46 protein-coding genes and 2 pseudogenes (2 of these 48 only partly in view) are annotated in these 57671 nt (G+C 43.7%); 9 read left to right on the top strand and 39 right to left on the bottom strand.

The window, feature by feature from the left end; all coding sequences use genetic code 11:
• Window positions 1-301, bottom strand: the 5' end (the start) of a protein-coding gene (locus AC4E8D_RS16430) for a fumarylacetoacetate hydrolase family protein (RefSeq protein WP_339303921.1). Its footprint begins 575 nt before the window's first position; only the first 301 of its 876 coding nucleotides appear in the window; its start codon is at window positions 299-301; its stop codon lies beyond the left edge, outside the window.
• Between the two features lie 217 nt (window positions 302-518).
• Between AC4E8D_RS16430 and AC4E8D_RS16425 the strand changes: the two genes are divergently transcribed.
• Window positions 519-1442, top strand: a complete 924-nt coding sequence (locus AC4E8D_RS16425) for an AraC family transcriptional regulator (RefSeq protein ID WP_339303919.1) — start codon at window positions 519-521, stop codon at window positions 1440-1442.
• A 195-nt stretch (window positions 1443-1637) separates the two neighbouring features.
• Here AC4E8D_RS16425 and AC4E8D_RS16420 read toward each other — a convergent pair whose 3' ends face one another.
• Window positions 1638-2093 carry a DinB family protein gene (locus AC4E8D_RS16420; RefSeq protein WP_221821294.1) on the bottom strand — a complete coding sequence of 152 codons (456 nt, stop codon included), beginning with the start codon at window positions 2091-2093 and terminating at the stop codon, window positions 1638-1640.
• Window positions 2094-2177: 84 nt separating this feature from the next.
• Window positions 2178-3272 carry a stalk domain-containing protein gene (locus AC4E8D_RS16415; protein ID WP_490204953.1) on the bottom strand — a complete coding sequence of 365 codons (1095 nt, stop codon included), beginning with the start codon at window positions 3270-3272 and terminating at the stop codon, window positions 2178-2180.
• 162 nt (window positions 3273-3434) lie between these two features.
• On the opposite strand from AC4E8D_RS16415, the gene AC4E8D_RS16410 reads away from it, so the two are divergent.
• Complete coding sequence (locus AC4E8D_RS16410; RefSeq protein WP_490204952.1) at window positions 3435-3911, top strand: hypothetical protein; 477 nt, start codon at window positions 3435-3437, stop codon at window positions 3909-3911.
• A 188-nt stretch (window positions 3912-4099) separates the two neighbouring features.
• Here the strand turns inward: AC4E8D_RS16410 and AC4E8D_RS16405 are convergent.
• The 9 genes and pseudogenes from AC4E8D_RS16405 to AC4E8D_RS16365 form a co-directional block, all read right to left on the bottom strand.
• Window positions 4100-4190 (bottom strand): annotated as a pseudogene (locus AC4E8D_RS16405) (ArsR family transcriptional regulator); the annotation flags it as partial.
• A gap of 323 nt (window positions 4191-4513) precedes the next feature.
• A complete protein-coding gene (locus AC4E8D_RS16400) occupies window positions 4514-5692 on the bottom strand; it encodes an MFS transporter (RefSeq protein WP_490204951.1) in 1179 nt (392 codons plus the stop codon).
• 24 nt (window positions 5693-5716) lie between these two features.
• A complete protein-coding gene (locus AC4E8D_RS16395; protein WP_339308705.1) occupies window positions 5717-6535 on the bottom strand; it encodes a MerR family transcriptional regulator in 819 nt (272 codons plus the stop codon).
• Between the two features lie 249 nt (window positions 6536-6784).
• Window positions 6785-7204, bottom strand: coding sequence for an arsenate reductase (thioredoxin) (arsC, locus tag AC4E8D_RS16390; RefSeq protein WP_339303907.1), 420 nt, complete (start codon window positions 7202-7204; stop codon window positions 6785-6787).
• A 51-nt stretch (window positions 7205-7255) separates the two neighbouring features.
• On the bottom strand, window positions 7256-8557 hold the full coding sequence (locus AC4E8D_RS16385) for an arsenic transporter (RefSeq protein ID WP_445252473.1): 1302 nt from the start codon (window positions 8555-8557) through the stop codon (window positions 7256-7258).
• A 67-nt stretch (window positions 8558-8624) separates the two neighbouring features.
• Window positions 8625-8951: an ArsR/SmtB family transcription factor gene (locus tag AC4E8D_RS16380; protein WP_221821278.1), complete on the bottom strand. Its 327-nt coding sequence runs from the start codon at window positions 8949-8951 to the stop codon at window positions 8625-8627.
• Between the two features lie 142 nt (window positions 8952-9093).
• A complete protein-coding gene (locus tag AC4E8D_RS16375) occupies window positions 9094-11562 on the bottom strand; it encodes an FAD-dependent oxidoreductase (RefSeq protein ID WP_339303903.1) in 2469 nt (822 codons plus the stop codon).
• Window positions 11559-11873: an ArsR/SmtB family transcription factor gene (locus tag AC4E8D_RS16370; protein ID WP_036615511.1), complete on the bottom strand. Its 315-nt coding sequence runs from the start codon at window positions 11871-11873 to the stop codon at window positions 11559-11561. The genes AC4E8D_RS16375 and AC4E8D_RS16370 overlap by 4 nt, the downstream gene beginning before the upstream one ends.
• A gap of 232 nt (window positions 11874-12105) precedes the next feature.
• Window positions 12106-13920 (bottom strand): glycoside hydrolase family 43 protein, encoded by a 1815-nt coding sequence (locus AC4E8D_RS16365; RefSeq protein WP_221821274.1) that lies wholly within the window; start codon window positions 13918-13920, stop codon window positions 12106-12108.
• A gap of 349 nt (window positions 13921-14269) precedes the next feature.
• On the opposite strand from AC4E8D_RS16365, the gene AC4E8D_RS16360 reads away from it, so the two are divergent.
• The 3 genes from AC4E8D_RS16360 (at window position 14270) to AC4E8D_RS16350 (ending at window position 17078) form a co-directional block, all read left to right on the top strand.
• Complete coding sequence (locus AC4E8D_RS16360) at window positions 14270-15631, top strand: alkaline phosphatase (RefSeq protein WP_221821748.1); 1362 nt, start codon at window positions 14270-14272, stop codon at window positions 15629-15631.
• A gap of 429 nt (window positions 15632-16060) precedes the next feature.
• Complete coding sequence (locus tag AC4E8D_RS16355) at window positions 16061-16501, top strand: hypothetical protein (protein WP_339176722.1); 441 nt, start codon at window positions 16061-16063, stop codon at window positions 16499-16501.
• Window positions 16502-16607: 106 nt separating this feature from the next.
• On the top strand, window positions 16608-17078 hold the full coding sequence (locus tag AC4E8D_RS16350) for a ferritin family protein (protein WP_221821271.1): 471 nt from the start codon (window positions 16608-16610) through the stop codon (window positions 17076-17078).
• 128 nt (window positions 17079-17206) lie between these two features.
• Here the strand turns inward: AC4E8D_RS16350 and AC4E8D_RS16345 are convergent, their stop codons facing one another.
• The 16 genes from AC4E8D_RS16345 to AC4E8D_RS16270 form a co-directional block, all read right to left on the bottom strand.
• On the bottom strand, window positions 17207-18094 hold the full coding sequence (locus AC4E8D_RS16345) for a cation diffusion facilitator family transporter (RefSeq protein ID WP_221821269.1): 888 nt from the start codon (window positions 18092-18094) through the stop codon (window positions 17207-17209).
• 338 nt (window positions 18095-18432) lie between these two features.
• On the bottom strand, window positions 18433-23496 hold the full coding sequence (locus AC4E8D_RS16340) for a golvesin C-terminal-like domain-containing protein (protein ID WP_490204950.1): 5064 nt from the start codon (window positions 23494-23496) through the stop codon (window positions 18433-18435).
• A 273-nt stretch (window positions 23497-23769) separates the two neighbouring features.
• Window positions 23770-24978 carry an SGNH/GDSL hydrolase family protein gene (locus AC4E8D_RS16335; RefSeq protein WP_490204949.1) on the bottom strand — a complete coding sequence of 403 codons (1209 nt, stop codon included), beginning with the start codon at window positions 24976-24978 and terminating at the stop codon, window positions 23770-23772.
• Between the two features lie 17 nt (window positions 24979-24995).
• Complete coding sequence (locus tag AC4E8D_RS16330; RefSeq protein WP_490204948.1) at window positions 24996-27227, bottom strand: FAD-dependent oxidoreductase; 2232 nt, start codon at window positions 27225-27227, stop codon at window positions 24996-24998.
• A 96-nt stretch (window positions 27228-27323) separates the two neighbouring features.
• The gene (locus AC4E8D_RS16325) at window positions 27324-28934 is read right to left on the bottom strand and encodes a response regulator (protein ID WP_490204947.1); all 1611 of its coding nucleotides are present in this window, start codon (window positions 28932-28934) and stop codon (window positions 27324-27326) included.
• On the bottom strand, window positions 28934-30673 hold the full coding sequence (locus AC4E8D_RS16320; RefSeq protein WP_490204946.1) for a sensor histidine kinase: 1740 nt from the start codon (window positions 30671-30673) through the stop codon (window positions 28934-28936). The genes AC4E8D_RS16325 and AC4E8D_RS16320 overlap by 1 nt, the downstream gene beginning before the upstream one ends.
• A 93-nt stretch (window positions 30674-30766) precedes the next feature.
• Window positions 30767-32353: an extracellular solute-binding protein gene (locus tag AC4E8D_RS16315; protein ID WP_221821257.1), complete on the bottom strand. Its 1587-nt coding sequence runs from the start codon at window positions 32351-32353 to the stop codon at window positions 30767-30769.
• Between the two features lie 65 nt (window positions 32354-32418).
• Window positions 32419-33288, bottom strand: coding sequence for a carbohydrate ABC transporter permease (locus tag AC4E8D_RS16310; protein ID WP_036615551.1), 870 nt, complete (start codon window positions 33286-33288; stop codon window positions 32419-32421).
• A 13-nt stretch (window positions 33289-33301) separates the two neighbouring features.
• Complete coding sequence (locus AC4E8D_RS16305; RefSeq protein WP_036671347.1) at window positions 33302-34249, bottom strand: ABC transporter permease; 948 nt, start codon at window positions 34247-34249, stop codon at window positions 33302-33304.
• A gap of 276 nt (window positions 34250-34525) precedes the next feature.
• A complete protein-coding gene (locus AC4E8D_RS16300; protein WP_339303891.1) occupies window positions 34526-36811 on the bottom strand; it encodes a preprotein translocase subunit SecA in 2286 nt (761 codons plus the stop codon).
• A gap of 116 nt (window positions 36812-36927) precedes the next feature.
• Window positions 36928-39225 (bottom strand): copper amine oxidase N-terminal domain-containing protein, encoded by a 2298-nt coding sequence (locus AC4E8D_RS16295; protein WP_221821251.1) that lies wholly within the window; start codon window positions 39223-39225, stop codon window positions 36928-36930.
• Window positions 39226-39484: 259 nt separating this feature from the next.
• Window positions 39485-39826 carry a YxeA family protein gene (locus tag AC4E8D_RS16290; RefSeq protein ID WP_339303888.1) on the bottom strand — a complete coding sequence of 114 codons (342 nt, stop codon included), beginning with the start codon at window positions 39824-39826 and terminating at the stop codon, window positions 39485-39487.
• 23 nt (window positions 39827-39849) lie between these two features.
• The gene (locus AC4E8D_RS16285) at window positions 39850-41796 is read right to left on the bottom strand and encodes an FtsX-like permease family protein (protein ID WP_339176712.1); all 1947 of its coding nucleotides are present in this window, start codon (window positions 41794-41796) and stop codon (window positions 39850-39852) included.
• A complete protein-coding gene (locus tag AC4E8D_RS16280; RefSeq protein WP_221821246.1) occupies window positions 41783-42568 on the bottom strand; it encodes an ABC transporter ATP-binding protein in 786 nt (261 codons plus the stop codon). The genes AC4E8D_RS16285 and AC4E8D_RS16280 overlap by 14 nt, the downstream gene beginning before the upstream one ends.
• 141 nt (window positions 42569-42709) lie before the next feature.
• Window positions 42710-43756: a sensor histidine kinase gene (locus AC4E8D_RS16275; protein WP_221821244.1), complete on the bottom strand. Its 1047-nt coding sequence runs from the start codon at window positions 43754-43756 to the stop codon at window positions 42710-42712.
• 13 nt (window positions 43757-43769) lie between these two features.
• Complete coding sequence (locus tag AC4E8D_RS16270) at window positions 43770-44453, bottom strand: response regulator transcription factor (protein ID WP_221821242.1); 684 nt, start codon at window positions 44451-44453, stop codon at window positions 43770-43772.
• A gap of 217 nt (window positions 44454-44670) precedes the next feature.
• On the opposite strand from AC4E8D_RS16270, the gene AC4E8D_RS16265 reads away from it, so the two are divergent.
• Window positions 44671-44850, top strand: a complete 180-nt coding sequence (locus AC4E8D_RS16265; protein ID WP_145325494.1) for an H-type small acid-soluble spore protein — start codon at window positions 44671-44673, stop codon at window positions 44848-44850.
• A gap of 87 nt (window positions 44851-44937) precedes the next feature.
• Here AC4E8D_RS16265 and AC4E8D_RS16260 read toward each other — a convergent pair whose 3' ends face one another.
• The 4 genes from AC4E8D_RS16260 to AC4E8D_RS16245 form a co-directional block, all read right to left on the bottom strand.
• Entirely contained in the window at window positions 44938-45564 is a 627-nt protein-coding gene (locus AC4E8D_RS16260) for a spore coat protein (protein WP_145325495.1), read from the bottom strand.
• Window positions 45565-46291: 727 nt separating this feature from the next.
• Window positions 46292-47506, bottom strand: coding sequence for a multidrug effflux MFS transporter (locus AC4E8D_RS16255; protein WP_221821240.1), 1215 nt, complete (start codon window positions 47504-47506; stop codon window positions 46292-46294).
• Between the two features lie 168 nt (window positions 47507-47674).
• Window positions 47675-48307: a nitroreductase family protein gene (locus AC4E8D_RS16250; RefSeq protein ID WP_449004805.1), complete on the bottom strand. Its 633-nt coding sequence runs from the start codon at window positions 48305-48307 to the stop codon at window positions 47675-47677.
• Window positions 48308-48347: 40 nt separating this feature from the next.
• Complete coding sequence (locus AC4E8D_RS16245; RefSeq protein WP_490204945.1) at window positions 48348-48941, bottom strand: TetR/AcrR family transcriptional regulator; 594 nt, start codon at window positions 48939-48941, stop codon at window positions 48348-48350.
• Window positions 48942-49068: 127 nt separating this feature from the next.
• Between AC4E8D_RS16245 and AC4E8D_RS16240 the strand changes: the two genes are divergently transcribed.
• A complete protein-coding gene (locus AC4E8D_RS16240; protein ID WP_339176706.1) occupies window positions 49069-50250 on the top strand; it encodes an MFS transporter in 1182 nt (393 codons plus the stop codon).
• A gap of 130 nt (window positions 50251-50380) precedes the next feature.
• Here the strand turns inward: AC4E8D_RS16240 and AC4E8D_RS16235 are convergent, their stop codons facing one another.
• The 5 genes and pseudogenes from AC4E8D_RS16235 to AC4E8D_RS16215 form a co-directional block, all read right to left on the bottom strand.
• Window positions 50381-51604 (bottom strand): macrolide family glycosyltransferase, encoded by a 1224-nt coding sequence (locus tag AC4E8D_RS16235; protein WP_490204944.1) that lies wholly within the window; start codon window positions 51602-51604, stop codon window positions 50381-50383.
• A 70-nt stretch (window positions 51605-51674) separates the two neighbouring features.
• Window positions 51675-53039: pseudogene (locus tag AC4E8D_RS16230) on the bottom strand (MFS transporter).
• Between the two features lie 196 nt (window positions 53040-53235).
• Window positions 53236-53523 carry a HesB/YadR/YfhF family protein gene (locus AC4E8D_RS16225; RefSeq protein WP_490204943.1) on the bottom strand — a complete coding sequence of 96 codons (288 nt, stop codon included), beginning with the start codon at window positions 53521-53523 and terminating at the stop codon, window positions 53236-53238.
• Window positions 53524-53544: 21 nt separating this feature from the next.
• Window positions 53545-53904 (bottom strand): HesB/IscA family protein, encoded by a 360-nt coding sequence (locus tag AC4E8D_RS16220; protein ID WP_017688344.1) that lies wholly within the window; start codon window positions 53902-53904, stop codon window positions 53545-53547.
• The gene (locus AC4E8D_RS16215; protein WP_354437414.1) at window positions 53894-54241 is read right to left on the bottom strand and encodes a winged helix-turn-helix transcriptional regulator; all 348 of its coding nucleotides are present in this window, start codon (window positions 54239-54241) and stop codon (window positions 53894-53896) included. The genes AC4E8D_RS16220 and AC4E8D_RS16215 overlap by 11 nt, the downstream gene beginning before the upstream one ends.
• Before the next feature lie 252 nt (window positions 54242-54493).
• On the opposite strand from AC4E8D_RS16215, the gene AC4E8D_RS16210 reads away from it, so the two are divergent.
• Complete coding sequence (locus tag AC4E8D_RS16210) at window positions 54494-55153, top strand: helix-turn-helix transcriptional regulator (protein WP_221821233.1); 660 nt, start codon at window positions 54494-54496, stop codon at window positions 55151-55153.
• Between the two features lie 167 nt (window positions 55154-55320).
• Window positions 55321-55722: a VOC family protein gene (locus AC4E8D_RS16205; RefSeq protein WP_221821230.1), complete on the top strand. Its 402-nt coding sequence runs from the start codon at window positions 55321-55323 to the stop codon at window positions 55720-55722.
• Between the two features lie 29 nt (window positions 55723-55751).
• Here AC4E8D_RS16205 and AC4E8D_RS16200 read toward each other — a convergent pair whose 3' ends face one another.
• Together AC4E8D_RS16200 and AC4E8D_RS16195 are read right to left on the bottom strand one after the other, a co-directional pair.
• Entirely contained in the window at window positions 55752-56930 is a 1179-nt protein-coding gene (locus tag AC4E8D_RS16200; RefSeq protein ID WP_490204942.1) for an MFS transporter, read from the bottom strand.
• Window positions 56920-57671 carry the 3' portion of an SDR family NAD(P)-dependent oxidoreductase gene (locus AC4E8D_RS16195; protein ID WP_490204941.1) on the bottom strand. The gene runs 88 nt beyond the window's last position, so 752 of the gene's 840 nt are visible here — the last part of the coding sequence; its start codon lies beyond the right edge, outside the window — the gene reads right to left on this strand; the stop codon is at window positions 56920-56922. The genes AC4E8D_RS16200 and AC4E8D_RS16195 overlap by 11 nt, the downstream gene beginning before the upstream one ends.

Below are 57671 nucleotides of genomic sequence, written 5' to 3'. Positions count from 1 at the left end.
CCAGCTTGCCTTCGGTTGCTTCATAATTTCGCGCTTCGCGGCTGCGTTGATAAGTTACACCCGCCGCCCATACTTCCGGAGCTTCCAATGGAGTGATTAGATGCAGGGAAGTCCAATCGTCAGTTAACTTGTTTGACGGTTTAAAAGCGCTTTCAACAAGTTGAACTGGAGAAATCCCCTGCTTTCTTGCTTGATGGATCAAAGTCATAAAATCTGCTTGTGGCAAACGATACGCTTGTTCATCATCCGTAACGGCTGCCAGCCACTTCTGTTGTCCGTCCAGAAATCGAATAATTCTCATTCAAGCTTGCCTCCATTTTTCCCCATCGGGTTGATAATACTACCATAGCACCGGCTATGGTTCATGACGATGTTCTAATCACTCCGACGATTTACCCTTTTCACGCATTTTTTTTCTGTTAAGATGAGGTTATATCCGTTGAACTGAAAATAATTTACGAGGACACTCCGATGACAGGATGTTGGAATATAGAATCGTACAAGGGGGTTGGTTTGCTGTGACCAAGCTTTCGGATGCTGTGTATTTAGGGCGTCTGCCCGATGTTCGCATGTCTTTTCAATTATTGGGGCTGCATGCAAGAAAAGTAGATTCCAGCTGGACTTATCCGTCCCATGAACATTCAATGTATGAAGTGCACTGGATGATGGACGGGCAGATGAACATGGTGGTCAACGGGCAGTCTTATCGTCAGTCGGTTGGCGACCTTCTGTTCATCCGGCCGGGTATGACTCACTCTTGCACCGGAGCCGGACCGGAGGGGTTTACTTATTTTTCCGTGCATTTCAGCATACACGATACATCCTTTTGCAGAGAACTTAACCGTTGCAAAGACATCTATTATCCGGCAAATTCGAATTTGGCTCTGGGGCTCTCCTCTTCCCTGTCTACCTTGTATGGTCTGGCTACAGAGCATCTGTCTAACTCGTTATCTTCCTCCAAACAAATGAAGGTACATGCCGCCGTGTTTGAACTGCTTGGTTCCCTGGTCGGCCAGTTATCTCAGCAAGCTTCCGTTACGTTGTCGAGAAAAGAAACCATTGCCCATCAGATTGCCGAGCACATTGAGGATTCGGTAAGATATATCCATCTTCACGGGGAAATTCAGGAGAGTGAGCGAACCTGGATTCAGGACATTGCCAAATCGCTGAGCATTAGCCCGTCACAGGTTAATCGTATTTTTCGGCAGGTATATGGCATCGCTCCACGCAAGTTTCTATCCGAAACCCTTCTGAACGAAGCGCAACGGCTTTTAAAACAAACCGACCTGAACATAGACCATATTGCGATGATGCTTGGGTATAAGACCAATGCGCATTTCAGCCGCCAGTTCAAGCGGTGGACAGGCATCGCGCCAAGTGAATTTCGCAGCCATTCCCAGCAGACTACGGCAGCCGATCGTCCTGATGGTTCATACCGCTGAGCTTTTCTTTCTATAAAAGGTAATAATGTTGGGCTGGTCCATGGCGTCTAGCATATTACCGTCAAGATTTACCGCGGCGACGTAGTTGTAAAAGATTTTTGAATTTCGAAACAAAATAGCCGCCAGGTTGGCGGCTATTTCTGCGACTATTTTGTTATTACTTGGCACAGCAATGTTGATGATTTTCCCCGCCCTTTAGAGTCGTGCGAAGGTGATGTAATCAACTTGGACAGGCTCCGCCGATTCGGTTCGAAGTGCCCGGTTAATCTGTCCCCGGTGATACTGCCCATGTAAGATGACTTGCGAGAGAATGTCCCGGATGGAAGTTCGGAACGGAACCCCGCTCTGGTTTGCATAGTCAATGATCTCATCCAATTTGAATTCCTCGAGCCCGTCCATATAGACGCGATATTGCTCGATGTTTTCTTCGAAGATCTCCCGGATCGCCGTCAAGTCTTCCGTTTCTTCCCACAATGAATATTGTGCGCTACCCTTGCCTTGCAATCGGGACAGCCATACGCGTTCCGCAACCGCAACATGTCGAACCAGCTTCAGAAGCTCCTTGTTCTCTGTCTTTGACTCCTCGAGCGCGTCTAAAATACGTTCGTCTGCCCAGTACAGATGGTCCATCATGCGCTTGATCGTATTCATTTCACTTTCCCCCTTATCGTCTCACTGTCACTACACGACTTATCATGCTCCGATAGACTTTAGAGTTTGAAGCCACAGTTTCCGTCATCTGAACTCGGAATAAGGAATAATAAACTCTGGCATTCCTTCAGCGTAGGAAGTATATTCATATTCTGTGAAATAGATAACGATACCATCATGGCTCAGGTAATAATCTCGATCAGCTTCGATCGTCTTAAATGGAGTGGACAACTCCAATCCGCGATGATTGATGTGATCTGTGATTTGGCTGTTAATGATAGAGACATAATCGGCGTTACCTGCTGCTTCCTTCAACGAAATCAGATCACCTGTTACGAGATCGAACGTGTAAGGAACCCTCGTCGTCATTCCGTGCGCTCCCCCCATATAAAGATCATAATCCACATATAGGCTCAATTTTCCATTCTCGTTATACATAACTGTAAATCTGCCATCGAGGCTCGGTTGCCGAATTTCAGCCTTTGGATTTTTGATTAGTAATTGATTATTCGCTTTTACGACTGTATCCATTTCCTTCGATCCCGCTGCAATGTGCTTGTCGGTCTCCTGCTTCAAAAAGGCGTTGATCTTATCCTGTACTTTCTCTCTTGCATAGCCCTTAATTACCGGATAGTAGACGAGCAATGATTTGCCATCTCCGTCGGCACCGATCTCTTCCGCTTGAACCTGCAAGTCGTTTTCCTTAATCGATTGAATATCGACCTGCTTTGTACTATTCTGATATGAAATTACATAGCCCATCCGCTCCAGTAGGAAGCGAAGTGGCAAATAAGTTGTATTGTTCTGGAGAATGACTTGAGGTCCAAAGACCGGTTGTCCGTTCAAATGAATAGTATTGTTAGAGAGATTAATTTGAAGCGATCGTCCATTTCCCGATACTTCAACAAGTTGATTAGTCTTATTGAAATTGGTGGTTAACCCCAGGGCTGTATTTAGGTTCCTAAGAGCAATATAGGTCGATCCGTTTTTATTAATCGTACCAATGTTTGATTTCTTTCCTTCAATGCTGAACGGTTGTGCGGTAACTTTATATTTGGAAACGGAAGCTGCAGCGGCTACCGGTTGGCCTTCGGCCATGAAGTATGCCAGGGGCGATGCCAGTAATGCTGTCATAATTGCACTTACAATTAACTTATTTCTCTTCTTGTTTCTATTCATTTTTTTCTTACATCCTTTCTGGATTCAAGTTCATTGCTTTCTAGCTTTTAAACGCAGCTTTTAACTAAAAGGTTTCAAATCAACATGGGACTTGATTGTCAGTACTGTGATATTCTTAATGTTACGAGGAAGAACAGTGAAACTGCAGGAGGTTAGACATCCATGAAATCCAAACGAGCAATAATCGATCGAAGAAACGCTGAGCGTCGGGTTCGCCGGGAACAGAAAATCAATCCACCCGGTCCTTTCTTCAAGCTGTTCGACTGGATGTGGAAGATTATATTTATCTTGTTCCTGTCATCTCTTTCTGTTGTTGCCTTCTGCCATTGGTTTTTGCGCACGGGTTCTGGTCCGGGAGGATCAAATCTCATCGCTTTCACTGCTGAACGAATGGCAACTTTAATGCTTTTTATAATGCTGGCTACTGCCTGCATAGTCGGTATACGAGCTATGATTAAGTCTAAAGATAACTCTGCCAGCAGAGCTTCCAAACATCCAAACGGAAAACGTTTGATCATAATGAAAATTATTGTTTTTCTGTTCTTTGTAATCGTTATGGTCATCTCAATGATTATCTGCTGGGCGCAGCTGAAAGCTTTATTGAAGATTGGAAAACTATTGTTATTGTCTTTAGGTTGATCATGTAGCCATTCGGGCTTATGGAATATCTCTTACCTGTGTCCAACCGCCGTATATAGTCCATGTCCTCCTCATTCAGTTCAAAGTCGAATATTTTGATATTCTCTTTAATCCGTTGAGGGTTCGTTGATTGGGAATGACCATAATTCCGCGTTGCAGATGCCAGCGCAAAATGACTTGCGCAATTTGCGATTCTTTTAATATTTTCAGATGATGGGATACGGTCGGTCGGGATAGATGTGTTTTCATCCTGATCTCGCCTACGCGCATGCCGGTTTTTTGCGGTGCTTCGCGGCTTTAATTGTTGTTTGCCCACGTGTTTAAGGTGCTTACATATGCTGTAGACCCCAGTCTTGTAATCTATATGGAGAACTTCTTGATTTCGGGTCTCATCCATAATGGGATGCTTTTCTACCCAGTGCCAGCGGATAAACCGATCCCATGGATCAGCTCCGAGGATGCAGCACAATATCATGTTTATGCGTTAAACCATCCTGATCTGGCAGGATTTTTCAAGGAATGTACGACTTGTACATTCCCTCTTTCTAATTAGGACTATAACGCCAGATAGATCTCCTGTGTAACTTAACCAGTCCACCTACCTATTCACCAGTAACCATAGAGTTTTCAGTCCTACTTCTCGTCCTTTTGAATAGAATTAGGACAAGAAATAAAGCTACGCTTACAGCTCCAAACCCCAACCAATTCAAATACATGACAGATGAACGACTGATCACAAACCCACCTAATCCAGATCCCAGTGCAAAACCAAATTGGATAAATGATGTATTTACGCTTAGGGCGATGTCAGGATTACGAGGTGCCAGTGTAACCAGATATAGTTGCTGGGCCGGAGATATGCTCCACGTTGCTAACATAAAAATCATTAAAACCAAGATTAACATGATAAGATTAACTCCAGCTAGAGCAAACAAAAGAAGAGTTACGCCTTGTAACAGAAGGCCTAGACAAATTGTAAACTTTGATCCCTTTGCATCTGCCAATTGTCCGCCCACTTTTGATCCGACAAAGCTGCAAATTCCCGCGAGAAACAGAACACCGCTTATCTCGGTCATGGTAAGAGTGGATGTAGCTTGCAAGAAAGGCGTAATATACGTGAACAGTGTCGAATAGCCTCCGATATACAATAATGTAATAAGCAAGGCAGTCAGAATGAGTGGATTTTTTAAAATGGAGACCTGCATACTGAGGGTGATCTTTTCTTCCTCTTTGATTGCCGGAACCTTTTTGTAGATAATAAGTAATGGAAGAACACTTAACAATCCAATGATTACAAATAGAACTCTCCATCCAAACATTTCACTAAAAAATGTGCCCAATGGGACACCGAGCACAAGCGAACTGCTGAGCCCCATCAAAATGATGCCGATGGCATTGCCCCTTTTTTCTTTTTCAACCAGTCGTGTCGATACGGCCATCGCTACTACGGTAGCCACTCCTCCGCTAGCCCCTTGAATAATTCGCACCCATAGTAAAGTTTCGTAAGAAAGGTCAACAAGCATAAGTCCGTTGCTGGCAATAAACACACTGAGGGCGGACAACAGTAACTTCTTGCGATCCATATTTATTGTAATTGCAATGAGAATCGGAGCGATAATGGCCGCTGCCAGAGCGAATACAGTCACCAGTAAACCCACTTCGGAAGTAGATACGCTCAAGTCTGAGGCGATCATTTCAATGACTCCTGTAATAATGTATTCAAGGGTTCCAATCAGAAAAACAGCCAATGCCAAGATATATATAATCCATTTATTTTTCACTTTAATCCACTCCGTCTTCTCTAGTTATCTATTTAGTATTGGAATTTGTATTTCTATAAACTGTACATCTTGTTCTTGAGATAAGGGTAAATATAATTCCCTACCAGCTCCGTTCTCCTTGATCTGATAGTTATTATTCTCAATCCATGTAGCTAGATGAACACAGGCTTTACAGGCAAAGGCGGCATTGGAACGATAAGCTATGGTGGCCATCATGGGCTCGGCAGGAAGAGTCCGCAGTTGAAATGGGGCGAGAGGTGATCGCAGATCACAGCTTAAGAAGTAACCTATTTCAAACTCGAATTCTTCCTCTTGTCCTGCGATTTCTTTCCACAAAACAACCTGAGGTCCGTCAATCAGTTGGCGCATTTCTTTTGTTAATGACTGATCAAACTGATGAAATAAACTCGAGATCTCCTCTTCCCTCCCGCACCCTGTCTGAAAAAGAAACTGCCGAGCACCTTCCTCTTTAATTCGAATTTCTTGCCCGGTTTCAATGTGCCCCTCTTCCTCTAGAAGCTGCATGCGTTCCTCAATTCGGACGAGTTTGGCTTGTTCCGTATCGATAATTTGCTGAATTTCGCTTCTTTTTAGCTTAAACATGCCTTGAATATTGTCCAATGTAATATGTTCCTGTAACAGCTGTGTGATTTGTGGCAATGTGAACCCCAATTCTTTATAAATGAAGATTCGGTTGAGCTCGAGGAGCTGATCTGCGGAATAGTAACGGTAACCCGTATCGTGATCTACCTTTCTCGGCTTAAGTATGCCAATCTGGTCATAATAACGCAGTGTTTTTAATGAGACCCTGCTTAGTCTGGAAAACGCACTGATTTTGAACAACATATCATCTCCAATCTATTAACATAATGCGAGTATATAGTTTCCCGTACAGGGGAAAGTCAAGGGTGTATATGCTTCTCATTTTTATATAAAATTAACCACCGTCCTTGTCATCACTCTATGTTGCTGTTATGGGCAAGTCAAAAACCGTTTCTGAATGAAACGTTCATTTTTTTTGAACAAAAAAATGCCACTGATTGTGGCATTCTCTCGGTACGCATTCAATTATCCTGCTCAGGCAGGTTTGTATTATTTTCCGGTTTCAGCAAATGTTTTAATACGCTCCCCGATCTGGTCACGAACCCTTTGGAATACGGCCCACTTCTCTTCATCAGACCCTTGCGCTTTGGCAGGATCATCAAATCCCCAGTGTTCCCGTTTCACATGTGGAGGCGTCATTGGACATTTATCTGCGGCATCCCCACACAACGTGACTACGAAATCAGCATTGTTCAACAACTCTGAATCAATGATATCGGAAGTTTGAGTAGCAATATCCAGATCAACTTCTTTCATGGCTTCCACTGCTTTTGGATTCAGACCGTGTGCCTCGATTCCTGCACTATAGATGTTCCAGTCCTCACTTAGATATTTCTTGGCCCAGCCTTCGGCCATTTGGCTCCGGCAAGAGTTGCCTGTGCACAGGAAGTACAGTGTTTTTTTACTCATGTCCATCGTCTCCTCGTTGTTTGAATTATAGATTGCTTTTATAGATTGCTTTTATAGAATGCTTAACCACAGATACAGACCCACTAGCGTAATAAGCAGAGTCGGAATGGTGATTAAGATACCTGTCTTGAAGTAAGTGCCCCATGAGATTTTGACACCTTTGGTGCTCAGCACATGAAGCCAAAGCAGGGTCGCAAGTGAACCAATCGGGGTAATCTTGGGACCCAGGTCTGATCCAATAATATTGGCGTAAATGAGTGCCTCCCGAACCGTTCCTGTAGCCGTTGTTGCATCAATGGCAAGCGCATCAATCAACACGGTAGGCATATTATTCATCAGGGATGAAATGATTGCCGCAATAAAGCCCATACCCATCGTTGCAGCAAACAATCCCTGATCCGCCACAACCTGAATGACCACGGCTAGAAGATCCGTTAAACCCACGTTACGTAGACCATAAACCACGACATACATGCCGATGGAGAAAAATACGATGGCCCACGGCGCTTCTTTGACAACCAATGTAGTTGGTACAGCTGAACTGCGGGAAGCCATGATCAGGAAGAATATCGCGACAATACCTGCCACAAAAGATACGGGAATGCCGATAAATTCACTGGTAAAGTATCCAATAACCAGAGCCCCTAACACCACCCACGACAACCGGAACATTTTCATATCCTTAATGGCAGATAACGGAGGCTTCAATTCACTGGCATCAAAACGTTTGGGAATACTCTTGCGGAAAAAGAGATACAGTACACCGATACTCGCCGCCAGCGAGAACAGATTTGGAACAATCATCCTTCCTGCGTACTCCATAAACGTAATACCAAAGAAATCGGCAGACACAATGTTGACCAGGTTACTTACAACCAGCGGCAAGGAAGTTGTATCCGCAATAAATCCGCTGGCGATAATAAATGGGAATACTTTTTTCTCATCGAAATTCAGTGCACGTACCATGGCTAGAACAATCGGTGTCAGAATCAGTGCGCCTCCATCGTTGGCAAAGAAAGCAGAAACCACCGCTCCCAGGATGGAGACGTAAACAAACATTCGTACACCATTGCCATGAGCGGCTTTGGCCATATGTAAGGCAGCCCATTCAAAAAAGCCAATACGATCCAGAATTAATGAGATCAGAATGATTGCGACAAAAGCAAGCGTGGCATTCCACACGATTTGTGTCACATCCCATACATCTTCCAAATTGACCACACCCACAAGTAAAGCAAGGATTGCTCCTCCGCAAGCAGACCAACCAATGGACAGGTTTTTAGGCTGCCAAATAACGAGTACAAGTGTAATCAAAAAGATGATGCAGGCTAACAGCGTAGAAAACAAAACCATACACCCCCTTTCAGTTCAGCTTTATTTATATTTGTATATAATGATATACTTATATAATGATCAAAAATTAATTACACTCTGAAGTAAAGTTTTCTTTATTTAACGATTTAAGAATAGTTGCTGTATCCGGCATCAAATCCAGGACAGATGTAATATATGGTGTATTCTCTACATTTAAAGAGTAGTATACCCACTGACCACGTTTATTTTCTTTAACCAAGCCTTGATCCTTCAGCTTGCGCAAATGTTGACTAATTCCAGGTTGTGACATGTCTAAAATCTCTACAAATTCACACACGCACCATTCACGTTCTTTGAGGAGTGTAAGGATCGTAAGGCGTGTTTTATCACCCAGCAATTTAAGCTTATCCGCTACCTCTTGCATAGAATCCATAGCACTTCCTCCTTCAACTACATATAAGTGTATGCTTATATTATAATATCAAAAAAATGAAGTCAATGTTTACTTGATGATTAACTCCAAAAGTCGTTGGTTCGAATTCGAATCAACGATTTTTGGAGTTTGTGAATATTTTTTAAATAAACAGATTATGATTGGCTTGTGATGCTTGTCCAAGATAGTAACCGACACCACCAATTTTAACTTGGTCTATTAATTCTTCACGCTGAATTCCCATTAAATCCATGGACATTTGGCAGGCAACGATCTCTACTCCTTGTGCAATTGCGCTCTCAATCAATTCTTCCAATGAAGGCACATGATGTTTTTTCATCAAACCACGGATCATCTTCGGGCCTGCTCCGAGCATATTCATTTTGGACATGCCAAGCTTCTGGCTCCCACGAGGTAACATCATATCAAACATACGGCCGATCATTGTTTTGGATAACTTCTGCGGCTGCTGCTTGCGAATAATGCTCAATCCCCAAAACGTGAAAAATAGGGTTACTTTCCGTCCACTGGCTGCGGCCCCATTTGCAATAATGAGTGAAGCGATCGCTTTATCCAGATCGCCACTGAACACAACCATCGTGCTGGCTGGATCACTGATGGGGGATTCGGATACGGGTTGTGCTGTATTTTTAGCAATGACAGACTCAATCGTACCGCCTTTCAGTCTTTCCAACTGCAAGATTGTGGAACCCGACATCGTGGCCCAGGCTTTGACATCTTCATAAAAGCCTGGATCGGAAGCTTTCACACGAAGGGTTTCTCCGTTTGAGAGTTGATCCATTTTCTGCTTAACCTGAATCAGGGGACCAGGACAACTTAATCCGCATACGTTCAACTCATGATCAATACGTTGCGGCTGTACTGAGTCAGTGGGAATAGACTCCTTTTCGTTCGCGTCTATCACAGGATCATGCTGCTCTTGTGTTGTAGCAGTAAATGGAGCAGGCTTAAATTGGGCTTGTCGGTATGTTTTATAACCACCACTCAGGTTTTTTACGCTAAAACCATGCTGATGCAAAATTTGCGAAGCTGTATAACCACGTAAGCCGACTTGACAGTATAGCCAGATTTCTTTGGAAGGGTCTAATTCATCTAAACGTTGACGAAGCTCATCAACTGGAATAGAGAGTGAATCTGGAATATGACCATTTTGATGCTCGATTTCACTGCGAACATCCAGAAGTATCGACTGCCCCGGCTGACGATCAGCCAGTTGATTATAGGTGAACGTCTGAACACGTCCGGTGATCATATTCTCTGCTGCATATCCAGCCATATTCACGGGATCTTTGGCAGAAGAATAAGGTGGCGCGTAACTCAGTTCAAGCTCTGTCAAATCCCGGACATGTCCTCCAAAATGAATGGCTACAGCAATGTCATCAATTCGTTTATCCACTCCATCATAACCGACTGCTTGTGCGCCTAAAATTTTGCCTTCCGGAGTAAACAGCAGTTTAAGAGTAATCGCACTTGAACCCGGATAATACGATGCATGAGAAGCAGGGTGTACGATAACGGTTTGATAGTCCACGCCGAGACGCTGTAGTGTTTTTTCATTACTGCCTGTCGTAGCTGCGGTCATTCCAAATACTTTGATAATGGACGTACCTTGTGTTCCTTTGTAGGTAGATTGAAGCCCTGCGATACGGTCGGCAACAATACGACCTTGTTTGTTGGCAGGTCCGGCAAGTGGTATCGTTGCCTTCGTACCATGAATGGTTTCCGTTACTTCGATCGCATCCCCAACAGCATAGATATGTGGCACACTACTTTCCAAGGCTTCATTTACGATAATATGTCCACGTGCACCCAGCGAAACGCCGCTATCTTTCAAAAAATAGGTGTCTGGTGTTACGCCTATCGCAAGAATAACCATGTCAGCAGTCAGCGTGTGACCATCCGCAAGTTCAACCCCTATGCCCTGCTCTAGGGAATGGAATCCCTGAACACGCTTGGAAAACAGCAGGTTTACACCATGATTCTCCATTTCCTGTGCCAATGCGGCTGCTAACTCGGGATCATATGGTGTGAGTACTTGTGCGTTCCCCTCAATAAGCGTTACATCCAGACCAGCTTCCTTTAAATTCTCAGCCATTTCTACGCCTATAAATCCACCACCTATGACGATCGAAGACTGGTTGTTAGAAGAACTTACCTGTTCTTTGATCCGATCAATATCAGGAATACTTCGTACGGTATAGATTAGTGGATTGTCCTTACCCGGCAGATCGGGAATCATCGGTTTTGCACCTGGTGACAATATCAACTCGTCATAGCTTTCTTCATATGCACCGCGCTCCTGGGATTGTATCTTAACCACTCGCTGCTGCGAATCAATAGCTACGACCTCACTTCTTGTACGCACATCGATACAAAAGCGATCTGCCATCCCTTTTGGCGTCTGCACCAGCAGACGCTCTCGATCATCGATTGTGCCACCTATATAATAAGGTAAGCCACAATTGGCAAATGAGATATAGGGTCCCTTCTCAAAGATAATAATCTCGGCATGTTCATCCAGACGGCGAAGACGTGCAGCTGCAGAAGCACCTCCAGCTACACCGCCAACAATAAGTACTTTTTTGCTCATGATTCACAATCATCCTTTTCAAATAAAGTTTTAATAATCTGTTCAACCCGTTGATCGGCAAGCACATAGTTCACTTCAAGTCCATTCCGCTCCGTAGCAACAATACCTGCACTACGAAGCTTCTGGAGGTGTTGTGAGACTGTTGATTGGGGAAGATCCAGACATTCCTGCATATAAGAAACATTACATTTTTTTTTCATCATCAGTCCCCGCACAATGCATAAACGAATGGGGTGAGATAAAGCTTTCAGCAGATTAGCAGGTTCATCGAACTGTTTAATGTTATTACTGTCAAAAGCGGGAGTGTTCAAAAGGTATTCCTCCTAAATCGTTATATCGTAATAATACGATTTATTGATTCTCATGTCAAATGTATTCTCGAGTGAATGCGTTCAATAAGTTCATACCCGCTCAACCCTACGGCTTTGATTTGATTCAGGTGGATGATAAAAATGCCTGCCAAAACCGCTAAAAGCGATACCTGACAGGCAATCATGTTGTATCAGATCTTCATAAAATAGTGATTTAACTGAACGTCTTATATTAGAGTATAACAGGCTGAATCAGTCCGTCCTTACCAAAAAGAAGCGGGTCCATACATATTTCGCGGTGATACCCCTTTCCAGAGGAGAATCTGGACAGTGGTGTTACAAAACGGTGATAGGCAATCTGGTATTGACCGGTTTCAGAATCATTAAATATACAGTGATGACCTGTGCCCAGCATGCCCTTCTCCACATTTTTGCTCAGGATTGGGTATCGATAGGTAATTGGACCATATAGCTGCTCTGCCGTACCGTAATTAACATGATAGTCTTCACTGCCTGTGTCATCACAGGACCACGTAAAGTGGTAAAGTCCACCCTGCTTCAACACGGCTACAGCCTCACGAAAATCATGCAAGCCCGCCAGATTGCTCATTGTGTCCTCTACGACACTTATCATGTCTTCACCAAGCTCCACAATGGCAGCATGTCCATTGCCAAATAGCAGATACGTTCTTCCATCCTCTTCGACATAGATGGAGGGATCAATGGCCTGACCCATGGTGATGCCCAGACGTTTCAACTGCTCCATTGTGATTAAAGGCTGTGACTCGGCCAGGAATGGACCAATCGGTGTATCTGCTACAGCAACGCCAATGGCACTCTCGCCGTTCAGCATTTTGCCACAGAAATAAAAATAGAACTTTCCGTTTCGGCTGGCAATTGCCGGTGCCCAGGCATTACCGGTTGCCCAAGCTACATCCTCTGTTCCCAGATCAAGGATAACACCTTCATCTTGCCAATGCTTCAGGTCTGAAGAAGAAAACACTTTGAACTTTGTCCCCGACCACCCCTCGAAGCCATCTGTTGTGGGATACATATAGTAACGATCCCCAAACTGTGCGATATCAGGATCGGCATATTGTCCGGGGAGCACTTGATGACCATCCCCGAAAGCCGCGAGAAGCCGGCTGCACTCCTCAGCTGTGATTGGCAGGACACTTCCATGCCGCTTTTGAGTCGTTCCCATATCGAATTCACCATCAGGGACGATTCGGAATTCTCCACTTCTTAGATCTGTAGTCAGCAGAGGAAGATAACCCTTTCCTTCAGCAAATCGATCAACAATCAGGCACCATTCCTCCCGGTCATTGAATTTAAAGATTTGAGGTCCCTCCACACCTGCCACAGCCTCCAGTACCGGAGCTTGAAGTGTAACAAACGCCCCTTTGTCGAGAGAGTCTCCTTTTTCTACCCGTATGTTTTTGGTTGTTTCATCCTTGGAGTATCGATAATAAGAGCCATCCGCTGGAAGAATCGTTGTATCAATAATATGATTATCCCGCTCAATGTATTTTTCCGATGCGGAGAACGTACGAAAGTCTTTTGTGCGAGCGCTGTATATTTTTTGTTTTTGTTCTTGCTCCTGAGGTTCCTGCGTCGCAGAAGCCCAGAATACAAGAAACTCATCTGCCATTTCATCATACACAGCTTCCGGTGCCCAGACACATCCAGCGCCCTCAACACCTAGTGTAACGTTCCATGGGGATGACCAGTTCACGAGATTGCTGGATTCCCATATGATTACGTCACGACTCCCGGCATTAACGGCATGAGTCCACCCTTTGCCGCTTGCGATGCGGAGATCCGTAGCAATCAGATAAAATTTATTTTCCTTGACTGAACGAACCAGAAACGGGTCCCGTACCCCCTTTTCTCCAAGGTCGGAAAACAGCACAGGAGATCCGCCATTAAGATCCTTCCAGTGAAGACCATCCTCGCTATAGGAGAAATAAACCTGCTCTCCGTCTGGTTGTTCGCCAATAAAATGTACAAAGAGATACCCATCATAAGTTGGAGTTGTTTTGGTCAATGGTAAAGAGCCTCCTGAAAGTGAAATTGATTTTATACTAACAGTAAATATAAAAATGAAAGCGTTCTACATATGTTGTATCATACTTCAAAACCAGCGGAATGAGTATATTTTTGTGATTTGGTATGGCACAGATCATGTGAATCTTTCGCCGGGATCATTTTACTTTGATTGGGATGTTTGGCTTACTCCTCATGCAAAGAATATTAAAATATCGCCTTTATTTTACCTCAGGTATACAAAATTCTTGGTTTTCATTTACAAATAAATGCTAATCTTCTTAATGATGAACAAATGAATATAGACTCATGCATTCATTTTTGTTGTTGAGATATTACGAGGAGGAATCATTGTGAAATTATCCAAAAGAGTATTACCAGCGGTAGCGCTGACTCTGGCTGTATCGGCTTCTACTCTCTTGTCTGCAGGACAAGCAAGTGCGGTTCAAGCTGTAAGTGTGGAGAAAAAACAAATCAAGAACATCATCTTCCTCATTGGGGATGGCATGGGGACCTCTTATACTTCCGCCTACCGTTATATGAAAGATGATCCTTCAACGAAGGGCATGGACAAAACCGTATTTGACCCTTATCTTGTTGGGGCACAAATGACCTATCCGGATGATGATAAACAAAATGTGACGGATTCCGCTTCCGCAGCAACGGCTATGTCGGCGGGTGTGAAAACATACAATGCGGCCATTGCGGTTGACCCTGAGCAGAAGGAAGTCAAAACCGTACTTGAGCAGGCCAAAGAAAACGGCAAAGCCACCGGACTCGTGGCTACATCGGAGATCACTCATGCCACACCAGCTGCATTTGGTGCCCATGATATCAGTCGAAAAAATATGGATGCAATTGCGGACGATTATTATGATGAGTTGATTAATGGCAAGCATAAGGTGGATGTACTTCTTGGTGGAGGGAAATCCAATTTTGTACGCGAGGGTCGTGACCTGACGAAGGAGTTCCAGAAGGCCGGTTTCAGCTATGTGACGGATCGTTCCTCTCTCCTTGCTGATAAGAATCAACAAGTTCTTGGACTGTTTGCGGACGGAGGTCTGGACAAGTTGATTGATCGTACTGCTGCAACTCCATCATTGGCTGAGATGACCAATACAGCGATTGATCGTCTCAGTTCGAATGACAAAGGATTCTTTCTAATGGTCGAAGGCAGCCAGATCGACTGGGCAGGACATGATAATGATATCGTTGGTGCTATGAGTGAAATGGATGATTTCGCAGCAGCATTTCAGGCAGCTATTGATTTTGCCAAAAAAGACGGTGAAACACTTGTCGTAGCTACTGCCGACCACTCCACGGGCGGGCTTACGCTTGGAAAAGACGGAGAATACAACTTCTTCGTAGATCCAATCAAAGCTGCACTGCGCACACCTGACTTCATGGCAGCACAAATTGCAAAAGGTGCTTCGGTTGAAGAAACACTGAAAAGTTATCTCAAACTGGAGTTGAAACCGGAAGAGATTCAATGGGTGAAAGAAGCGGCCAAAAGTGCGGATGTAACAAAGATTGATAATGCCATTGAAGCGATTATTGATAACCGTTCATTTACGGGCTGGACAACAGGTGGACATACAGGTGAAGATGTTCCGGTCTATGCCTACGGTCCGGCAAGTCATCGCTTCGCCGGTTTGATCGACAACACAGATAATGCCAAGATCATATTTGATATTCTCAGCAAGCACCAATAATTCAATAGTTTAGGATCATCCCTTCTCTTCTTTCATCCGAAGAGAAGGGATTTTTTTCATATTTTCATGACCGAAACTTGTCCATTCACTTCGAGTATGGCGTACGCCTGTTCGGAATTTGCTAATATGCATTATATCCCATGGAGTTGGTTACCTTATACAAAACACGCTCGCATTGAAGGGAGAGAAATCCGATAAATGCAGTTAACGATTGGTTAAGGCAGATTGCCCACAACTATATTCTCATTGTCATTGCTGCGGTGCTCTTTTTTGCAGTCAAAGCAGTCATTGGGTTCTATACGTACAAGCATTATGACAAAAAATTGGATGCACTCACAGATAAGGTCGATCGTCTTCTGGAGGAGAAAACAACGGAGTGATGCTACTTATTGTGAGCTATAGAAGTAACAAGCTTTGGAGGAGAAAAGCATGTTAGGGAACATTCTGCTCGGTATGGTCATTCCCATTATATTGGGTGTATGGATTCTGCGTCGGAACTTTAAAATCCTTATTCTATATTATCCACTTGGTGTGGCTGTATCAGCATGCATCAACAATATCGGGTTCAATTACTTCTGGAATATTCTTCCGAATACTCATAATCAATCCTTGGCTGCTCTCCCAATGGATCTTGGAATCTATCCGATTGCCGGCTGCTTGATGATGTATGCCATTATCGTCAAAGGTGCCAAGCCATGGTTGGCGATTCTTGTTGCATCATTGTCGCTGACATTAATCGAATGGGTTGCCAAAATGATGGGGCATGTCATTTATTTTAATGGATGGAACATCCTTTGGACCTTTTTGTCATACCTCCTGCCATTTGTTCTTGCTTATGGTTACAGTAAAATATTGAGGTATACCAAGTGAAGTTTTACTGAAGCTTTCCCCTAATAAGGCAGGACAGATGATATGGGTTAACGCTGATGGGCATACGTGCATATCTTAACTCATATTCGTCTTGGAGGGATTCGTAATGTATGTGGCATATCCTTATGGTTACAGGTACACTTTTACTCCGGTATGGGCAACATCATCAGCCGAAGCACTTGAATTAATCAAAACAGCTGTGCAAGGAGAACGAAACGATGAGGTGTTCTATGATTCACTGATTCAGTTGTCACCCGATGCCAATCAGGCTGCCATCATCACGAGCATCCGCAATGATGAACGAGGACATAATCAAATGTTCCGCCAAATGTACAAGGATCTGACAGGTCAGGAGATTACGGGCATAAGCAGTGAGCCGGTTGAGACGGTCACCTCTTATCTTGCCGGACTGCAAAAGGCGTTTCATGGTGAATTGGCCGCCGTGGAAAAGTATAGAAAAATATGGTTTGGTCTCCCTTATGGCATTTATAAGGATACGGTGTGGGGAATCATCCTGGACGAACAGAAACATGCGGATAAATATAACAATCTGATTACCTACAATTTGCCGAGATAGTCATGTATGGGATGAATAACGCGCGTATTCTTTTAAAAATGAACAATTGAAAGCAGTAAAAAACCAGTGAATGAGTAAAGCTCACTGGTTTTTTTGCTTTGCCGAGTCTCTCTTTTATAATCCTGAGTTTAAATGCACTCTTCCAACATATCAGGTTCCACATGAACGTGAACGGTGTATACGTCATGCTCCTCCATCAACTCATTCTCCACATCTGTACAGATATCGTGTGCTTGTTGAAGATCCAGCTCTGCATCAACTGTTATGACAACGTCTACTACAACGTTATTGCCATAGTTCCGAGCTCTCACGTCTTTAACCGTCTCTACGCTGTCAATTCCGGCAATCGTTTTTTTGTATTCCTGAATCAGTTCAACATCAAAACCGTCCGTGAGATGATGTGTGGCTTCCTTGAAAATGTCCCAAGCGGTCTTGCAGATCAGAAAACCTACGATGACAGCCGTTACAGGGTCCAGCCATGGGAGGCCGAACTGGGAACCCACGATCCCAATGACCGTACCGGTGCTCACCCAGGCATCGGAGATATTATCTCGAGCTGCAGCCATGACTGCCTGACTTTTAATACGAGTAGCAAGTCTCTTGTTATAGCGATAGACCAGATACATGATAACTGCGCAGAAAATGCCTGTGTACCCAGCGATGATATCCGGAGATTCATGTTTACCCTGAAACACAGAACCAATGGCTTGAAACAGTACTTGTAAACCTACTGCCATCATAATGAAAGAAGCAACAAGTGACGCAACGGTCTCTGCTCTCCAGTGACCATATGTATGATCTGTGTCGGCTGGGCGTTGGGCAAGCTTCAAACCGATCAGTACAGCTATTGAGGCCACAATATCGGTGGCATTGTTTAATCCATCCGCCTTGAGCGCTTCTGATCCGGCCATATTGCCAACAATCAGTTTTAATACGGTCAAACATATGTAGGCGATAATGCTGATGATAGCTCCGCGCTCCCCCAGCTTTAGATTATCGTATTTAAGTTGATCCACATGATATCCTCCTGCAATCTTCAATTCTAGCACGTTTATGATGGTATCATTGATGATTTGTGTGGGTCTAGAGAAACGTTTTGAGTGTGACGAAACATAATCTGAAAGCGGCAATTTTTTTACGGGAATCCAAAAAAGTTGGATTTGGCAAACTTAAGTGATTTATGGGTGGTAAGAGGAAGGCGGCCGACTGCATTTCCTTGTAAACACACTTTCTTGCACCTAGACATAAAGAGCCGAATGGATCGTTTTGATCCACTCGGCTCTTAGCGTTATTTTACAATCATTTGTATAACGTCACTTACCGTTGTTCCACTTCCATTCATAATTCACTGCCATTATTCAGAAAGTGTCGGTTTAACTGGCACCTCATTGGCAAGCGGCTCCGAATCCTCGGAATGTCGTTCGAACATAACAGCGTCAACCCTCGTATAGATCATATCCGCAGGAAGTGTTGGCGGGTCTACCGTTGTAGGCGTAACCCTGGTTAACCGGACATACTCGCTGCCGTCACCCGTAAAGTCGAACGTCCCTAGATTAACCCAACCTGATGAGCCGACCGTTGCATCGATATAGGTGACCTCGGTACCCGCTTTATGTTTCACTTCCACTTTGACATTATTATCGTTTCCCGTCGTATGGACGAGCTTGTAGATCGAGACCGTATATTTCCCCTCTGGGAACTGGCCTTTCCACGTTGCTGATGAACCTTGAACTGTTGAATAGCGGGATTTAACCCCAATTTTGTATCCGGCTAAATTGCTTTGGCTCCACGACCCTTCTGTCGTGTATAACCCAGTTGTATCTGTACTGTCCACGATAACCGTTAGGTCCCTGATCGTGATGTTCAAAGGCGGTGTGGTTAAGGTCACACCGTCAATCGTGACCGTAGCCCATACCTCAATGTGATCCGTGTCCCCATCGAGATCGAGAAGGGTCAACACCCCACTGCTATTCACTTCGGCCAGATCCGTACGATCAACGAAATACTGCACATCGGCCTGTGTAAGATCACCGACCAAACCGTTATCCAAATAACCGGTTACGCTCAGTTGTGCGGTTTGAGTCATCTGCAGTTCGTTCCGATCGGACAGGATCACAGCAGACTCCAATTGCGGTACCCTGTTTGGGTCCACCCACATGATTGCATCGGCAACGACTCTGGACTTATTGGCCTTATTGGTTAGTTCCACGTACCCGCTATCGCCTGCAGCAAAAGGATAATCCCCCAGGTGCACCCAAGTACCATTCGCTGTTGTCTCATCAACTGTCACCGTATCGGAGCCTCCGCTATGATAAACGGTAAATGAGACATTTGTTGCCCAATTTTCACTCGCAGCCGTGATTTGCGGAATCTTATAATACACACTGTAAGTGACACTTTCCGGCAGCTCAGGCCGCCATCTCATTTTGCTTGTCGCTGTGCCGGTCGTAGATTTGGCATACACATAGTTATCATAATAATAATCGTTAGCCGTCGTATCCCTTATCCAGACGCCTTCTGTCTCCGCCTCCGTATTATCCACGATGATGGTTGAACTATCCTGCCCATCGGGTTGAACTGGAGTTTCCGATACCTGATCCGGCAGATAGAGTGTCCGCTTACGGGTCTGTTTCCCCTCCGATTCCACGTAATACGTGAAAGTTTGGGATAAATCATTCACCCGTATAGACCATTCCATCGGGTATATCGTATCTGGCACGGTTGTGTACGTTGCCCCGCCATCCAGGGAATAATGGATTGTCGCTGGTTTCGTCGTTTTGGCCTGCACATAAGCATCATAAACCGTTTCGTCAGGCTTAACGATCAGCATGCCTTTAACCGCATCAATTGGACTGTGGGTATCAAAGAAATAACTTGCATCCGATGTATCTGCCGTTCTGACCTGATGCAACGGTACATCAATATCAAGTCCCTCTACAATGATCGCGGTGATGCCCTTGCCTGAAACCGTGGCTTGAATGATTCCACCACTCATAACTGCTTGTTCTGGTGTACCATTGTCGCGGATGATCGTTACGGTGTAATCCTGTGCCGGGTTGAACCCAATAATTTGTTCATTTAATTCAATTGGAGTCTGAACTTCATCTGAAGATGCGTTGCTTAACCCGATGTAGAATTTATCCCCGCTCTCACCGGTTATCCAGTTTAATTGAGGATGATTGGTCTTAATAATCCCCTTGGGCATCCATAGCCAAACGTCGGAGTTACCATAAAATTGACCTGGTTTATTCCCATAGAGGTGATATTTGAACCATAAAAAATTCGTTTCAAATACGGAAGGAAACGTAATACTGCCGTTCGATTTCAATGATTGTTCGCTGATCAAATAATCCATCGTTTGCCCGAGCTGCCCCGGGATATGGTGATAATAGATGGATGTAGCCCCGCTTGGGCCTTCCAGAGGAAAGTCCGGTTCAAGTTGGCTAACGGCGAAGCCTTTATAATAATAACCTGGATAACTGGAATATCGTCCAATAACCGCATTATGAGCAATATCCTGCAGCAGTTCATCCCCTGTATAAAGCGACAATCTCAGCATGAACGGAGCTTCCTGAGCATTCATCCGATAATAGCCGGTGGTACTTCCTGCTTCAAACGTCAGTCCGCTCGGTGAAACAAGCCAACGCTCCGCTTGAACGCCTCCGGCAATATCTTCTGGAAGCTTGAGCCTAGGATATTGAAATTTCCCACTTTCCGGCCAATGGAACGACTCCGCGTAATTATATGTCTCCGGCTGAGGAATCGTAACGTTACCTTCAGGAACTGGACGAGCAACAAACATCGTTGCATACCGTTTGGCTTCCTTATAGGCGGCATCCAAGTATTTGGGATCCTGCGTTTCCTCATATAGCTCCAAGATCTCCATCCACAGCTTGCTATAATAATAAATGAACTCATTTTTACTCACATCGACAGATGCAGGCGTATCGATATGTTGCGTGATATAACTATCGGCTGCATCCTTCGCAGCTTGCAAATACTGCGCATCTCCCGTCATCCGATACATCATCAGAGGCTGAATGACAGGCCCACGGTCTTTCTGGTCAGGATCACGTACGAGGTACTCTTCCTGTGCCAGCGCCCCAATTCCTGCCGAAGTGCTCATCATCTGATTGACAGCGGCTACGCTTGAAACATCAAACGGCAGAGTAGCCATTTTCCATAAGGAAGGCACACCGTATACTTTCTTCTGCGTTGGCGACCAACCAATACCATTTCGCGATACGCCATACTGGACGGACGGCAGTGCTCTCGTATCGTATAACTGGTCATCCCCAGTTAAATAATAAGCTCCCAAAAGAACCGCATTTGAGCTTGTTCGGACGCTATCCTCGTTTTCGATATCAATAAAACCCTTGGCACGGCTCCACCACCCGCTGGGGGATGGGACATAATTAACAGAATCGTCCCCTTGTGGCTCAACCTTAAGCAAATCGATCATATTAAACATCGCGTCAGTAAGCGACTGATCTGACACATTTTCCCGGTATGCCGAATAATCGTACTCATTGCGAAGTATATCCGCGTAGGACTCATACAGATTGCTTTTTTGAGCGATTAGCCCCATATGAAATTGATACGTGTTTTCTGCGGTCATTTGCGAATAAGTCCCTAATTGAGGAGCGTAAAGGATGGGCTGCACACTGCCTTCATTGTTGACAAGACTCATGCCAAGCCGTTGTTTCGTCACGCCTCCCGTCGGTTCAAATTCAACCGGAAGCTCTGTCGAAGGTACAAATACGCCATACGTCAATGGACTTCCCGTACCATCATTTTTCTCAACCAGGCTCATCGGAGCGCTCAGCTCTCTTAAACTTGTTGATTCCACCGTACCTACCATTTTGGCATGTGACCTGAATCCATTTAACACTTCATTGATGCCCGAGACTGCCTCTGTTGTGAAGGACTGATATCCGATCACATAATTGCCGTCGCGGCGAGGCGTAAAGGCAAAAGAAACATCTGGTTTATCCCCTGCCATGGACCAGTTCACTTCAAAATCGTAATCACTGCCATGCGTAGAATCGGTTAATACCGCCGTCTGGCTGTCTGGAAAATGGACCCCGTCGAATGTAATCCAGCGTTTGTTCATCGTATCATAGTAATTGGTTCGGCTCCCCGCATTCCCGTCCAATAAAACCCATTGTTCCTCAAGTCTTTCCGATTCATTATTGATTGGAACCCAGTTCCCTGTCTCCGTGTTTTTGTAGAACATGTCACGAACGATGGATTTGCCTCCATCCCATACTGCCTCATGGAAGGTTGCTTTGTAGTTCGCATTTTCGATGCTGCCTTTCTCTGTGTAACTAAGATTTGCTAAGGTACGGCTTCTTAGCGGGGGCAACGGTGGTGCCTGTTGACGGATATTCCCCTCGAACTTGACTGCATCAGCCCGCGTAATAATTGTACCCGTGGAAGGCTGCGTTCGAGTCAGCCTGACAAATTCGCTATCATCACCACTAAACTCATACTCCCCCAGATCCACCCATCCAACCGATGGACCTGACGAAGGTCTAAGATCCATAAACTTAACATCTGTAATCCCGTTATGAACAATCTCAATTTTCACATTACTATCTGCTTTATCCGCCCAATCCAGCTTATAGAACGATATTCTCGCCGTCCCTGCTTCCAGGCGTGGATTCCATGTGATGCTTCTATTTACGGCGTCTGTAAATTTGGAACTGGAATTATTGTATCCCTTCACTCCTGCACTTGTTGTCCAATAAGGAGCGGAGAACCCGTTACTGACGTTGCCTGAATCAACCGTGACGACATGATCAATCGTGAGGCTTCCATCATCAATGATGATTGTCTTATGTGGCTCTTTCTGCCCTATATTCCCTTCGAACTTGACCGCATCCGCACGTGTAAGGATCGTGTTTGTGGTGCCGGTAGACCGGGTCAATTGAACAAATTCTTCACCAACACCGGAAAAATAGTACTCTCCCAAATCAACCCATCCCGTTGGTGCGCCAGATGAGGGTCTCAGATCCATAAAGACTACATCCGTCGTTCCATTATGAACAATTTCGATTTTCACATTGCTATCAGCCTTATCCGCCCAATCCAGCTTATAGAACGATATTTTCGCCGTTCCTGCTTCCAAGCGTGGATTCCATGTTATCGTTCTGCCTGCTGTACTTGTATATTTGGTGCTGGAAAGATCATACCCCTTCACCCCTGTGCTTGTAGTCCAATTTGGAGCCGAATATCCATTGTTCTCGTTACCCGCATCAGGTGTCACAACATCATTAATCTTAATGCTCCCGTCATCGATGATAATGGTCTGATAAGGTAAGGTCTCCGCGTAAGCGGCCCTTATACCGATCAGGCTGAAAGGAACTACGATCGTCAACATGAAAACGATGAAGAAAAACAGCTTCCTTTTGACCATACAATTCACAGCCTCTCCTCATAATGATAACGCTTCCAAAAAAATGAGTTGCCTTTTGCTCAAATGATTGTAAAAAAGCACTTAACCTTCCCCTTCTGCCTAGTCCCACTCTGTCGTTTTTATCTTAGCATGTTACATCACGGTGAAATTTCTTTCATTTTAAGAATTTCTTATACGATTTTAAGTAAAAAAAGAAACCTACATCCTAATTGATTGCTCAGTTGCAGTCAGATAGAATATAGGTTTTCCAAGTGTCCTATGAGGACTAATCAATTATAATGGCGGCTGCACCAATAACAACTTTCCAAGCTGAATGACCGTTTGATCATACCAAGCTGGATGCTGCCGAATATGTTCCATACTTCGTTTATTGCCACTTGCCTCAAACACGGCCGCTTTGTCAGTTTTCTCGTGATCGATCTCGAAGTGAACTGTATGTTTCCCATTTGGTAGCTCCGGCAAGAAAACATATTGATTTCGATTATGATCGTTATAGGGTGTGAATCGATCAACAAGGAAGGGTTCCCCTCCATCCACCGACACCTTCAATCGGCCAGAATCCGGCCCCCCGATATCAAATAAGCCGATGTGTGTTCCCTCAAACTCCACTGTGACCGTCTCTCCGGGATCAACTGCTCGCCATAAACCGGGGAACAACCAATCATACTGGCTTACTAAGGCAAAATCATCGGAAGTCATGTAAGACCATCCTGCCGAAAAATGACTAAGACGATCCAGTGGAAGCATGGTTGCATACTCCCAAGGATTGGCCGGGACCAAGGGGTCCTGCGGCAAGTGATGTTCGACCTTTCCCACGTGATCTCGAAGTTCACTCATTTTCTCAAACGACCGGGTGATGGTATCTGTGTAGATCTGATGTCCTTCGGGAATAGTGGGATGGATCGAATCATGCGTGAAAATAACGGCTCCGGGGATGGACACGTCTGCCCTTGAAGTAAAAATAAGCTTTCCATCCGAAACCAATCGACTGACCGCTACGCCCAGATGAATCGAAGGAATACCGTAATAATCGGCGACTTCCTCCTGCATAAGAGCGCCCTTCTGGTATTCGCCAGATTGAAATAAATCCATATCCCGCTCCTTGATCGTATATACAAACAGGATATCGGTAAACCTGCTCTGCTTGCGAATCTGTCGGACAATGCCTTCGATCCGCGCCTTGGATTCGGGAACTCCGCCATCGTTACCAACAAATTCAACAAATACGAGATCAGGCTGATGACGCAGCACATCTGTCTCCAAACGGGCACAGCCGAGGTCCGATCCTGTCCCATCAATGCCTGCGTTCACAGCGCGGATATCGGCATGGGGATATTTCCCTCGCAGCCAATCCGCCGTCATGACCCTGTATCCTTTCGAACGTGTATTACTGCCGCCAAAATAGACAATGGTTACTGTTTCTCCATTTTCCAACTTTTGAATGACATTAGGCAGCCCTCTTCGAGGGAAAAATTCCTTCATCGTGACTTCACCCGCCCTCACCTAGCGTTTTTAGGAGCAAAAAATTTTACAGCAAACACTTCATAATAAGGCGAACCATACGTTGCACAAAAATCAAACCGGATTTGGGTTACACCTTGTGCTTGCACCTGATGTTTGTTCAACGAAAGATAATTCCCGCGGACTTTAATTTCACTCTCGCTTCCGTCCTCTAACGTTAGGGTCACATCATAATCCTGGATCAGTGGTTCGATTGGATCGTCGAAATGCTCCAAATTCAGCTGCGAATTGAAAACAAGATGGATTTCATCCAGATTCTTGGGGCTTGCAAAACCAAATTCCAACCATTCCTGTCCTTCTGTACGTTCCGAAATCCAGCTGTTCGGCAGACCATAAGGTCTGGAGAAGCCGTTGACGACATTCGCAGGATTATATATATTCTGGGATGGAACCAGATCCTTGAAGCAAATGCTCTGATTAAGCTTCTTTAGCCTGGATGGCTCTTCCGGTCTATAAAGGAAGCTAACCGCTCCAGTCATTCTCTCCTCATTGCTGTGTAAAGTAAGGCCCGCCGTACCTTCCAATACGATGTAGATTTTGTCGTCTGCTGGCTTCTTGCAGCTGAGGTCCAGTGTAATCCAGTCATCATGACCCGATGAAATCGCCAAGTTGTAACCTTTCAGCTCGCTGGTGGGAATATAATTTTCCTTTCGATCCCCGCCAAACAGCTTCACATGCAACGTTTCCGAATGCTCGGAACTATTTTTAATTTTGATCTGCACGCTTTCAACCACGGATGTCTGGATCGGCAAGACCAAACATAACGCTTTCTCCAAGGAGATCTCTTCGGTTGGATGAAGTTGTTCATAACTTCGCTGAGACGAGGCACGAATCGTTAATCCGTCAGCGAAATATGGATCCAACGGCTCTTGAAGGCCTACAATCGTTTGCCCGTCGCGAAGCAGTTGCGCCTGAAGCTCATCCATATGGGCTTTGACTATGTTCGCGGGGTCTGTATCGTATTTTACGCATAACGCAGCAGCCGTTCCTACCGCCTGCCCCATACAACCGCAGGTTGCCATCACCCTTGTAGATCCAAAAGCCACATGGGTAGCACTTATATTGCGGCCAGCGAACATAAGATTAGGAATATTACGTGAAAACAAGCTGCGGAAAGGGATATTATACAATCCCGGCACAAAATTCCATGCTGTGGCCGGTCCCTCATCGTAGATGCCTTTATTTGCATGCAGATCCATATACCAGCCTCCGACGGATACCGCATCTTCGAAATGAGGCTTTGCTGTAAGATCGTTCTGAGACAGCATGTGTTCCCCTATAAACCGTCTCGACTCCCGCTTTCCCGGAATCGGGCATACATAATCCAGGATGAGGTTGTCTACATCATCAAACTCACCGCTATTTTTGATATAATCCCATATCCCGTACACCAATTTCCGCAGTTCCAATGCGATGTCTTCATTATTCTTGATAATATCCATATGTCCGCCGTATTCCAGCCACCACAATCCGCCAAGCCCGTTGATTTTCCTTGGAAAAGACCGATGGTTTAATCCTTTTCTGATACTATCAAAAAACTCCAGCTTCGTAATATCATACGCAAAGCCAGGCTTTGTGTAAGGAACGGAATAGTTTACGTCACGGGCTTGAAACAGAATCGTATCACCCATCGTGTAATGATCCGCCACTTCTGGAGCGAGCTCTTCCTGGTATTCATGCTTCGCCTCTCTTCCCCATCGGAAGTGAGCACCTGATTGATATCCAACAATTCCATCGCCGGAGCAATCAATGTAGGTCGGGCTTTCAAAACGAAATTTTCTCTCTGAAGCCAATTGAAGGCCCTCCACCCATTGAATTCTGCCGTTCTCCATGCCCGTTTCATGCACACATGTATTCAGAAATAGAGAAATGTTGGGCTCATCATACACCATGTCAAGCAAGACCGTATCCGAAAGTGAAAGCATAAGTTTTTTGTTGTATAACGGATTATAATGAAAGATCTTCAGTTTGAGTTCTTCCACCAACCCGCCTTCGCGAGCATAATAGGATGGACTGTTTCCGAGATATGCAGACCCGTTAATGTGAACTCTGACCTCGCTGCTCGCATTTCCCCCCAGAACCGGTCGATCATTAATAAGTGAAACCTGCAGCCCTTGGCGTGCGGCAGCAATGGCAGCACATATCCCGGCAATTCCTCCACCTATGACGGTTACATCTGCTTTCATAAGCTCCATTTTGATAACCTCCATGATTAGTTACTCCTATCATGGTAATGGTTTTGGTCCGTTTTTTTTTACAGGATTTCGCGAAAAAATCATACATTTTTTGCATCCTTATTTGGATTCCTACCGAGTCATTTTTATCCGATATTGCTTAGGTGTATCCCCCGTATATTCTTTAAAAAGTTTGCAAAAGTACCCTTCATTGACGATACCTACTTCCTCGCACAATTCCAATAAAGAATAATCCCGGACATTTAACAACTCGAGGGCGAGATGGATTTTTTTACGATTAATGTAGCTAATCACGCCTTCGTTCATTGTTTTTTTGAATAAGCTACTAAAATACGATGGTGCTAGATTCACTTCCTCCGCAATTGCCTCCAACGTTAAACGTTGTTTCAAGTTTGTCTCTATATAATGCATAGCACTCATAATTTCTGCACGATGTAACAGTTGGCCCGCATGCACGTATTCGAATGTGAAATCGCCAATATAGGCGAGTTGCTCCTGAAAAGCCATGAATTCCATGGGGAAGTCTGGAACTTCCGTGGCCATCTTATTCCCCGATTTAAATTTCACGGTAATGTCTCTGTACAAATCTCTAATCATTGGCGCCATGATGGACTTGTGGATTTTATGGTCCGTAACAAATTGCGACAGATCGGCAAGTGCATTGTCCAGCTCTTCCTTGGAAATCTTCCTCTTCAGGCGTATAAGAAAATCAGCAAGCTTCTGCTGAACGTCTGCTTTTTTGTCATTATGGTATTGGAACCGATGCATCGGTGTTTTTACAACTTTTTCTGTATGATAATAGAAATCCTCACTCACATTTTTAGCTTCCGTGTACGCCTGTTTGATCGATTCCCAGCCTCGGTGTGGACTTCCAAAAGCGACAGATACTCTTTTATTTAAATATTGATGCAAATGAGAGATGATCTGCCCTCCCAAGGATAGGCAAGCATATTCCGTTTCCATATCACTGCGGTTATTTTCCCAGGATAAAAAGCCAATAAAACGATTATCCGACAGATCCGCAGCTACCCCACTACTACCATTCATCACCGTTTCTTCGATGATATTTGTTATCGCATACTTCAAGATGTTTTGATCTGCAGCCGCGTATTCGTTTCGGAAACTTTCATACGTATTCATTTCAACGATGAAGCAGCAATAGTTGGATTGAAAGAAATGAAACTGCATGCGATTGGCAAAATCCGATGCCCGATGAGAAGGAATTTCACCTCGGATCAATTCGTTAAAAAATTGCTTGCGGACTCTGTATTTATTTTCAAGCACGGATACGTTTAACGAGTGAAATTCCGCTTCTTTTTTCTCAAACTCATTTAAAATTCCGGCTGCCTTATCCAACGCTCGATTCAAATCGGCTTCCCTCAGCGGAACCTTTACAATGTACTCCAATACGTTGGCTTGAATCGCCCGCTGAGCGTATTCGAAGGATGAATAGGCGGTCAGAAGTATGTATTGGGTATGGGGAAGCTCTGCCTTGAGCTCCTCAATCATGGAGATGCCATCCATACGCGGCATTACAATATCGGATATGACGATATCCGGTTTAAGTTTTATGATCTCCTCGATCCCATTCAGCCCATTATTCGCTTTGCCCACCAGAACAAATCGTCGATCCCTATGAGAGAGTTCATTAAAAAACAATTCCAATCGTTGAATGATCAGGTCTTCATCGTCAACAATGAAGCAGGTATAGTCTCTCCCCATTATGCATCTCCTTTTGGCAATTCTGCCGGGAATACAGCGCGTATACGGGTTATTTCCTTAGGTATGCTAATGATATCCAGCCCGAATTGATCTCCGTAGTGGAGTCTTATTCGCCCATGAATATTATTCAGTCCGATTCTTTTCCTTTTTACTTCCTCTTCACTCGGTTCTGAGATTAAAATATGTTTTATTTTATCAGCTGGAATTCCCTCTCCTTGATCAACAACTTCGATGATAACGATACTGTCCTCCCTGTACGTATGAATCGTAATTGGCCCCTCAATTCCCCCTCCGTTGTAACCATGGAAGATACTATTCTCCACAAGGGGCTGCAGCAGCATTCGGAAAACTGGAAAATCCATCAGTCCTGCTTCGATATCTTCAATCAAGTGGAAGTTTCGGTTATACCGGATGTTCTGGATCTCGATATAGTCCGCTACATTGCGTAATTCCTGGCGTAGGGAAACCTTCTCAGAAGCATCGTCTACCCCGTACTCCAATAAAGAAATGAGCGACCCGATCACCACATCTACTTTCTCTATTTGTCCGAGACGTATCACATTGCTGATTGAACCAAGCGTGTTATACAGAAAATGTGGATTAATTTGAGACTGTAACACCTGGATTTCCAACTTCCGCTCAAGTTCATTATGATGCTCGGCTCGGCGAATAAGTTCAACAATCTGCTGAAGCATACGATCGAATGCCCGTGAAAGATCGCCAAACTCATCGTTTCGATTAATCGTTATTGTCGTTGTGAGGATACCTTGTTCTACCTGCTTCATTTTTGTTTTGAGCGTATAGAGTGGTTTTCTTATATATTTGGCAACCAAAAAAGAAATGAACAAACTTAAAATAAGACCTGCAGCGAGAAGCTCGAGGTAATAGGTTTCCAATCTGGACAACGCTGCTTTTAAGCGTGATTCATCGTTGATCGAGATGATGGTCCAGTTGAATTTCTCCGTTGGTTTTTTCAAAAGGGAGACCGGAATACCGTCGTTGGTATACAGTTGAAGGTTTGTTTCTGTTGTATCCAGAATTTCTTCCGCTGACGTCTCTCCGATCGAAAAAGAATGATCTTGAATATTCAGAGGTCCCTTATTTTCAGAAAATCCGGCGATGATCTTACCTGACGCAGTGATCAGAGCCAGATTCATTTGTTCCTGTTTATTAATCTTGAACAAGGTTTCTTCAATGGCATTTAGATCCAAATCAACCGCAATGGCCATAGGAAACGGAGTACCATTCAGATATCGAACCATCGTAACGGTCCAGCCGGAATACTTCGATTTGTAAGGTTCACTAACAAAGGTAGTCCTTCTATTCTTGTCAGCCGCATCAAATAAAGGTGCTCTTTCAGATAAAGGTTCATCAAATATTCGAGTAGGTGTACTTCCACCCAGAATGGATAAATCGCTTTTGATCAAATAAATATTACTGACATAGATACTGTTGAGTTCATACAGCTCCCTTAATTGCTTTTTAATCACTTCGGTATTGTTAATGTTGGCTTTCACTGATGTTTCAACTGAGAAGAGAATCGTCTGGAAGGAGGAGAAATTAACAGTGAAATACTGGTCTACCTTGTCTAGTATTTGATTGGTGTAAAAAATGTCATTGGTTCTTATTTCCTTTTGCACATAGCGATAAGACAATTGGCTTATCAAGATGATGCACCCCAATACAAAGGCAAACACGATAAAAAATAATTTTAAAGGCAAGCTGATTCTTCTTCGCATCGATCATCTTCCTTTTAGTTCCGTTTTAAACTAAGAATAGCATATGCTAATAAAGAGAGGGGCTACGAATAGCCACTCTCTCTTCGTTTATTTTTACTTGATAAGGCCGGCTTCTTTAAATTGCTGGATTGCGGTTTCTTTATATTTCTGCATGTCAAACTTGGTATCCAGCGTCTGTAGGAAATTGTCCCAGTTGGAAAGAGGCTCTTTGCCCGTCATAAATTTAACTAAGCTTTCATTAATGAAACGTGTGCGGTCAGCATCCAAGGTATCGCTAGGGTCTGGGGTCAATAAATTTCCGGGCAGCGTTGGCCCCACATATTGCTGATTGTCCTTGAAAGCTTCCGCCGTCTTCGGATTCTGGAAACTGAAGTACTCCGCATCATCACCACGGCGTGGCATTCTATAATGATCGACCCACAGATACTTCTCTTTCATTTCCTTCGATAACTCGGAGGTTTTATTTTTGATCTTGCCGTCTACGACATCCCAATGAATCCCTTTGATACCGTATGCAAAGTTCGGATAGGCTTCTTCATCCGTAAAAAGATAATTTAGCATGGACAAGATCCGAATGATTTTATCCTCGTCCGCTTTTGCGGATATGGCCCATGAGTTGCCCTGGAACGATTTTCTCTCTACAATTTGATCCCCGTAAGGACCTTTCATCGGAGGGATAACGATCCATTCCGGCACCTCGCCACTAATTTCTTTCATTTTCTGTTGATAATCCGGCTCTAGTCTACGAGCATCTCTGATCATGAAGCCAACTCTACCCTTAAACATCTTTTGGTCCAACAGATCAGGCGAATTCATCGTCACCCAGTCCGGGTCAACCACCTTGGCTGCCATCATTTTATTAATGTAAGCAAGCGCCTCTTTCATTTTGGGGTCGATAAACAGAAATACCGGTTCATTATCTTTTATCTCAACGGCTGAAGGAGGATTGACGCCAAACATCCACATCAAGCTATCAAAGCCGTAGGTTTGCAGATTACCTTCTTTATTCATACCACCGATGAATCCGTACGTATCGTTTTTACCATTCCCGTCCGGGTCTTTCTCTGTAAAGGCTTTCATAACTTCGAACAGCTCGTCAGGTGTCGTTGGTACCTCCATATTCAACTTTTTCAGCCAATCGTTACGGATAAAGAAGCTTCGACTGATACCGTTTACATTATCATAGCCTGGAACTCCAATCGTTTTTCCTTGATAGGACATCGCCTCCCAGGAGTCGTTGCCAAACCGTTTCTGTAGTTCAGGGAATTGGTCCATATACGGTGTCAAATCCGCAAGAACACCTTGGTCGTAATATTGCGCGAGATCAGCACGACTTTTCAAGAAGATCAAGTCTGGAATATCCCCGCCTGCAATGAGTGTATTCAGTTTGGTTGTTGCTTGACCAGCCTGAGGAATCATCATCTCCAAGTCGATGTTCATCTCTTCTTCCAACATTTGGCGTTGAATATCTTCTTCACGTGGAGGTACCGGAGCAGCAGCATTAAAAGTGCCTTGGTTAAACATTGAGATTTTCATTTTGGTTGCAAACTGGCCAGACTGGCCTTGCGAATTACTCGAAGTTGTCGATGTAACTTCTTCATTTCCCCCACATCCTGACAATAGCGTCCCAAGTCCTAAGATTGCCGACAGAATAGCAAATGAAATCTTTTTACGCTGCATATTGACCTCTCCTTTGCTTGTATATTATCACGGTTTCCCCGTAATAAGTTAGGTTGGAACACTTTTTAACCTTTAACGGATCCCAGGAGTACACCTTTGGTAAAATGCTTTTGCAAAAATGGATAAACGATCAATATCGGAACTGTAGTTACAACAACTGTAGCCATCTGCACTGCGAACGTACTGACAGCCCCGGAATTGGCGAGCGAATCAGCGCTTTGAGTTGCAACGTTAAGCAGAATGTTGCGCAAAATCACTTGAAGTGGCATGTAGTTGGAATCATTGATATATACAATGGCATCAAAATAACTGTTCCAATGCCCGACTGCGTAAAATAAGGAAATGGTGGAAAGGACAGGTAAGGACAGGGGTAAAATGATCCGCCATAACGTCTGAAGTTCACTTGCACCGTCTACCCTCGCTGATTCCTCGATTTCACCAGGTAATTGCTCAAAAAAACCTTTGATGATCACCAGATTAAATGCACTAATGAGATTTGGAATGATCAATACCCAAGGACTGTTTAACAATCCCAAAGAGCGGATTAGTAAATAAGTCGGAATTAATCCCCCACTGAACATCATGGTAAACACAATGAAGAGTAAAAACGGACTTCTTCCGGGCAAATATTTTTTGGATAACGGGTAGGCCGCGATTACCGTAAAAAACACATTTAACGCAGTGCCTACAATCGTTCGAAATAACGTAATTTTATACGCCTGCCAGATCCCATGCGAGATGAATACTTCTTTATAGGCCAGAAAGGTAAAGGATTCTGGTATAATCACAATCCCTCTTCTTAATACTTCCGATTCTGGTGTTACGGAGACAGCAACCACATATAGAAAGGGCAGCACGCACAGTAGGGATAATATAATAAGAACTACATAAACGACGGTTTGCCAGACTTTTTCCCCGATTGTCATATGGATCATTCTAAAGACCACCTCACCAGATTTGCCCATCGAATTTTTTGGCGAGCTTATTCGCTGCCAACACTAAAGCAAATCCGATGACAGCTTTAAACAATCCTACAGCCGTAGCCAAGCCAATCTTAAGACGTTCCAACCCTTCGCGGTATACCCATGTGTCGATAATATCGATCTTCTCCTGGTTAAAGGTGTTGGCAAACATGAATATTTGGTCAAAACCCGCATCCAGGATATGGCTTAATTTAAGAATCAGCATCAGAATAATGACTCCTCGAATACCAGGTAACGTGATATGCCAGAGCTGTCTCCATTTGGATGCACCATCCATTCGAGCCGCTTCATACAAGCTTGGATCGATTCCTGCCAAGGCGGCAAGGTACAAAATCGCCCCCCATCCAATATCCTTCCATACTTCAGATAAGATGATCAACATTCTGCCCCAGGCAGGTTCGGTTAGAAACGAGATGGGTTCAACACCAAAATCCTTCAAAATCATGTTAAAGAGACCATCGCCAGGGGCTAGTAAGGCTACCATAATTCCATACACGATGACCCATGATAGAAAATGAGGCAAATAAGTGATGGTCTGTACGATTTTCTTAAACCATTGGCTATACACTTCATTGAGGAGTAAAGCAAGTACGATGGGCGCGGAGAAACCGAACAATAGCTTATACAGCGATATAACAATCGTATTTTTCATGATGTCCCAGAAATAAACGCCGTTCATAAAATCGGTAAAATTTTTGAATCCCACCCATGGGCTATCCCATAGTCCCAAAGCCAGGTTGTAGTTTTTAAAAGCAATCATGATTCCCGCCATAGGAATGTATTTGAATACCGCAAAGTAAATTAAAGCTGGTAATAAGAGAGCATACATCACTTTGTGCTTTTGTATCGTCCTTATCCATGTCTTTCGCTTTTTGGAGATGGGAATGGCGTCCGCTGCCAATTTTGCTTGCATTTCATCACCTCGTCTTTGTTTGTATTTGTATAATAGCACCCGCCTATCGGATAAATTTCTGAAATATCAAGAATTTCTTATAAGATTTTAAGGAAGTGTGCTTGGGTTCGTTCCAACAGCTAATCCCAGCAGGTGAGACAAGAACTTTTCTACTAAAATAAAAAAAAGCCGCTATAATAGCGACTTTCAAATGCCGTATTTATACTTCTCCCCAAAAAATCTCAGTTCACAATCGAATTCAACAATTATTGTTCATCGATCGTCACGCTCCCATCACTATTTTGACATCCTATATACTGGCTTCAGTAATAGCTTCAAAATCTTACTGCCCCAAAAAGCAAATACCGTCGTTCCGGTCCATGAGCTGCGCTTATCTTGGCTGTACTGATCGTTGATCATATAGGTCCGAGTCGAAATAGGACTCTTCAGACCGAACTGTTCCCATTTCTCGGGATCATTCGAACCTCCAAGTTTTCTAAGCATATTTGCCGACTCATGATCTATTTTAGCCGGAATTCGCTCGAATGCTTGGGTGATTTGCGTATGAAACTCGTCGATTGGGTTACGACTGGTAATGCTCTCGAGATGAATGCTTTCACGAATGTAAGAAACGTATGCGAGATGGTCAGCCCAGAACTCGTCGATATAAAAAAGCCGTACTCGCCGCTCCGATGGACTCATCAGTCTCTCAGCTTTCAAAATTCCGAGCCGTTCTTCATATAGAATTCGCCTCTGATCCTCCACCATATCCGAATAACAGTTCAATTCCCGCTGAATATCGAAGTTTTGACCTATAATAACGCGCTGGATATGCTCGATTTTGCTGCGGAGCGCAGGTTCATCAAGAACCTCGTCCTGCCTAGGAGCGTGAAACAGTTTATGAATGCCAAAGCGAAGCATCAACTCGTCCTCCAGGCTAATATAAAATACGGAGGACCCAGGGTCACCTTGGCGTCCGCAACGTCCGCGCAACTGATCATCAATCCGCATGCTTTCGTTCACATATGTACCTATCACGTATAATCCGCCCAGTTTGGCAACCACTTCTGCCTGAGCGGGATTACCACCGCCGAGACGAATGTCGACGCCGCGCCCTGCCATATTCGTAGATACCGTTACCGCGCCTATTTCTCCCGCTTTAGCGATGATTTCGGCTTCTTTTGCATCGTTTTTGGCATTCAGAACCTGGCAAGGTACACCAGCAGCGGCAAGCGCCTTCGCCAGCATATCAGATTCCTCGACGCTTGACGTACCAATAAGAATGGGGCGTCCCATCCTATGGACCGAAGAGATTTCTTGTACAAGCGCCTTATATTTGGCTTCTTTATGGGTGTAAATTCGGTGTTTGTGGTCGATCCGTATGTTTGGCTGGTTTGGCGGGATCTGCACGACTTGTAACGCATAGATATCCTCAAATTCCATTGCTGAAGCGTGCGCCGTAGCCGTCATTCCGCAAATTCCCGAATACAGGCTAATGAAATGTTGAATCGTGATCGTACCGAGAATTCTCCCACCGGCCTTCCACTGCAACCCTTCTTTTGCCATCAGCGCAGCTTGCAACCCGTCCGGCAAATACCTGTTCTCGGCCACACGGCCGGTGTGTTCTTCGATTAGCTCGATTCCACCGTCCCGGACGATGTAATCAACGTCTTTTTTTAATAACGATTCCACATGCAGCGCACAATTCAATGAAGTTAACCAATGACTGTTATGGCTATCGTACAAGTTGCCGCATCCCAGCAGCAACTCCGCTTTTGCAGCACCCGCTTCATTCAAGTAAACGTTCCGCTGGAACTCGTCAAAATCGTAATGCTCTCCTTGCCGCAGCTGCCGGGCCACTTCTGCGAAAAGAACGCCATCACTCTTGGAAGCACTCGAATCGCCACTAATGACTAACGGCACCCGTGCTTCATCAAGAAGCAATGAATCTGCTTCGTCTACGATGACGTAATGGAAAGGACGGTGTACGGTATCCGCTTCATTGAATGCTATTGTGTCACGCAAATAATCAAACCCTGCTTCTTTAGCCGTAACATAGGTTATGTCCTTGGCGTAAGCTTCCCGTTTATCAAACAGACTCATGCCCGCTTGAACCGAGCTTACCGTTAACCCGAGGAAGCGAAAGATCGGGCCCATCCACGCTGCATCTCGATTTGCCAGGTAGTCGTTAAAAGTAAGCACATGAACACCTTTGCCTGTCAATGCGTTGAGATAAGCAGGCATAACAGCAGAGAGTGTTTTTCCTTCACCGGTATGCTGCTCGATCAAAAATCTTTCGTGCAAAGCAATCGCAGCCATAATCTGGACATCGTAAGGGCGTAATCCGAGTGTTCTCTTCGCAGCCTCGCAGACTAAAGCATAAGCATCAACAAGCAGATCATCCAAAGGCTTGCCTGATCTTGCTTCTTCTTGCAGCCGAAGAGATTCCGCTTGCAGGTGCTGATCATCCCAAACTTCCAAGTTCCGTTTCCTGATAAGCTCCACTTTGTCTCGATAATCCTTCAACAAACGCCGGTTATCTCGCTCTTTGAATTCACGTATCAACTTGACGACTACATTCATCGGAATTTGATTCCTCCTTAGTAGAAATAAGTTGTGAAAAGAAAAGACTCCATATGGAGTCTTTTTTGTCGATGATTAAAGTGCCACCAAACCATTCGTTATAAGAGAAACCTACATTACTTCTCCGATGGGAGTGGTGTAAAGAGCAGATTGACCGGCAGGTTGCTTCCTGGTGCGGCAGAGAATAGAATGGTTACGCTCTCTCCAGTTGAACCGGTGCGGTAAAGCACGCTTTGTTCACTTGAATTGGCAACCGCAACGTTACCTTCGGCAATCGATACCAACTGATTGTTCACCAGAGCTACTCCGGAGTACTTCCCTCCACGAGGGTTAAAGGAGATAAGTGTACGCGGTGCAACATTGGTCAGCGTGATTTTGTACAATACGCCGAAATTACCCGCATTGGATGCGTCTGTGTATGCCATTGGATCTGTTCCTACCAGATTGGGATCGCTTGAATTGTCACCAAGTGGCAGACGGGCAGGTTTGATTCCCACGTGCTCATCGTATTTTATAATGCGAGTCGCATTCGGGTACGTACCACGGTTGTGCACTCCGTCACGATCAAGCACAGGTAGCAATGGCAGAGCCTCGAACGGATCTTTATTTTCTTCCACCAGGATAACGTTATAGTCTAAGGAATAATCACTATAAGCGTCCGAATAGAGAGAGATTACTTGTCCTTCTTTCATCGGCGTTTTATTAAGTTCTGTCAAAATCAGTTTGCTTTCCCCAGGTTGAAGGTACTCTTTCTTTTGATCCGCTCCAGTCTGAATCGACTTGAACCATTTATCAATAGACAATTTCCCAGCTACGGTAGCATACGGTGTAGGTCCGGCAAAGCCCATATTCTGTTGTTCAAATACGGCTGGATTCGGATTGTTATTGGTTGCAATCACATACATTTTTACTCTTTTGCCTGTATTGTTCACGTGGTGAATCATGAAACGGGTCTGCCCCGAAGATGATTCTTTATATACAATGCCTTCCGTATTCACAGTTTCCGGACTGTTACTGCGGATCAGCAAACTTGGCTCATCCATGTACGTATAAGGCACTTTCTCCATCGTAGTCACTTCGCCGCCATTAAAGGTGAATTTCTGTCCTACCGGCGTGAAGAGTAAATTAAAATCGGTAAATGAATATAAGGTCTCATTGGTTATGGTGATGACTTTGGAGTACGTGTTCGTAGCACCGTGATTGTCAGTTACCGTAAGAGTCACCGTTTTTGGACCCGGTTCAAAGAACGCAAGTGAATTGTTCTCCCACGCCGCTTTAACAATATTATTTTCATCATCTGTACTTTGGTCTGTGTATGTTATTTTTTCGCCCATTTTATACTCTTCTTTATCCGTGGCGAACATGGCTACAGGAGGAAGATTAGGAGCCAAAACTTCAATCGTAGTTGAATAGGGATCGCTCCATTGACCATTGGAATCCTGTACTTGATATGAAATCGTATATGTACCTGCTTGATCAAATGAATCCTGGCGACCAGTCCAGCGTTCGTCAACGATATCCATTCCATTAGGTGAACTGGAAGAAGTCACGTAGTCTACTTGATCACCCGCAAAAATTTCCTTTTGGGAAATGGTAAAGCTTGCAACAGGTTTTGTATTAAGATTCAACACAACCGTTTTAGCCGACTGATTCACTTTATAGGTGATGTTCAGAGCTTGAGTAATGGAAGTTAACGGCACCATGAATGTACTTTTTTGCTGATAAGCAGGGCCTTTCATCGTTCTGGTCTCTCCATTTACCGTATAGTCCTTGCTGTTAGTTTTGAATCGGAGTTCATCTTCACCACTAATAATGATGGTTTCCTTGGTTTTGTTATCATATTTGACGCCATATCCCACACGGTCAACCAGCGCACGGATTGCAACATAGGATACACCGTTTTTTACAGCCATTGGCTGTCCAGCAAGATACGTTTTTCCATCCTGCTCCATTTTGTTGCTATTCATGTACAACGTCAGATTTCCACCTGCTGCTGCAGGAGACGTCCCATCAATGGATGGTTGCTCTATTTGAGCAGGTGTAGCTGGCGTTTCCTCCTCAGGTGCTTCCTCTTGAGCCACAGGTTTCGTACCCGTTTCGTTTGCAGTGGTCTCTCCCACATCCAATGCAGGTTTCTCGCTATCTGTTTTAGGTGTTGCCTCAGTGCCGGTTGAGGTTTGAGTGTCCTTGGCTTCAGTGGGCGGAGTATTGGTAGATTTGTTGTTGCTCTCCGTCTTCACTTCACGCTCTGCAATCGGCTGCTCTTGCTTTAACACCTCAACTGATTCTACATTGGCCGTGTTTACTGACGCGGAGTCACCTTGCGGTGCTGATTGCGCATTCACAGAACCGACTGCAAATGCTTGAAAAACGGCTAAAGCGGTAAAAATGGATAATTTCTTCTTCATATTCATGTGTTGTCTTTGGCTCCTTCTACTCTCTAGTAATGTATAACCCCTCAAAAAGTATTAGACGCTAGATTTAGGAAAAAGTTTCTAATTGAATTGTAAATTATGGATGGTGCAGCAATTTCGAATGATATAAACAAAAGTTACGTACAGTAAAAAGTCGCCAAAGAGGCGACTTCGAATACAAATATTCTAACAAAACCCAAATGGTAACTCTTCTTCTATGAGATGATGCTGGTCGTACTCCCCCAATTCAATCCCATTTTCAATGAAAGAAATTACTTGGCATCTCTTCCTTTTGTATTAATGTCCATTGTTTCGTATAGGCTCCCTTGGCAAGTACTTTCACATATGTGTCCTGTTCCAATTCTTTACTTGACGAGAAAGTGACCTTTGTTTCCTCCCCTTGTGCTGTGTAACCGGTCAGATTATATCTGTACCGGATCCATTCATTTTTATCTTCCTTCTCGGCTGGTTTATTAATTAAAGCATAAACATATTGCTCCTTATACAATGGGTTGAATTGATCAAACTCACGTTTGAATGTTACATATAGACCTGAGCAAACTACTACTACAATTAATATAAAAATAAATTTTTTCTTCATACATGCACCTCCTGAAAATAGTCTTACAACATCGCATGTTTAACAATTTTCCGATAGTAACCCAGTGTGAAGAGAGCGAATAGAAAATAGATGGATGCATACGCTCCTATCGAAATAATTGTTGGAGCAGTAATGTCCGAAATAATGATGATTGAAGCCGCTTTTACTGCGAAGATTGAATGCAGTACACCAATCAATAGAGGGAGAAGAAACACAACCATCTGCTTTCGCACAATGCCCTTCATAATCATCTTCTCTTCAAATCCGAGCTGGCGCAGTGTCTTGAAGCTCTGTTTCTCCTGCTCGGCCTCAGTCATTTGTTTGAAATACAGGATGCTGCCGGTAGAGGCGAGAAAGGCGAGTCCGAGAAAGGCAGCGATAAAAATTAATAATCCGGAAATCTCAAGTGTCTGTCTATATCGTGAATAGAAATCGGTCGTAAAATATTCGTCAAGATTATATTTCTGGTAAAGGGAGGAAGCTAAAGCAAGCTCACTTTTGTCTGGAATACGATAGGTATCTATGTGTACTCTCTCGTAATCGGCAGTGCTGGACATGCTATCCTCAATTTCTCTTAACGTTTTTTCAGACACCAAAATCTGATTTCCAGATATATCGGAATTCACAAGATTCTCGACAACTAGTTCTTTCAACGGATAACTAACTGTCTGTCCCTCTGATATCAGTTCAATTTTCGTCGGGTAACGCTTTGAGAAATCACTGTCGTCAAATGCAGTCTGTGCAGATACACTGTATTCTACAGCTTCACCGTGTGAAGGCACCGATAGCTTTTTATCTGCCCTTTGAAGCTGTTCAGCTGGAAGCCACAACAAGTTTCTCTCCTCGATATGGCTGGATTCATCAAGTGGATTAAGAATAACACCCTTAGTCCGGACGGCCTCGATGGACAGGTAGCTGAAGTTAATTCCTTCCCGCTCAAGCTCGGTTACGAACGATTGTGCATCCGACTGCCTATTCTCAAATGAAAAATCATATGGAATCTCCATGCGGACCGTATTCTCGGTGGAGTAATACACAGAATACGCCATGGTAACCAGAGTTATGGTTAAAGCAGACAACACTGTAATCAAGGTGAGCGAGTTGGCATTACCTTTCATCCGGTGCATCAGCGGAGCAAGTGACAAACTATTATACAAGCCAAGATGACCATTTTTTCGTTTGCGAATCCATGAGAACCACCATTTGATCGTCACACGAAACAATATATATGTTCCTGTAATCGTAGATAAAAGCACCAGGAATGCATTTAAGATTAATTGTTCATCTACCATCCGACCCGATAATTCATAGCCGTAGCCAAGAAGTACAATACCAAGCACGGCATAAATAGCCGTAAGAATAGATGCAAGGATAGTTGGAGGCTGGCTGGATAAGTCAGGCTGCTGATCTGCTTGAAATAGATGTAACAGTGTACTGCGATATATCATGAATATCATTTGTAAGGAAGTAATAACAACGACGAGAACAAAGACTTTTACCGTATCAAAGGCTGCGAGTAACGAAAAGTCAATGGCAGGCATCCCATCCAAACGGAGCAATTTCATTAGAATGAGGACAAACAAACGTGATACCAATGCTCCACAGATAATTCCAGCGATGAGTGCACCTAAACCGAGTAGTACATTCTCAATGATTAAATAGCGGGCTACCCAGCCCTTGGATAGACCGATGAGCTGATATAATCCGATCTCACGGCTGCGCCGGCGTAGAAAAATTTGGTTAGATGATATAGTAAAGATTACAATAATCCCAATGAGCAGAATTGCTGCAGACTGAAAAGCGATTAGAAATTTGTCGCTTGATTCCAACATGGACTGAACTTGCTGATCGTGTAACAAGGAAGCGAAGACAAAGAACAGACTCATACTGAAAATCAGCGCGAAGAAATACAAGTAGTAATGTTTCACATTTTGCCGCATGCTGCGAAGTGCTAATTCAAATACTGTCAATGTGGTCGCCCCCTAAAACAGCCTGCACATCGATGATTTCTTTGAAGAACGACTGTCTGGATTTCTCTCCCTTGTACAGTTCGGAATATATCTTTCCGTCTTTTAGGAACACCACACGATTACAGTAACTGGATGCGACTGGATCATGCGTAACCATGATAATCGTGACCTTTCTTTTCCGGTTCACCTCCTCCATTACTGATAACAGTGATGAAGCGGATTTGGAATCGAGTGCACCAGTAGGCTCATCTGCAAAGATGATGGAAGGCTGATGTATGAGGGCCCGCCCAGCAGCAGTGCGTTGTTTTTGACCCCCTGATATTTCGAATGGGTATTTTTGCGAAAGTTCCTGAATCCCTAACACGTCGGCAATCGCTGTGAACTCGTTTTCTGCCTGCTGTTTGCTTTTTTTGCTAAGTGATATAGGTAAGAGGATATTTTCCTTTACCGTCAATGTGTCAAGAAGATTATAGTCCTGGAAGATGAATCCAAGCTTGTTTCGACGAAATGCAGAAAGAGCCGTATTGTTCATGGTAGAGATATCTTCATCTTCGATTAAGATTGTGCCATCTGTTGTCCGGTCAATCGTGGCAAGTACGTTAAGCAATGTTGTCTTCCCCGAACCGGACGGACCCATAATTCCTACAAATTCTTTACGGAGAACACGTAAATCTATTCCCTTTAATACCTGTTGGGCACCACCTTTTGAACCATATGATTTGTGGACGTTTCGAGCGTGTAAAACCGTTTCTTGTTCATTCCATTCATCCATGTTGAACCTCCCAAAAATGATTGTAGCTTAAGTGTACGTTGATCTCCCCTACTTGTCGTACGTTCTGGGTGACGAGTTGATTAGGTAGATGACAAATTTGTCATGTTCACAAAAAAAACAGTCAAGAATAATCTTGGCTGTTTATAGTGGGATATTTTCCTCTTGAGTTCTTCTAACCATTTCGAATGCATTGGGATCCGTAAAGGTGATCCGCATCGTCGTCCCTTGCCTCTGATCCGCTAGGACATGAAGTGCAATGCCCATTTTCCCTGCTACAGTTTGGGCAAGATAGAGCCCAAGTCCGGTAGCGGCATTGTGAATTCTTCCATTCTCGCCTGTGAATCCTTTGTCAAAGATACGTGGTAGGTCATGCGGTTGTATCCCCGGACCTTCGTCAATTAAATCTAGGATAATGTTCTCTTTTTCAGACATCACTGTCATGAATGTAATCGCCTTGCCGGATGGACTGTATTTAATGGCATTGGTTAATAACTGCCGAAGGATGAAGCGGCACCATTTGCGATCCGTAACGACCATGACATCATTTCCTTCGATGCTGACTGCCAAATTTTTTTCCATACACCATGGAGCCAATTCCCGGATTTCTTCTGCCGCAAGACGATGTAACGAAACTCGTTCAAGCACAAAGTCTGATTCCAAGGCAGGAAGACGTGTCATATACAACTGACGGTCTATGAGAAGATGGATCCTCAGCCATTCTGATTCAATTCTACTTAGATCCGGATCACTCGGTCGTGCGTCCAGAATCAGTTTCATAGCAGTAAGAGGCGTTTTAACCTCATGAATCCAGGAGGCAGTGAAGTCGTTCTCGATCAGTTGGACTTCCTTATCATGAGATAACTTGCGGTTGAACTGATAAAAGGCCTCTCGTAATACATCGTTCGTTATACTATCGAGTTCATGCTCAGGTTCCGGAAGACTCTCCATCCAATCCGAGGCCATGACTTCTTGCAGCTCGAGGAGCGCTGCTGCATATTTGGTTTCTTTCTTGTAACGCCATAGAAAAAATACAAGAAATATAATTATATACAGACCATTTAAATATAGGAGAGATGTCAATTCTACATGGATTCCCTGCTCAATAAGGATAAGTACATCGGTCAGACCTAGCAAGCTAACAAAAAGCAGGATCCAGCTTTTTCTTGTTCTGATGTAACGGATTAACATGCGGCTATACCCCCTATAAAGTGACGGCCATATAACCCATCCCTTTCTTTGTGACAATCGCATCCGAGAGTCCAAGTGGTTCTAATTTCTGCCTTAGCCGGGTGATATTAGCTGTAAGGGTATTATCGTTTACGAACTGCTCGTCCTCCCATAGCTTACGGATCAAGTCATGACGGGAGATAATGACATTATTAGCTTTCACGAGCGCAATCAACAAGAAGAATTCATTTTTGGTCAGGTCTGCTTCCTCGTCTGATTTTCGGATAACACCTCGCTTCAGATCAACTAAGGCACCATTCCATTCGAGAATATCTGTCTGGCCTTCCCCATAAGCATAAGTTCTGCGAAGAAGCGCCTGGATTTTGGCATATAGCACATTCGTATGAAAGGGTTTTTGTACAAAGTCATCCGCACCCATATTAAGTGCCATGACCATATCCAAAGGGTGATCACGGGAAGATAGAAAAATGATAGGTACCTCGGATACCGAACGGATTTCTCTGCACCAATGAAAACCATCATACTTAGGGAGCGTAATGTCCATGATAATAAGATGTGGTTGTTGATCCTGAAATGACCGCATGACTTCATGAAAATCATCAGGTCTTGTAACCTGTAAAGCCCATGCTTCCAGTCCTTTTTTCAACGCTTCAAATAATGCATTATCATCTTCAACTACAAATATATTAAACTCCATAGAAGTAAACCTCCTCGTAATCTTTCAATGATGTAAATGCTATATTCTTTTCAACAAGAATAATAACATGTACTGTCGGGGAATGCTTACTCCACCAATCTTTCTCTACAAACTTTGCATAAACTTGCACGGTTTGGTGCATTGTAGTGATGCAGAGTTTTAAAAACCTCACCGTCTTGTTGATCAACAAATGACCATTCGGGATAAGGAGAACGTTATGAACAAACAAAGAGCGATCGAAATATCTGAATCGACCATTATGAAAAAGGTAACTTATCAGGATACCCCTATCTTTATCCAGCATGTCAATGAGGATGAAACGGCCCGAATCTATCCGGTCGGAGACTCAGAGCAGGAAATGACAGTTCCTTTGTCCAGTTTGACTGAACATCCTTAGTATAGATGACGGCTTTCATTGCAGACCTGTTTCAAAATGGTAACAAATAAAACGCCGTATCTCGAAATGAGATACGGCGCTTCATTTTTAGTGGGGAAGGTTACCAGGGATTTGCGGCTGAAGCGGTGCAGGAGCATATCCATTTTGCATTTGCTGCATATCTTGCTGGGCAAGCTGTGGTACTTGGTAGAAGCCATTCTTATTTTGATAAATCGAGATCTCATATGCCATTTCAATACAGTTTGGTAAGGAATCCGCAAGCACACGGCGTACAACAGGATTCGTTGTTTCCAATGCTGCTGTTGTTTTCATTACAGCCCCTGATTTTACTGCATTTAACATACTAAGAGAGATGCTTTGGTCGCATATCTCACCTGCAGTTTGCATTGGCTTTTTCGGTTGGCTTGGTTTCATGCCATAAGTAAAATCGTTACCCTGATTCATTTTATAACTTTGAGTCGGTTTGGAAGGATCCTGACCGGTTTTAAAACATTCCAATGTAATGTTATATTCATCCGTCATAAATTGCTTCTGACGTTGTAAAATATCCCGAAGCTCCGGATCTTTTACATGTTCACTCATCATGGTATACGTATTCATGGTATTGATCGCTCCTGCCAATACTTCATGGACATCAAACATTTCATGCCCGCCATGGTTCAGTTGAGGTGGAACAGTACCTGTTTCAATGTTTTGATGGTTTTGCAGTTGCATTTTTGTATTTCCTCCTATTAATTGTTTCCTGCAAATGGTGGCTCTTTCTATCCGCAGTCTGTGGTTATTATGAATTTCATGGACCCAATATATTCAGATTAATTTTTATTTTTTTACGTCTCGTTCACAGTACCTTTTATAGGCGCATGCATAGGCTAACACATAACTTTAGGAGGGATTCATGTGTATACTTACGAACCAAATCGACAAAACCATCATCTCGCTTGGCACGAAACGATGGAACTTCACGAATTGACAGCCTTTCAGAGCAATCAGTTAACACATTTTAAATTAGTATTGAATGACGTAAAGAACCAGGACCTCCACACACTCTATATGGAAGCCATTAGTTGTTTTAAATTTGAATAGCTCGTGTCAAACCCTGTGTCCCTACAAAAACACATCTCTAACAAGAAGCATGTATGACATCCTATAGTTCTTGTAATAGTACATCTATCAATAAAGTTCGGAACGCAATACAGGGCGTTGGCCTCGTATTCAGTGCCTTCACGCATGGAAGCAGCCAATAGCGATTTTAAGGTCGAAAAAAATGCTACGCTAACTAGCTCTTACCCGCTCATAACCAGCCAATTGAGGATCGAGCCCAGACCTGGAAATCTATCTGCAAAGCAGATCGGCTCATTGAATTTAATATACTTCATAATGCCAAAAAAGCCGATTCCAATCTGGAATCGACCTTTTGCTACTTCTAATCTAAAAGTTAGGATCAGTCTGGGCATGTTTTGGTTGATGTGAGATTTTTTTTAACAAGCAGAAAATAAGTAACAATGGCAATGATACTGGTCATTAATAAAGTGAGTCCTAACGGGACGGCAGTGTCCTCACCTGCGATGCCGACCAGAGGAGCAACCAGTGCACCCAGAAGAAAAGGAACAACGCCGAGCAGTGCTGCTGCACTTCCGGCCATCTTAGCTTGACTCTCCATGGCCAGCGGGAATGCCGCTGTAGACGTAATGCCGATCGAGCAAACAAAGAAGAACAACGGAATAACCAAAGCAAAAAGCGGACCATGAGCAAGGGTTACGACCAAAGCAGCAACACTTGCTATTATAGCAAGCCACAGCCCGGATAATAGAAGCGTCTGCTCAGGGATACGTTTGGCCAATCGACCCACGATTTGAGATCCGATGATCAAGCTGATGCCGTTCGAAGCAAACAGTATAGCAAATACTGTGGGTGTGACTCCATATATATTTTGGTAAATAAATGGTGTTCCCGCCACATAAGCAAAAACCCCTGCTGTCATGATTCCCTGTGCCAGCATGTAACCAACAAACTTGCGGTCACGCAGAAGCATTCTGTAATTACCCAATTGCTGTTTGAAGTCAGGAACCATACGTCTTTCGACGGGGTGTGTTTCTTTTAAGCTCCACTTGGTCATGATTAATAAGAAAATCCCCAAGAATGAAAGGCAGATAAATACGCCAATCCATGTTGTGAATGAAAGAACCCCACTTCCCGCGATGGGAGCTGCCAGAGGCCCCAAATTCCCTACAAGCAACAGCAAAGAGAAAAATTTAGTGAGTTCATGTCCACTATATAGATCTCTAGCTATCGCACGGGAAATGACAATACCAGCCGAAGCCGCAAATCCTTGCGTGAAACGAAACAAAATCAATAGTCCGATATTCGGAGCAAAAGCACAGGCCAAGGAACATATAATATAGGCTGCCATACAGATCAATAATGGTCTACGTCTACCGTACGCGTCACTCAAAGGACCCATAACGAGTTGTCCTACACCCAGTCCTAATAAACAAGCAGTAAGGCTGAATTGTACAAGTGATGCCGTTGTATTCATATTTTGTGCAATCTCCGGAAAAGCCGGTAAATACATATCAATCGTAAATGGACCTAATGTAGAAAATAAACCTAGTAGTATTGCGAGTCCAAAAACATTCCAATTCGTGCTCTTCGCCATAATAAATAAAATCTCCAATTCCTCATATAATTTGCAAGCCTAATCGGAGTATAAGACATAGAGTTAACTGTAGGTCAAGTCTTGAGACCATTAAAATTAAAAAAGCCGCTAAGATAGCGACTTTCATTGGTACTATAGTCGAGACATTTTTTCCAAGTAGTAATCCCGTTATTTCCACTCTGTAATTTGGCTGATCGGAAGACGAACAGGCGGGCGTGCATCTGAAGCTGCCTTGCCGATTGAAATGAGTAGTATTGGAACATAACGCTCTGGATCTAATCTCAATACTGCTGCAATCTTCTCTTTGTTAAAGCCTGACATTGGATTTGTCGCATAACCATGAGCATGTGCCGTAAGCATAAACTGCATAGAGACAAGTCCGCCATCCAGCAACACAGACTCTCTTTTCTTATCCATTGAAAATTGATTATACATGGGTACAACCATAGCAAGCATCTTATCTTTAATCTCCTGCGTTATATAGCCAAGATCAGCGGTTTCCTTGTAAATTTCTTCTGCACTGTCAACAAAATTAAGATCACCAAAGACGGCGATAACTGCTGACGAAGTATTAATTTGTGAAAAGTTGAAAGGCGCAATTTCGAGTAGGTCTTCCTTACCTTTGTTACTGTCAATAACGACAAATCGCCAAGGCTGTAAATTGAATGCTGACGGAGCCAAAGCAGCATCTTCGAGCATTTCAGTGATTTCTTCCCGACTAATTTTATAATTCGGATCGTATTTTTTTATCGTACGACGGCCATGTAAAACCTCACTAAAATCTTTTGTTATTAAATTCATTCTCGTATTCCTTCTTTCTATAGTCGTTGAACGATGCAAATCATTGCTTATTAACAGCAAGTAGCTGATCAATGATCCCGTTCAAAGCATTTTTTCTCTCCAGATAATCTTGTTCATTCCAGGTAAATACACCACGATCAAGCCAAAATGCAACACCTACCAAAAGAAACTCCGCTTTGAGCTCCGGTTGTTGAACAAGAAATTCTCCCTCTTCTGCTCCCTGCTGAACGATTTTTTTGATGTAGGGAATCAATGCATTAATTTCGATCACAATCCATTTTTGATGCAAGGTACTGTTACTTTCCTTATGAAGATATTCATATACATCTTCATCCTCTTCGTTAGGGGTTGCATCCATAAAAATACGAATAAGTTTTTCTCTCGCGTTGAGATCGCGATTTTCAACTAACTGATTTATGTCTTCCAAACGAGATGCTAATGTTCGTTCACAAGCAGCATGAAGTACATCTTCTTTAGATTGAAAATAATTGTAGAAAGTTCCTTGTGAAACACCAACTTTTCTTACAATTTCACTGACGGATGTATTTTCGTAGCCCTTGGAGTTGAATAATTCCATAGCCACAGTCAGTATTTCATTTTTTCGTTCCTGGGGGTTCTTGCTTACTCGTGTCATTGTCAGATCTCCTTTGTCACTCCTTTATATTAGTTTAAATGTACAACTTGACTAACTGTCAGTCAATGTTATAAGCTCAATATACAATAATGACTGACAGTCAGTCAATATAATTTGGAGGTGTTTTATGAACAAACGACGATTACTCTTTATCTTGGGAATTTCTGCCGCTATTGTATCTCTTGCTCAAAGCCTGTACATTCCTTTGCTACCTGATCTGCAACAAGATCTAAATACGTCATTACATTTAGTTAATCTAACGGTTACTTTATTCACTGTGGCCATGGCAACCATGCAGATCATACTTGGCCCCATTGTTGATCGTAATGGACGTAAGAAAATCCTAGTCCCGGGTATAATTATTTATGTAATTGCTACTATAGGATGCATGTTTTCAGGTTCTATAGAAATGTTACTCATTTTTCGAGTCATTCAAGGAATAGGCGCATCATCTGTTCCATTAGTAGCTGCTACAATGATCGGAGATGTTTTTGAGGGTAAAGAGCGGGCAGAAAGTATGGCTACATATCAGATGATTCTTGGAATTTCACCAGCTATTGGTCCGCTCATCGGTGGTATTATCGGTAGTAAATTCGGTTACACGGGTACGTTTGGTTTTGCAGCAGTCAGTGCTCTTCTAATCTTGATAGCAGCCATATTTATGTTACCTGAGACAAAACCAGTCAACATAAAACCAGCGGGAACAAGACTAGGTTTAAAAGCATTTGGGAAAATTCTGAGCAACAAAACCGGCGTTGTAGTTCTTTTGAGTGGTTTCATCATGTATGATGTCTTTTACACATTCATTGTATTTCTACCTACAATATTACAAACTAAGTATGCTTTAGGCGCTGCAAGCATTGGATTATTCTCCCTTGCTCTCATGATATTCAATCTTGTTGGAAGTAAAATGAGTGGAAGTTTACAAACCCGAATAGGCTCAGTACGCACACTCTTTTGGACCGGTATAATGACCATTTTGAGTCTTGTGATTTTTATTTTTGCTGCAGATCACTCTCTAATTGGTTTGCTTATCTCTCTGATGCTTACTGGATTCGTGTTGGGACTTGCAACACCAGTGATGCCAACCCTCTTGTCCTCAGAGTTTGTTGAAGAGCGCGCTACGGCAATGGGTGTCTATAACTTTGTTCGTTATCTTGGTATGGCTGCAGCTCCACTAATTGGAAGTTTTTTGTTTCCTATAGGCAATATCCAACTTTTAAACGGGATAACAGTTCTTATGGTAGTAATAGTCGTATTTGCAACAAGTCGTTTACTACCAATTAAAAAGCCCGAGGTGTCAAACTAGACTCACTGATCATGGATCACAGACATCATATATTTCGTATAACTTGGTTATAAGTTCACAGAAGATTAATCAACGTTAAAAATAGACGACCCTGGATTAACAGGATCGTCTATTTTCACTGCCTACTTTATCAAAATTCATAAAGTTCTACCCCTGAACCCATATGACTCATGATCATTTCAGCAGCTCGCTTGTAACCGCCAGCCTGCCTTAAAGATTCGCCAATGAGGTAAGCCTGCCGTCTATAAAGTGAATTGTGTAGTACTTCTGTTAATGCCTCTCTCAAGTTAGTTGCACTAAGGTTATGTTTATTTAAAGTAATACCCGCGCCCAACTCCTGTACCCGATTGGCGACAAGAGGCTGATCCGATGTTAATGGAATCATCACCATCGGAACGTTGTAATATAACGCCTCACTTGTGCTGTTCATTCCAGCATGTGTGATAAAAACATCGGTATGCTGCAGCATGTCCAACTGGGCAATGTATGGCTTGACGATAAAATTAGGAGGTATTTGATCAGCCAGCGGCTCCATATCCGTGTATTTTCCCGAAGATAAAACAACATTCACGGGTAGATCCCCTAATGCTTCAAAGCAAAGCTGATAGAAATCCAAGTTTTTATTTAAAATCGTACCCATAGCAATGTACACGGTTTGCGGGTATCGTTCACGAAGCAACTCAAACGAGAAGCCCGGTGCATCTTGCCGTGTTATGATCGAAGGACCCGTGAAAATAAAACGATCGTCCAGCTTTTCTGCCTGCGGCTGAAAATAACGGCTGGTGTACACGAGCTTTAACTGACCTGCATGTGCTGGAATCTCTTCTATGGCTGGAATACTCACTTGAAACTCTTCGGCTAACTCCGTTGTGATCTTCATCGTAGCCTCATAAAGCTCCTTCGTCTCCGTCTCATTCAGAACTGAGCTAGACCCGAGAGGCTCCACAAAAGCAAAGGACGCAATCGAGCACACCGCAGGAATTCCCAGTTTTTCTGCAAGAATAGTCCCTCCCCATCCCATCAGGGAATCAAAGATCATATAATCGAACTTTTGATCCTCTATCACCTGCATTACATTGGGGATGATTCTCCGGATAATACCGCTTACCATCATATAAATGAATTGATAAGGATGCTTGTATTCCTGGGGTTTCAACACCGGATCATGAGAGAAGGCATCTTGTGGAAACGGATAGGTAATGATCTGGGCACCGGTTTGTTCAATTCGGGAACGGTACTCCTCCGTGCACACATAGATGACTTCCTCACCATTGTCTATCAACTGAGTAACTAATCCTAACGATGGATTCACATGTCCTTCAGCTGGAGTAATGACTACTAATACACGTGCCATCTTACCCACCTCCCAATGCAATTAGTCCCCCCGTTCTTCGTGATGTATTTAACGACGCGGTCGTCATCCGTTACATGGAGATGTTATCCTTCACTTGGTTGAATGGATGATGTTCTTGATGAACGAGTTTGGTAATTCGTAGTGATGCCAAGAAACTTAACAAGACCCATAATAATTGCAGTGTTAACACGATCAAAACACCTGTCGATATGCCCCACTGTAACGTTTCAGACAAGGCAATTAGAGCGCCACCAACGCCAATGCTTACTCCCATGTAGAAGGAATCCACAAATTGCAGATTCGCGGACATTTCTCCCTCTTTCCTGGGCAAGGCATGTTGTAAAGCAATGGCTGCTGTTGTAGGGTTGGCCAATCCAACACCGAACCCTGTAATCATTTGTGAGAGAAGGATGAGTATAATCCCGCCGTCCGTCAAAATAAGAGCCAGGATCACAAGTACAGTTCCAACGATCATAATCCCAATGCCCGTCATGACCCTACCCTTTCGGGCACGACCTTGATCTCGTGCATCAAGCTTGGCTTACAACCACGCTGCGGCGGACCAACTCAGAGAACCTGCTGCTACGATGAGGCCAGCAAGGTCAGCCGCTAACCCCTTCACTTCGGTTAGCGCCAAGATCACAAAACTTTCCGTTGTAAAATAACAAGCAACATATAGACCCCTCGTTACCAAAGTAGCAGGCAATCCTTTTTTTACCGAAAAAGTGCCCACAGGCAGCAATTTACGCATTGGTGTGATCATGACGGCTAATCCAGCCAAAGTGAGTACTATACCTTTCCAATCGGTTATCATACCAAGTCCTGTGAGTAACAGCCCCGTTCCAACGGCAAGCAGAATCGCATACATAATCTTTGAGTCGGTTGCTCGCGCTGGACCTGACAGATCTTGCTGAAGCTGCAAATGACGGAAAGAACGGAATGTGAGACTGAGCGCTATTCCAATCAAGGGTAAAACGATCCAGAAAACATATCGCCACGAGATGTAGGAAGCTATAAGGCCTGCTGCATAAGGTCCGATTAAGGTAGGCAGGACAAATGCCATGGAGAATGCGGCCAGGATTTGAGTACGAAGTGTATCTGGATAATGTAACGTCACACAGGTATAAACACATGTGATCAGGCCCCCTGCTCCAAAACCTTGAAGGGCTCTTCCGGCAATAAGCATGTGCATATCGAAAGAAATAGCGGAGACCACAGTTCCTAACACAAAAACACTAAAAGATATCAGCATGGATGTAAAAACGCCGCGCTTGTCAATCTGCTGACCCATAACCAAAGTTCCAATAAGCTGAGATAACAAAAATGCGCTGAAGATCCAACCGTATAAATGAATGCCCTCTAAACTTTGTGCCATTTTCGCGGCAATCGTTGTGATAGCCAGTCCTTCAAAAGCTACGGTTGCCAGAACCAGCATAATCCCAATTGTAGGCGCCCTGTACTGAGCATCAAAAATCCCAATCTGATTGTTGTTTGTCTTCCACACCTCCATAATTTGATGGATATTATGGTAAAATAAACCTTTTTACTCCCTGAATATACATGAAGTGTTATACTTTGTAAAGTTAAATGTTTAAAAAGTAAGACCATGATTTAGAATAGGATTCCCATGTTTAATAGGAGATTTTGCTTGAAAATATGCCATGTTCATTACAGTCAATTTGGAGAAGTTTATCCTCCAGGATCCAGGCATCTGTTTTTTCAACAAAGAAATGAAATCCTCCAATGGATTGAACCAGTGCGGGATCGACCGGTGTAGCACTCGCATTTATGCCAATTGTAAAAGCATCGGAGCCTCCTCCGACATATTTTGCGTAAATCCTTACATATTGGTCCTCTTCCAATTCCCATTCATTCTTAAATGAATCGATTGCTTGTTCAGATACTACAAATGAGATCATTGCTCTGCACTCTTTCCTTCATTAATCACATTTTTTCACTTCGCCACGATAATTGGCCATTCTGAAACTGGCCCCGCATCCACATGAAACTTTGGCATTTGGATTATTCATGGTGAATCCGCCTAACATTCCGCTCTCTTCATAGTCAATCTCAAGCCCATCAATATATGGAATACTGTTTGCGTGAACCAATATTTTAAATTGCTTTTTATTTAACACAATGTCTTCTTCTGCCTGCTGTTCATCCACGATAAGGGTATAAGACAAACCACTGCATCCCCCTTCATCAACGCCTACTCTAAGAAAGGCATTTTGGATATCCGCACTTGATAAGATCTCAACGATTTTGTCCGATGCTGTATCACTGACCTCAATGATCATCTTTATTCCTCCCGGTGGTATCATTTTGAAATTTGGTATCCCAGTCCATTAGACAGGGTATGAATGCTGCAAGAGCAGCTCCTTTTGGCGTAAGTTCATAAATAATTTGTGTAGGGCGTGTCCGTATTGTTCTTTTGACCAAATGATCATCTTGAAGACCCTTTAAACGTCTGGAGAGGATCATTTCGGAAATGGAAGGAATGTTATCGAATATTTCACCGAATCTCTTCGGGCCTTGAGACAGAGCACATAAAATATGGATCGTCCATTTCGTTCCGATGATGCGATAAGCTGTAAATAGTTTATTCGGATCCTCAGTGAGCAATGGTCTGTACACCCACTTCCTTATTCATCTTCGTGGTGAGATCCGAGTGCTGGCAATGATACTCGTGACGATCAACAAGAGATGGAAACCCATGGCATGAAATGTGACCTCCAAGAAAATTGGTATGTATACATCGTATCCGGATACTTAGTAAACATTTTTGTTTATAATGTCTAAGCTACAGTTCGGCTTTGACTTTGTCAACATTTTTGTTTAAAATGTAGTTAGTCATGTAGATTCAGTTGCGTCACAAGGAGGTAAACCATGAGCGGAAATCAAACCAAAAAGGATGTCTCGACCAGTACCCGGAGAGCAATTATTAATCTGTTAAAAGAGCGCGGGGGAATGGATGTTGTCACTCTCTCCTCTCAGTTTTCGTTATCCGGAATGGCTATTCGTCAACATCTGAATGCGCTAAAAGGAGAAGGATTGGTTACCACTGTGGAAGAGTCCCGTCCCATGGGTCGACCCACCAAGTTATGGATATTAACTCCCGCGGCTAATCGTTTTTTCCCAAGTGGATATTCCGATTTATCCGTCAGTCTCATCCATTCGATGAAAGAAGCTTTTGGTACTGAAGGGCTGGACAAGCTGCTGGATGTTCGAAATAAAAATATGCAAGAACAATATCTTCAGCATCTTGGTGATTCATCAGGAGTTAAAGAGAGATTGGAGAAATTGGCCGAAATTCGTACCAATGAAGGTTATATGGCCGAGGTTAAGGAGCAGGATGATGGTAGTCTCCTACTCATTGAGAAACATTGTCCGATCTGTGAAGCGGCCGCGGTATGTACCGGGTTATGCAAGAATGAGTTACATTTATTCAAAACGGTTCTAGGCGATAATGTTCATATTGAACGTGGAGAATACATTCTGGCCGGAGGAAGAAACTGTGTGTACACTGTTTGGAAAAATAAGCCATAACCAAAAGAGCAACCTCATTGGAGATTGCTCTTTTAATTTGGATTTTGAATTGACTAAAACGATTCGGATTTCCCTAAATCATCCTTCATATGTACCCGATTATGTAATTTTGAATTGAGGTAGAGTATAGTAAGAGTGTTGAAAATATACTCAAGGAGGCTACAGCCATGTCACAAAAAATCTGGATGAACCTGCCGGTGAAAGATGTTGTGAAATCCACTGCCTTTTTTAATGAGATCGGATTCCATGGGGAGAATGTTGGTAACGAGAGAGCCCAACTTGTCATAGGCTCAACAACGATTCTGCTTTTTCCGGATGCAACATTTGAGAAATTTACAGGTGCCAAAACCGCAGATACATCCCATAGCGCAGAAGTGATATTTTCCATTGGTGCTGACAGCAGAGAAGAAGTTGATGCTTTTATTAAAAAAGTCGAGTTAGCTGGAGGAACCATCTTTGGCAAGCCGGGTGAGATAGATGGCTGGATGTATGGTGCAGGATTTGCTGACCTGGACGGTCACCGCTGGAATCTGCTCTACATGGATGAGAGCAAAATGCCGAAACGGTAATGTATAACGCTTATCACCACGTCCGCCTCTTATCTTTCAACATTTGAACCCTTCAATCGGCCAGTCATGGAGATTCTGAAGTAGTTCGTTACGATACTAAATAGTAGAAATACGATTCCTCCAACTACAATATATTGTGTACTTATTCCAGTTGCGATTAGTCCACATACACTAGCACCAAGTGTTGTTCCCAGGTTGGAAGAGGTTAGAAAGATCCCATTTGACAATTCCGGTGCCTCTGGTGCTGCAGATACCACCCAATATTGAGTGATATTGCCCCCTATGCCTCCTATGATCCCCCAAATGAAAATAAGGAAGGCCGTTGGCACACTGAATTGTCCGAAGGTGAACAACAAGATGTATACCGTTATTAATACAATGGGATACATCTTGATCGTTCTTAAAGGGAAATTAGCGAGCAGTTTCCCTGCTATCATGTTTCCAACCATATTGGCCAAGCCATATAGAAATAACAACACACTGACGGTGTTCCAGTCATATCTTGTCACGGTTTTCAGAAACTCGGCAAGGTAACTATAGACCCCAAATACAGCTCCGTTCATGAAAATCACGCCAGCAATAGATAGCCACATCACCGATCTTCTCAATACATACAGATGAGTACCCATAGAGATTCTTTTCGTAACTGGCATGGAGGGCACAAAAAGAAGTGTTGCTACAAATGCGATGATCGTTACGGCGGCAAAGAACAACATTGCATAGAACAACGATGTGCTGGTAGCAATCAAGCTCGAAAGGGGGACTCCGAGTACCATGCCTGCCGAGACGCCTACAAATACTTTAGCCACTGCCTTCGGCGCCTCTTCCTTGGGGACTGACGCCGCTGCCACCGTAAATGCCAATGAGCAATAGACAGGATGGAAAAAAGCCGGAACGACACGTGCAATGACCAATACCGTAAAGTTTGATGTGATGGCGGAGACCAGGCTGCCCACAATAAAAATGCCAAGTACAAACAACATGACATGCTTCCGGTTCATGCCCGAAAATAATAAGGGTAAAATCGGACCAGATACAGCAACAGCAAGCGCAAAAAGACTCACAATCAAACCAGCGGTTGAGATACTGACCTGGTAATGGTCTGCAATCAAAGGCAAGATTCCGATTACGCCCATCTCCGTATTTAAAATACTGAATACACCAAAGGTCAGAATGAATACAAGCAGGTGATTTCGTTTAGTTGTCATATGCCATGGATTTAGAGAGATCCCGGTAAGCATTGATCTCTGTCTGAAGGTTGGCAATTTTCTGCTCTGCAATATCTATGGCGTCAGCTCCTGCAATGAAGCGTTGCGGCGGTTGGGCCTCGTTTGCAATCTTGAGGAGGGCCTTGGCAAGTTTTTTTGGATCTCCAGACTGCTGCCCGTTCTGATTCTTGAAGAATTCCATATGATAAGCTCTCCGGTCATCATAATCTTCAATCGAGGGCTTAGCGAAAGTTGACGATGCGTCCGTAAGAAATTCTGTTCGGAAAAATCCGGGATTGACTATAGTCGTATGAATACCGAAAGGAACTAGCTCAGGAGCCAGTGCCTCCATCCATCCCTCAAGCGCAAACTTCGCAGCACTGTATGCCGAATTAAACTCAAATCCTGAAAGGCCAGCGCCCGAAGAGATCGAGATCACATGTCCTGAACGCTGGTTGCGCATCACAGGTAATATGGCACGGGTTACATGCATGGAACCCACCAACGCCACCTGTAGCTGATGTTCAATCTGGTCAGGGGTCAGTTCCTCAAAATACCCTCCACAGAAATGTGCTGCATTATTTACGAGTACATCGATTGCCCCGAACCGTTCAATTGCCGCCTTAACTGCGGCATGTGCATCAGCAGGCTCGCAAACATCTAATGGCACAACCATTACATTCTCGGAATCACCGATCGCACGAACCACCGCATCCGGATTCCGGCCGGTAGCCACAACCT

This window comes from Paenibacillus sp. SRL342 (assembly GCF_984798905.1).
The sequence above is the reverse complement of the archived record's forward strand: the minus strand, read 5'-3'. Positions and strand labels throughout refer to the sequence as shown.

Excerpts from the sequence above, each read along its gene's own strand:
- AC4E8D_RS16420 (WP_221821294.1), bottom strand. The coding sequence starts at position 2,093 with ATGAATACGATCAAGCGCATGATGGACCATCTGTACTGGGCAGACGAA.
- AC4E8D_RS16415 (WP_490204953.1), bottom strand. The coding sequence starts at position 3,272 with ATGAATAGAAACAAGAAGAGAAATAAGTTAATTGTAAGTGCAATTATG.
- AC4E8D_RS16410 (WP_490204952.1), top strand. The coding sequence starts at position 3,435 with ATGAAATCCAAACGAGCAATAATCGATCGAAGAAACGCTGAGCGTCGG.
- arsC (WP_339303907.1), bottom strand. The coding sequence starts at position 7,204 with ATGAGTAAAAAAACACTGTACTTCCTGTGCACAGGCAACTCTTGCCGG.
- AC4E8D_RS16385 (WP_445252473.1), bottom strand. The coding sequence starts at position 8,557 with ATGGTTTTGTTTTCTACGCTGTTAGCCTGCATCATCTTTTTGATTACA.
- AC4E8D_RS16380 (WP_221821278.1), bottom strand. The coding sequence starts at position 8,951 with ATGGATTCTATGCAAGAGGTAGCGGATAAGCTTAAATTGCTGGGTGAT.
- AC4E8D_RS16375 (WP_339303903.1), bottom strand. The coding sequence starts at position 11,562 with ATGAGCAAAAAAGTACTTATTGTTGGCGGTGTAGCTGGAGGTGCTTCT.
- AC4E8D_RS16355 (WP_339176722.1), top strand. The coding sequence starts at position 16,061 with ATGTTAGGGAACATTCTGCTCGGTATGGTCATTCCCATTATATTGGGT.
- AC4E8D_RS16350 (WP_221821271.1), top strand. The coding sequence starts at position 16,608 with ATGTATGTGGCATATCCTTATGGTTACAGGTACACTTTTACTCCGGTA.
- AC4E8D_RS16340 (WP_490204950.1), bottom strand. The coding sequence starts at position 23,496 with ATGGTCAAAAGGAAGCTGTTTTTCTTCATCGTTTTCATGTTGACGATC.
- AC4E8D_RS16335 (WP_490204949.1), bottom strand. The coding sequence starts at position 24,978 with ATGAAGGAATTTTTCCCTCGAAGAGGGCTGCCTAATGTCATTCAAAAG.
- AC4E8D_RS16330 (WP_490204948.1), bottom strand. The coding sequence starts at position 27,227 with ATGGAGGTTATCAAAATGGAGCTTATGAAAGCAGATGTAACCGTCATA.
- AC4E8D_RS16325 (WP_490204947.1), bottom strand. The coding sequence starts at position 28,934 with ATGGGGAGAGACTATACCTGCTTCATTGTTGACGATGAAGACCTGATC.
- AC4E8D_RS16320 (WP_490204946.1), bottom strand. The coding sequence starts at position 30,673 with ATGCGAAGAAGAATCAGCTTGCCTTTAAAATTATTTTTTATCGTGTTT.
- AC4E8D_RS16315 (WP_221821257.1), bottom strand. The coding sequence starts at position 32,353 with ATGCAGCGTAAAAAGATTTCATTTGCTATTCTGTCGGCAATCTTAGGA.
- AC4E8D_RS16310 (WP_036615551.1), bottom strand. The coding sequence starts at position 33,288 with ATGATCCATATGACAATCGGGGAAAAAGTCTGGCAAACCGTCGTTTAT.
- AC4E8D_RS16305 (WP_036671347.1), bottom strand. The coding sequence starts at position 34,249 with ATGCAAGCAAAATTGGCAGCGGACGCCATTCCCATCTCCAAAAAGCGA.
- AC4E8D_RS16300 (WP_339303891.1), bottom strand. The coding sequence starts at position 36,811 with ATGAATGTAGTCGTCAAGTTGATACGTGAATTCAAAGAGCGAGATAAC.
- AC4E8D_RS16295 (WP_221821251.1), bottom strand. The coding sequence starts at position 39,225 with ATGAATATGAAGAAGAAATTATCCATTTTTACCGCTTTAGCCGTTTTT.
- AC4E8D_RS16290 (WP_339303888.1), bottom strand. The coding sequence starts at position 39,826 with ATGAAGAAAAAATTTATTTTTATATTAATTGTAGTAGTAGTTTGCTCA.
- AC4E8D_RS16280 (WP_221821246.1), bottom strand. The coding sequence starts at position 42,568 with ATGGATGAATGGAATGAACAAGAAACGGTTTTACACGCTCGAAACGTC.
- AC4E8D_RS16275 (WP_221821244.1), bottom strand. The coding sequence starts at position 43,756 with ATGTTAATCCGTTACATCAGAACAAGAAAAAGCTGGATCCTGCTTTTT.
- AC4E8D_RS16270 (WP_221821242.1), bottom strand. The coding sequence starts at position 44,453 with ATGGAGTTTAATATATTTGTAGTTGAAGATGATAATGCATTATTTGAA.
- AC4E8D_RS16265 (WP_145325494.1), top strand. The coding sequence starts at position 44,671 with ATGAACAAACAAAGAGCGATCGAAATATCTGAATCGACCATTATGAAA.
- AC4E8D_RS16260 (WP_145325495.1), bottom strand. The coding sequence starts at position 45,564 with ATGCAACTGCAAAACCATCAAAACATTGAAACAGGTACTGTTCCACCT.
- AC4E8D_RS16255 (WP_221821240.1), bottom strand. The coding sequence starts at position 47,506 with ATGGCGAAGAGCACGAATTGGAATGTTTTTGGACTCGCAATACTACTA.
- AC4E8D_RS16250 (WP_449004805.1), bottom strand. The coding sequence starts at position 48,307 with ATGAATTTAATAACAAAAGATTTTAGTGAGGTTTTACATGGCCGTCGT.
- AC4E8D_RS16245 (WP_490204945.1), bottom strand. The coding sequence starts at position 48,941 with ATGACACGAGTAAGCAAGAACCCCCAGGAACGAAAAAATGAAATACTG.
- AC4E8D_RS16240 (WP_339176706.1), top strand. The coding sequence starts at position 49,069 with ATGAACAAACGACGATTACTCTTTATCTTGGGAATTTCTGCCGCTATT.
- AC4E8D_RS16235 (WP_490204944.1), bottom strand. The coding sequence starts at position 51,604 with ATGGCACGTGTATTAGTAGTCATTACTCCAGCTGAAGGACATGTGAAT.
- AC4E8D_RS16225 (WP_490204943.1), bottom strand. The coding sequence starts at position 53,523 with ATGATCTCATTTGTAGTATCTGAACAAGCAATCGATTCATTTAAGAAT.
- AC4E8D_RS16220 (WP_017688344.1), bottom strand. The coding sequence starts at position 53,904 with ATGATCATTGAGGTCAGTGATACAGCATCGGACAAAATCGTTGAGATC.
- AC4E8D_RS16210 (WP_221821233.1), top strand. The coding sequence starts at position 54,494 with ATGAGCGGAAATCAAACCAAAAAGGATGTCTCGACCAGTACCCGGAGA.
- AC4E8D_RS16205 (WP_221821230.1), top strand. The coding sequence starts at position 55,321 with ATGTCACAAAAAATCTGGATGAACCTGCCGGTGAAAGATGTTGTGAAA.
- AC4E8D_RS16200 (WP_490204942.1), bottom strand. The coding sequence starts at position 56,930 with ATGACAACTAAACGAAATCACCTGCTTGTATTCATTCTGACCTTTGGT.